We start from the raw sequence: 57,671 nt of genomic DNA on the forward strand, positions 1-57,671 counted from the left end.
GCTTATAAAGGCATTGCAAGAACAGCTCAATAAAGCGATTGCAGACAATCAAGTTAGAGTTATTCTGTTAAAAGCAAATGGACCTCATTTTTCTGCAGGCGCTGACCTTAGTTGGATGCAGCGTATGGCACAATTTAATGAAGAAGAAAATTTAGTTGACGCACTCGTATTAGCCCGCCTTATGAAAACGCTCTATGAATGCCCTAAACCAACCATTGCTGCTGTACAAGGTGGTGCTTTTGGGGGTGGTGCAGGTTTGGTTGCAGCTTGTGATATTGCGATTGCCTCGACAGAAGCAAAATTTTGTTTTTCTGAAGTAAAACTTGGCCTTATTCCGGCTGTAATTAGTCCATATGTGGTGAAAGCCATTGGTGAACGTGCGGCAAAATGGCTATTTATGAGTGCACAGCCTTTTGATGCTGAACAAGCCAAACAACTTAATTTAATTCAATATTGCGTACAAGATTGTACTTTGGCGAACTTTGCACTTACCTATGCAAGACAAATTGCGAACCTTGCGCCTAAGGCTGTGGCTGATTGTAAAGCCTTAATCCATCGCGTATGCAATAGACCCGTTACTGATGAATTAATTCAAGAAACCGCTGTATTAATTGCCCAAAAACGTGTCTCTAAAGAAGGCCAAAAAGGGTTACAAGCTTTTCTTAAAAAAGAACAACCCCAATGGAATTAAAAGTTATTATCTGAGATGCTGATGGTGAGTAATTTTTATTTAATTTAAGGTGGGTATGTTGACAATTAGCATCACGATAACAAATGCTAACAGGCCCTAAAAAGAAAAATACTTAGGATTTTTCATGTTTAAAAAAATTCTGATCGCTAATCGAGGTGAGATCGCTTGCCGCATTATTAAAACAGCGAAGCACATGGGAATAAAAACAGTTGCTGTTTATTCAACAATTGATAGAAATAGTCTCCATGTAGAGCAAGCTGATGAGGCCTATTGTATTGGGGACGCTAAAGCTGCCGCGAGTTATTTAAATATAGAGGCTATCATTGCAGCAAGCTTAGCAAGTGGCGCACAAGCCATTCACCCTGGCTATGGTTTTTTATCTGAAAATGCAGAATTTGCCAAAGCCTGTGCTAGAGCTAATATTGTATTTATTGGGCCTTCTATTGAAGCACTTAATGCAATGGGCTCAAAGCAATTGGCTAAACAATTACTTGAAAAAACTAACGTCCCGCTTACTCCAGGCTACCATGGCCATGAACAAGGTGATGATCTTTTATTACAAGAAGCGAAAAAGATAGGCTTTCCAGTGCTGCTTAAGGCCGCAAATGGCGGGGGTGGCAAAGGCATGCGTGCAGTTTATCAAGAATCAGAATTTTCGCACGCGTTAGCAGGTGCAAGACGCGAATCGCTAGCAAGCTTTGCGGATGATACCATCATCATTGAAAAATTAATTGTTAATCCCCGCCATATTGAAATTCAAATCATGGCAGATCATTACGGTGAAGTAGTCCATTTATATGAAAGAGACTGCTCAATTCAACGTCGCCATCAAAAAATTATTGAAGAAGCGCCTGCGTCGCATTTAAGTGACGAGTTACGTCAACAATTAGCGCAAGCTGCATGTCAGGTCGCACAATCTATTCAATATCGTGGTGCTGGTACAGTTGAATTTTTAGTCGATACGCATGAACAATTTTATTTTATGGAAATGAATACCCGCCTACAAGTTGAGCATCCGGTTACAGAAATGATAACCGGCCTTGACTTAGTGGCTTGGCAACTAAAAATTGCTGCCAACGAACCCCTACCTTGTAAGCAAGACGCTATTCATGCAACAGGTCATGCCATAGAATGCCGTGTTTATGCTGAAGATCCTGAGCAAGGATTCATACCATCCATTGGGCAATTAAATTTTCTAAAAGAGCCAACAGGCCAAGGTATTCGGATTGACACGGGTGTTACTTGTCACTCGGCTATTAGCCAATTTTATGACCCTATGATTGCTAAATTAATTACTTGGGGCGAAAATCGCAGTCAAGCACTGGCGCGCATGCAAGAAGCTTTAGAGCATTTTGCAATTGGTGGGGTTAAATCAAATATTCCTTTTCTTCAAGCGATTTGTCAACATCCGGCCTTTATTGACGCAAACATCACCACCCACTTTCTCACTGAAGAAACGATAGCCCTTCCCACGCCCGATAAAGAATTAGGCCTACTTATAGCTGCCTGTTATGATTATTACCATTTAATTAAGCAAGATGAGGATGCTTTATTGCAGCAAAGCTTTGCTTGGCAGATGCATTTAACCAGTAGCTGGCGGTGGCATTATTTACTTGAAGGCCAACAAATAGAAGTTATTATCTCACCAATTAATAAAGAACAATTTTTACTGCAAATAGATGAGAAACAGGTCAAGCTGCGATTTAAATTGGTTCAAGGGCAATTTTTTATTGAATATGATGGAAAAGTACAATCAGCTTGGGTTGAAAATCAGCTAGATAACATCATTATCTATCTTAAAGAAGGGCCAATAAGCATTGAGCGGTTTAGCTGGGAGCAGACTAATAATCAAAATCAGCAAATAGGCCATTTAACGGCACCCATGCCTGCAACCGTGGTTGCCATTTTAAAAAAACCAGGTGATATAATTAAAAAAGGTGACCAATTACTTGTACTTGAAGCCATGAAAATGGAACATACGATTCATGCTCCAAAAGATGGTATAATTGCTGAGTTTTTTTATGAAATCGGCTCGCAAGTGAGTGAAGGAGCAGAATTACTCACCATTACAGATTGTACTTAGGAACTGTCCATGAACTACCCTCAACACGTTACAATCGTTGAAGTCGGTCCACGCGATGGATTGCAAAATGAGCTGTCGTTTGTCGCGACTGAAACTAAAATTGCCTTAATCAATCAATTAAGCCAAACCGGTTTAAAGTACATTGAAGCCACTAGTTTTGTCTCAGCAAAAGCAATCCCGCAATTTGTTGACAGTGAGGTCGTTTTTAAATCGATTAATAAACCAGAAACAGTTTGTTTTTCAACACTCGTGCCTAATGAGCGAGGCATGCTAAAAGCGCTTAGCCTAGGTGTAAAAGAAGTAGCAGTCTTTACAGCCGCCAGTGAAACATTTAATCAACGTAATATAAACTGTACGATTGCTGAAAGTATTGCGCGCTTTAAACCGGTCTTTGATTTAGCCAAAGCAAATGATATCTCAGTTAGAGCTTATATTTCATGCGCGTTAGGTTGTCCTTATGAGGGTGAAATTAAGCCAGCTCAAGTGGCTCACGTCGCCTGGCAATTATTTAATTTAGGTGCTAGCGAAATTTGTCTCGGTGATACCATTGGTGTAGGAACACCTAAGCAAACGAAAGCATTAATTCACAGTCTTTTAGATACTTTCCCTGCCTCACAATTAGCCATGCATTTTCACGATACTTATGGTCAGGCAATTGCTAATATTGTTGCTTCATTAGATTGCGGTATTTATCGATTTGACAGCTCTGTGGCAGGCTTAGGGGGCTGCCCTTATGCACAAGGGGCTACGGGTAATGTAGCTACTGAAGATATACTTTATTTAATGCATGGCTTAGGCATTGACACGGGTATTGATATTTTCAAAGTTGTCGCTGCTGGCGATATGATTTGCAAAGCACTAAATCGCAAAAATCAGTCTAAAGTAGCTAACGCACTTTTAGCCAATCAATGCTAAACGAGCATTATCTCGTAAAAAGCACAGAATTTACACAATTCTCATGTTAAAAAAGAGCAGTTTGCTATAAGATATCCTTATCTATTATATTACAAAATGAACTTATCCTGTAAAATACCTATTATTTATACCCATTCAGCTTGAAAGAGATATATACCTCTCGCTACTGAAACGATAGGTTTTCATACGCTATTTTTTTAAAAAATTAGATAATAGCAACCCAACCTATCGCTTCAGTGGTAAGAGGTATATAAGATCTAGGTTAAACAGGTTAGCTCAATATCAATGAATCCAACGTATACTAACATACTGTGCAACTAAAACATGGTGAACTTTCGGTAGAAAGTACCTGATCTTCTTGAATAATCATCAACTTGGCGAGACAAACACATGGTTACACGTAATAAATTAGTCATTGGGTTAGTGCAGGAGCGTTGGTACAATGACCCCAATATACATCAAGAAAAATTAGCAGCAGGTATTATGGCTGCTGCAAAGCAAGGCGCTCAGGTTGTCTGCTTACAAGAGCTAACCCTTTCCCCTTATTTTTGCACTCGTCCAGATGTCGATTGTCAGCCATTTATGGAAGATATTCATACAGGTCCCACTGCTCGTTTCGTGGGTAACATGGCAAAAACAGCTCAAGTGGTGATTACAGCATCACTTTTTGAAAAAGCTGGGTTTAATACGGCTGTCGCTTTTAACCAACAGGGTGAAATTGCTGCCATCACGCGCAAACAGCATATCCCTTCGGGCGAAAAATACCATGAAGACTATTATTTTAAACCAGGCGATTCTAATTACCCTGTCCATGATTTAGCTGGGCATCGCTTTGGCCTACCAACTTGTTATGATCAATGGTTTCCAGAACTATCACGCATTTACGGCTTAAAAGGGGCTGAACTCTTAGTTTACCCAACGGCTATTGGCGCTGAACCAACAGCACCAGGATTTGATAGTCAACCACTGTGGCAAAAAGTTATGATTGCGCAAGGGATTATGGCAAATTGTTTTATGGTAGCTGTTAATCGTATTGGGACTGAAGAAGGACTTGAATTTTATGGCAGTAGCTTTATTAGCAATCCTCTGGGTGAAATCCTAGTGCAAGCACCACGACATGAGCCGGCTGTATTAGTCGCTGAGCTTGACATGAGTATACGGTCGCTTTGGAGCAGGTTATTTCCATTCGCAAGCCAGCGCCAGCCAGAAACTTATCAAGAATTACTTAAAATCCAAGCAGGAATTGCCTCATGACTGACAATTTAACTGAATTTAATTCCTATAATATTGCTCATTGGGGCGAAGGTTATTTTTCTATTAACCCATTAGGCAATATCGAAATCCATAAAAATTCGACCCAGCAAGGTGTGGAGTTAACAGCTATTGTTAAAGCGGCTAACCGCGCTGGCTTAAAACTACCCTTACTTATTCGCTTTATTGATATTCTGCATGACCGCGTTCTGAAGATTTATGAGGCCTTTACCCAAGTGATTGCTGATAACAATTACCAAGGTCATTATCAATTAGTCTATCCTATTAAAGTTAATCAAGAACAGTGTGTTGTACGGGAATTATTAAAAGCGCCTGCGCATGCAATTGGCCTTGAAGCCGGCAGTAAACCTGAGTTAATGGCTGCTATTGGTATGTTAGATAAACGTAGCTCAACAATTGTTTGTAATGGCTATAAAGATAGCTCTTATATACGCACCGCCTTAATCGCACAGCAAATGGGCCATGAAATATTTATTATTATTGAAAAGCGTTCTGAATTAGATATTATTCTTAAAGAATCAGCAAGACTTAAGATAAAACCTAATTTAGGTGTACGTATTCGCTTAACGACTAAGAGTGCAGGCAAATGGGAAAACACCGGTGGCGCTAAATCAAAGTTTGGTTTAAATGCTGAGCAAGTACTCGACTTAGTGATGCGCCTTAAAGAGAATAATGCCCTAGATTGCTTACGTCTTATGCATTGCCATTTAGGTTCGCAAGTAGCTAATATTCATGACATTCGTTTTTGTATGCAAGAAGTGGCTCGTAATTATGTTGAGTTACGCCGTTTGCAAGCACCTATTCAAACGATTGACGTGGGCGGTGGCTTAGGTATTGATTATGAAGGCACTCGTACCAGTACTGATTGTTCTATGAACTATAGTCTTAATGAATACGCAACAAATATTATTTTAGCAATTCGCCATGTTTGCGAAGAAGCAGAAATGCCTGAACCTAATTTAATTTCTGAATCAGGCCGTGCTCTAACAGCGCATCATGCCGTATTGGTCACTAATATTACTGATGTTGAAGTCATCAAAAAAACAAATGAACTGCCTTTTATTGGCCCTGATGATTCCCATGTAATTCAAGATATTTGGGATACTTATCAGTCCCTGTCCGATCATAAGCCAAGCGAACTTTATCATTATGCGCTTCACTCACTTGAAGAAGCCCACTCTATGTTCAAACATGGCGTCATTACGTTAGAAGAAAAAGCCAAAGTTGAGCGGCTGTTTACCATTATTTGTTGTGAAGTCCAACGGAAATTGGATGAAAAAACACTAGGCGATCGCGAGTTAATGAATATTATTAATGAGCGAATGGCAGCTAAGATTTTTTGTAATTTATCTTTTTTCCAATCCTTACCTGATGCATGGGCAATTGATCAAATTTTTCCAGTAGCCCCTATTTCCCATCTAAATGAACCAGTAAGAATACCAAGTATTTTACAAGATTTAACTTGTGACTCTGATGGTACAATTAAGCATTACCCTGGGCAGTTTTCTATAGAATCAACGCTGATGTTACCTCATTTTAATCCAGATAATCCTTATGCAATTGCTTTCTTTTTAGTCGGAGCTTATCAGGAAATTTTAGGTAATTTACATAATTTATTTGGCGATACTAACTCTTTGGATGTTAATTTAAAAGAAGATGGGCAATTTGAAATTAATGATTTAGTCAGTGGCGATACGGTAACTAATGTTCTAAGTTATGCGCATTATGACACCAAAAAACTATTACTCTCTTACGAGAAACAGCTGATTAGTTCTGAACTTCCGCAGGAAACAATTCAGGGGTACTTAGATGAGTTACGTAGTATTTTTTCACAATTAACTTATCTTAATGGCAATCAAAGCTTTTCGTAAATAAATTTTAGAGAATCAATATGATTACACCAAAACAACAAGGCTTTAAAATGCCTGCAGAATGGTATCCACATGCGGCTTGCTGGATGGCTTGGCCATGCCATCTTGAAACATGGGAAGCCATTGGTCTTGAAAAGGCACGGATAGCTTACAGTCGAGTAGCAAAAGCAATTGCTGAGTTTGAACCCGTTATTATGTTAGTTAATCCTGGCGATGAAGAGAGTGCTCAACGTTTATGTGACAATACCATTCAAATTCAATCATTGCCTTTAAATGATTCCTGGACACGTGACACAGGCTCTACTTTTTTATTAAATCAGCAAAAAGAATTAGCCGGCGTTGATTGGATTCATAATGCTTGGGGCGGTAATTACCTTGACTGTGCGCTAGACGACCAAATTGCTGCTACTATTATTCAAACCACACAAGCGCGTTACTTTAAAGCACCTTTAGTTATGGAAGGTGGCTCGTTTCATGTTGATGGTGAGGGCACTGTACTGACGACTCGTGAGTGCTTACTTAACCCTAATCGCAATCCTAATTTGTCGCAAGAAGAGATTGAAAATTATCTTCATGATTATTTAGGTACGCAAAAAGTGATTTGGCTTAATAAAGGCATTATTGGTGATGAAACAGACGGCCATATTGATGAAATTGCTTGCTTTACAGCGCCAGGTACCGTGTTATGCTTAACTACCTCTGATAAACAAGATGAGAATTATCAACGCTTGCAAGAAAATTATGACATCTTAAAAACTGCCACGGATGCAGCCGGAAGAAGCCTAGACGTTATTACAATAGAACAGCCACCAGCGACTTACATCGCCGGCGAGCGATTGACTTTGTCTTATATTAATTTTTACCTAGCTAATCAAGGCATTGTTATGCCCGCATTTGGCCATGAAAAATACGATAATGCAGCGCGTCAGCTACTACAAAAGTGCTTTCCAACCTATCGGATTAATCAAATTGATGCATTAGAAGTATTCGTTGGAGGCGGGGGGATTCATTGTATTACGCAACAACAACCCATTAGTAGAGAAATAGTATAATCGATTAATTATCCTTGGATACCGCGGTCAAGCCGCGGTATTTCGTTTTCTTCTTTTTAAAATACCTAAAGCACGCCAAAATAACCCGAAATACCGCGGCTTGACCGCGGTATCCATAGGCTCTCTGCAGCTATATTAAAAGCTGTAAACAAGCGTCGTTTAGACAAGTTAATTAATTCTTTTTTTAAACTTTTATGTAATAATTATAAGAGAGGATGTTTATGATTTCGCTATGTTGCAAAACCTAATTAGACCATAAAATTAACAAGCACTTAAATAACTTGTGTCTATTTCTTAGCGCTTCACGGTATTATCCATCCTATTAATAGACAGCTCTACATTTTGTAAAACCACTGTATTTAATTTCATGATAAGGGATTCGTTATGAGTATAGTTTGGCAACCTAAATATCCTGAAGCGACCCAGATGTGGCAATTTATGCAGTTTGTAGAAAAAGCCGAGCAAACGTCATTTGCAAACTATCAAGCACTCCATCAATGGTCTATTGACCATATTGCCCGTTTTTGGGAGCTCTTGTGTCAATTTTTTGCAATTGATTTTAAGACTCCACCACAACGCATTTTAAATCACTCAGGACATATGCTTAATGCCACTTGGTTTGAGGGGGCAACCTTTAATTTTGCTGAAAAACTGCTTACTCGACGTGATAGTCACCCAGCGCTTATTAGCATTAAAGAAAATGGTGAACGAATTGTATTAACTTACCAAGAACTTTATCAACAAGTCGCTGCTTGTGCCCAGGGTTTAAAACAAGCCGGCGTCGCGGTAGGTGATCGGGTAGCGGCAATCATGCCTAATGTTTCTCATACGGTTATTGCTATGTTAGCGACTGCCTCATTAGGTGCCATTTGGTCTTCCTGTTCGCCTGACTTTGGTGCGCAAGCTGCGATTGATAGATTTGGCCAAATTGAACCTAAAGTGCTCTTTGTTTGCAATGGTCATTATTATTTAGGCAAAGCTCATCAAGATCTGCCTAAGATTAAAGAAGTTAGCCAAGCATTACCCTCATTACAAAAAATCATTATTTGCCCCATTTTAACTTCTAATAACGAACAATTTAATCTTACGAATGCTTGCTTATGGGATGACTTTATTCAACAAATAACCACGTGTGAATTTCAAAATTTGCCATTTGCTCATCCTCTCTATATTTTGTTTTCTTCAGGTACAACGGGTAAACCTAAATGTATTGTTCATGGTGCGGGTGGAACACTATTACAACATATTAAAGAACTTGGCTTACACACTGACATCACGGAAAAAGATAACTTATTTTTTTACACTACCTGTGGCTGGATGATGTGGAATTGGATGGTTTCTGTACTTGCTTTAGGTGCCACGTTAACTCTTTATGACGGCTCGCCTACTTATCCTGACGCTTATCGGCTTTTTCAATTAATTAATGATGAAAAGATTACGGTATTTGGTACCAGTGCCAAATTCATTTCAGCGGTTGATAAAGCGGATGCTAAGCCTAGTACCCGTTTTAAATTAGAGACATTGCGCACCATCCTTTCTACAGGCTCGCCATTACTGCCGAAAAATTATGATTTTGTTTATCAGGATATCAAAGCAGAGGTCCAATTAAGTTCTATCTCTGGTGGGACAGACATTGTTTCCTGCTTTGCTCTAGGTAATCCCCTACTGCCTATTTATAAAGGTGAATTACAATGTTTTGGCTTAGGCATGGCTGTGAACGTGTTCGATGAACAAGGCCACCCTGTCGTTCAGGAGCGTGGTGAATTAGTCTGTACCAAACCTTTTCCATCTATGCCTATTTATTTTTGGAATGATTTTGAAAAAAAAGCTTATAAACATGCCTATTTTGAACGTTATAAAAATGTATGGGCACATGGGGATTTTGCAGAAATTACCAGACATCAAGGTTTAATTATTTATGGTCGTTCGGATGCTATTTTAAATCCAGGTGGCATAAGAATTGGTACAGCAGAGATTTATCGTCAAGTTGAAAAAATTCCACAAGTAGTCGACAGTATTGTGATTGGGCAGGATTGGCAAGATGACATTCGTATTATTCTGTTTGTCAAATTACAAGAAGGCTTACAATTGGATGACGAGTTACAAGATTTAATTAAGCAAACAATAAAACGCAATGCTTCACCTCGTCACGTGCCCGCTAAAATTCTGCAAGTACCTGATATTCCACGCACCATGAGTGGTAAAATTGTGGAAGTTGCTGTACGCCAAATTGTTCATGGCCAAGAGATTAATAATATTCAATCCCTAGCCAATCCAGAAGCACTAGCCTATTTTAAGGATAGGTCGGAATTAACAAATTAATTATTTTGAATGTGTCAGATACAATTGATTAATAAGCTTAAAAAAGGCCTTTAACCATATTAAGATTGCCTTTTAAATTTCAATGTGTATAGTACATGCACTTTTTGCTTATTGTGCTTTTGGCAACCTTCTATGCAGTACACATTAATTATAGAGAAAGAAACTAATTTAAATCAGGCAGTTGCAGTAATAAAAGAATTAAATTCCGCAGTCAACCTATTAATCTTAAAGCATAAGCTTACCAGCCCAAATATAACAGCATTAATACAGTTTTTTGCAGCTCTTCCTAATCACATTACCTCTTTAGATTTAAGCGAAAATTTTCTATACAATGTAAGAAGCACAGACTTAGAACTACTTCTAGCTGCTATTCCACCTAGTATAAGCTCACTTAATTTAAGCACCAATTGCCTTGCTAGGCATGAGCACGCAAGGTTAGTACAACTCCTTGCAGCTATTCCTACTACTATTACTTCTCTTGATTTAAGCGATAACCTTCTCCACACCTTAGAAAATTTGGTAACCTTATTAGCTACTATTTCAGCCCACATTGTGTCTCTTAATCTAAGTAAAAATCTTTTTGACCATAAGACAGGCATGGAACTAGCAAAAATATTCACAGCCATCCCTGCAACTGTTAGTAGTCTTAATTTAAGCCAAAATAATTTACATACTTTTTCAGTAGAAAAATTAGACAAACTTAAAGACTCATTACCTCATATAAAAACAATTACGCTTAGCTATAGTGAAATTCAGGCAATGACGCCCAAGCAGCGGCAAGCGCTTAAAGCGGTGTTTACGAATATTGAGGCTGTTATTCTGGTTGATGGCCAAGGCACGATTATCTCAAATCCGCTTGCAGAGCGTTATGCTTGGGAGTTACGAAATAAACAATATCCACCGTCGTTGCTTAGCTGGTGTGCCTTTTATGCTGACAAAACTGCTATGGATATTGATAATAAAGTACCAATGGAAGTCAACGAGATAGTTAAACAAATTCCTATTAAACCGTTTAGTTAATTTTATGAATGTTTTTAACAACTAGTTAAAGACAAATTTGTTGATTGCGAGCCGGCTTAACAAGAATAATTATTCTACCTGGTTTTTTTTAGGGCATAATTATTGTATTATGAGGGATGCGCTGATTTGAATACTTAGCTTGCGGGCGCTCAAGAATAATTTTCTTGTAAATTCGGCTAAAGCAGGTTGCCCCTCTTTAGCATACCGCACTATTATTCAATCGTGAGTACCTATAGCGTCGCCCACTAAATTTTAGACTAAGCGTAAGTGAGCAAGCTTACAATAAATTATAACGCTTAGTGGGTAACGCTCTAGATAAGTTTATCAGGTAGGTGAGATGATTGAATTAGTTGGCTTAAATAAATCCTTTAAACAGATTAATGCATTACAAGATATTAATTTATTTATTCAAGAAGGTGAAATTTTTGGCATTATTGGTAAAAGTGGTGCTGGTAAATCCACGTTATTGCGCGCTATTAATTTATTAGAGCGTCCAGATTCGGGCGAAATAACTATCAATAATCAAACCATTTCTAGTTTAAGCCGCAAAGAATTACGTCAGGCTCGTCATAAAATAGCCATGATTTTTCAACAATTTAATTTATTAAATTCTAAAACTGTTTATGAAAATATTGCTTTACCCATGCGTATTCAGGGCGTAAGCGAACAAGCTATTGCTGAAAAAATAGACGAGCTATTACCTTTAGTTGAGCTAGATGAAAAGAAAGATGCTTACCCCTCTCAATTAAGTGGTGGCCAAAAACAACGCGTGGCCATTGCAAGAGCGCTTAGCTACTCACCTAGTATTTTATTATGCGATGAAGCTACTTCAGCATTGGATCCTAAAACAACTGAATCAATATTACAGCTGTTAAAAAAGATTAATCAACTCTATGGCATTACTATTGTGCTGATTACCCATGAAATGGAAGTCGTTAAACGCATTTGCCATCGCCTAGCTGTTATGGAAAATGGTAAAATTATTGAAGTTGTGGCATTAGCTAATGTCTTTGATGATATAAATAGCCAAGCACGTAAAATGCTTTATGCACAATTAACACCTCAATTACCGCCATCTTTAACTGATCACTTATTAACTGAACCAACGGATAAGCCTGTCTTGCGTCTCTTTTTTCAAGGAGAAACGGCAACAGTACCGTTTATTAGCCAAACGAGCCGAGAACTTAACTTAGATATTAATATTTTATTAGCTAATATTGACCGCATTGAGACGGTTACTTGTGGCGTATTAATTGTTGAATTATGTGCAGACAAGATGCTCTTGAATGCTTTTATTGAGCGCTGCAAGCAAGCTACTTTAACTGTGGAGATTTTAGGGTATGTCGCTGACACTATTTTATGACTTAATGCTTGCCAGTGGGCAAACAATTTATATGGTGCTCTTAAGCACTCTTTTTGCCATTATTTTAGGGCTACCTTTAGGTACATTACTCTTTAGTACGGCAACAATAAAACCACATCCGCATCTCAATCGCTTTATTTCTGGCCTTATTAATTTTAGCCGCTCTATTCCTTTTATTATTTTATTAGTAGCTTTAATTCCAATTACTCGTTTTTTCGTTGGTACCTCTATCGGTACTAATGCTGCAATTGTGCCTTTAACCTTAGGGGCTACACCATTTTTTGCACGTTTGGTTGATAATGTTTATCGCAATTTACCCACAGGTTTAATTGAAACAGGTTTTTCCATGGGGGCAACAACTTGGCAAATGATTCGTTTTATTCTCTTGCCAGAGGCCTTGCCTGCACTTATTCAATCAATCACTGTCACTGCGATAACCTTAGTGAACTACTCTGCTATGGCAGGCACGGTAGGTGGCGGTGGTTTAGGTGATTTAGCAATCCGCTATGGTTACCAACGTTTTAATGTGCTTATCATGATTGCAACAGTATTAATCTTAGTTATTATTGTACAATTAATTCAAATAAGTGGTGACAGGCTTGCCAAGCGCTGTTTGTATTTATAGATAGACTTTTAACTTAAAGCCCTGGAGAACTAAGTGCGTATTATTGCTTTATTATTACTGATAGTTAGCCTTGTTGCTTGCAACAAGCCCTCGCCAAATACCTTAACGATTGGCACCATTGCAGGCCCCGAAACCGATTTAGCCGAAGTAGCTCGCGATGTTGCCTTAAAAAATTATGGTTTAACCATTAAAATAGTAGAATTTAGTGATTACAATCTACCTAATGAAGCGTTACAAGACGGTAGCTTAGATGCAAATATTTATCAGCATCTTCCTTATTTGCAAGCAGCAATGAAGGCGCACGGTTATAACTTTGAAGTCATTGGCAAAACATTTATTTACCCTACCGGCATTTACTCTAAAAAGTTTAAATCCCTTAGTGATCTTCCGAATAAAGCCATTATCGCCATTCCTAATGACCCAAGTAATGAAGCACGTGCCCTCTTGTTATTGCAACAAGCAAAATTAATTACTTTAAACAAAGCAGCCACAGCAACGACTGCTGATATTGCGACCAATCCTAAACAATTACAGATAAAAGAACTCGATGCAGCGCAGCTTCCCCGAGTTTTAGCCGACGTAGATGCTGCTGTTATTAATACAACGTTTGCTATTCCAGCAGGCTTAAGTCCTGCGCGGGATGCATTATTTGTAGAAACTAAAGATTCCCCTTATGTTAATTTAATCGTAATTCGCAGTGACAGTAACAAAAGAGCGCAATTAGAACAATTTGTTAAAGCATTTAATTCACCAGAAGTAAAAGAAAAAGCCAAAACACTCTTTGGCGATGGCGCAATACCTGCCTGGTGAGAAAAATTGACATGTAAAGAATAGATTGGAAAACTTTTATTGTCTCCGCGCAAGCGGAGATAATTTAAATAGCAACATCTAAATAAGTTGATTAAGAAGGTTAAATCAAATCAAATTCCCTTAACTCTTCCCGTAACCGTCGTTCTTCAAATAAATCCTCAATACGACGTCGACGCTCTAACTTTTTACTTAAACTTGCTTCCGTGCTATCTTGAACATCCATTAGTTCATCAACCCCTGTCTCAAAATCATTAAAACGTCGATTATTCATCGCACATCTCCTTTGCTAGGTTTAGTTGATTCCATGCTTGAGTCGGGCTCAATATCAAAAATAACAGAATTCTAGCTTCATTTACAGCACTATTTAACGTGAGTCAGATTGCAAATCGATATCAGAATGTTTATGCCAAAGCTCCTCTTATTTTTAGATTCTTTAGAGGTGAGAGGAAAATAACTGAAGTAATCTAAGAAAGTTGAGCGGTAATTATAGATATCATAAAACGTAGCTTATTTTATGGCGTATAAGATAAAAGAAGAGCACTTAAAACCTAGTGCTCTTTCTGATAATAGTATTCAATTAAGTTAAGTGGTTTGACCAATTTGAGGGGTTCTTAACGCTGGATCAATCTCCGGTGTCTCTGGCTTAGGTTTAACAATATCTTTGACTGCCGTCTTAACCCCTTTCGTTCGCTCTATTGAATTATCTTGCCCGAAGCCATATTGTTTTCGCCAATTTTGCAAGTCTTTTTTATCCCTTTCGGCATCACGCTCAGCCAGCTGTTGACGAGTAGGCTCTTGTGCAAAAAGCTCATTAATTTCAATTGCTTTACCATTAACTTTAATCACTATATTTTTTTCTTTAGATTTAGGATCGTTAGGATCAAAACCTGATCTTAGTGCCGCCTCGTAAGCTTTGCGCCCTAATTCTCTGGCATATTCTTGATCTTTAGGGTCTGTTGATGAGGGTCTATATTCTAAATTAAAGGTAATAGTATCGTGACCAGCTGCGCGCACAGATTGTGCTAAACTAGTTAAGTCGTAGTCAAGATTTTGATGACGAGAATTATAATAGAAAAGGCCTATTTTAGGTAAAGTTACAGTAAACACGTCTTTACCATCTTCTTGGGTATAAACCACTTTACGACCAGTAATTGTTTGAATTGTTTCTAAATCTTTAAATTTTAATCCTTTAAACGTTGCTAAACCTTTGTCAGGATTATAATTTACAGAGGCACTACTCGCCTGGCCTGTATCTTTGTGATTTGCGTCATACCAAGCATCAATAGCAAGTTTCATGTCTCTGGATTTCGCATTATGATACAGCGCTGCAAAATAACTAATACGCTGATATTCCTTTTCAGCCATATCAAAAAATTGCTTAACTTGATCGTCCATTGCTTTATCAAATTTGCCAAATTCTTCATCATGTTTCTTTTTAATTGCATCCAGCATATCTTTTTTAAGTTGATCGACCTTAGCTTGGTTTTCTGGCTCAATACCCATGTTCTTTGTGATATCTGCTACAAACTCAGGGTTTTTAAATAGTTCTTCAAGATTGGTTTTGTCTGCTTCATATTGTTTGGTTAGTTTATCAGTTGTTTTAGTACGTAAATCTTGTAAATAGCTGCCAATATCCGCAGGCACAAATCGCCCTTCCTCAATAAGTTTATTAGCTGCATCAATTTTTTTACTAAAATTTTCAAGCGCCTTTTCAGATTTGTCATTTAATTTTAGCGCCTTTGCAAGTAGGTCGGCACTGGCAGAGCCTTCTGGCACTTTTTCATTCATTGGTTTGCCATCGGACGCTTTAATGTCTTTAAAGCCTGAAATAGTTCCTATACGCCCTTCAGTATAGGTTTTTAACGCATCTTGACAAGTTAATCCTTTTTCGAGACTAAAACTTGCTCTATATTCATAGAGTTTTTTTGTCATTTGCTCAGGGCTAAAAACTTTAAGCAGCTCATTAGTAGCGATATACTTCCCAAGTATTGGAAATTTTTTAATATCTAACACCATAATCCACCTATTACCTTATACAGAATAGTAAATATATAAACAAAGTATAACAGGTTATCATTAACTAATAATTAATAGTTAGGCGACTTGATCATTCTTTCTAGATAAATTATCAATTTGCTTGGCCATATTACGTATGCGTTGACATAAAGCATCGATAATACTGATGGTAAAGTTGACATCCATGTGCTCAAATAAATGAAATCGTTTTAATTTCAACAGTGAGCAATTTTCTAAGGCTACGACCGACTCGGTACGCGGCTTAGGGGATAAGACTGCTAATTCACCAAATATTTGCTTAGCACCTAGCGTCGCTAAAATTCGATTACCATCCTGAATGGCAACCTTGCCAGAACTAATAATATAAAGAATATCGCCTAAATCCCCCTTCTTAACAATGGGTGTACCTGCTTTTGCATATTCTTCTGTTGTACGGCCAGCGACTTCAATTAATAAATCATCGCTTACGTTTTTAAAAATATCTACCGTACGCAGCAATGCTAGTTTCTCTAATAAAATCATAATTTATGTTCTCCCATCCTGTTGAAGAAAAAATTTCTTTCTCCCCATATTGAGAAAAACAATAGCCAGTTTGTTTTTTAAAAAAACAATAATAGTTAATTGTAGATTATTTTAAAAAAAAGTCTAAATAAACTACTGATTTAAATTTTCTATTAAATCTAGAAACTTATTAATCACTTAGGTATTTTGCAATTTCTAGGCCACATTTAGGAAAAGTCGTCATTGCGAACTTTCACAACGTGAAAGTGAAGCAATCCAGGGCAGTGCTACTTACAAACACCCGACCTGGATTGCTTCGCTTTGCTCGCAAAGACAGGTGGTTTTGGAGGCAATGATACAGATTATTTTAAGCTACTATTTGGGTAAATAACTATCAAAGCGTACTGTCTTGCCATGAATACTCGCTGAGGGTTTAAGCAATGGCGGGGTTTGCTCTGGCCATTTCACAACGACTTTCTGCAAACAGCGGGCTCTTGCGACATTTATTAATTCTAAAGCATCGTTGTCTGGTTCAATTAAATTTTGGAGAACCTGCATCTCTTTTTTAACTAAAGCTGCTTTTTGACGTGTAGGATGCATGGGATCTAAGTAAATTAAATGCGGATAGTCTGGTTTTTTTAAATCATTTAAATAAGTAATGGCATCTTGATTTAGTAAATGTAACTTAAGAGGACATGGTTCATCACCGCGACGCAATAACCCATCCTTAAGTAAAGCCGCCATAATGGGGTTTCGTTCTAACATTAAAACTTCTGCCCCAAAACTTGCTAAAATAGCTGCATCTTTGCCCCATCCAGCCGTTGCATCAATAATTCGCATGCCTGAAATAGGCTTACAAGCGCGTATTAAACCTTGATTTTTCCCTTCTTGATAGCGCTTTTGCCAAAATTGACGCGTAAATACACTGTATAAAGGCAAGAAAGGCTTAACATGCAGTATTAATTTATCTGCTGTTAATACTAATTTATTTTGCGCTTGATTATCGATAGGTAGGTTTAAATCGTCGGCTAAAACCACAGCCTGCTCTTTTTGCGCCTCATCCTCATAGCCTATGGCTAATTCACTAAACATTGTTTAGCCATTAATGAATCAACCCATTGAGCTAAGGAATTAAACGTCGGAACATAAAGATAATTTAGCAATTCTCTGCCATCAGTCATTGCTGACAATACTATAACAGGACTCGCCCCTGCTGCCTCAGCTGCTTGAATATCAGACACGCGGTCACCTACAAATGGAATACCTTGCAAACTAGAGCAGCCTAGTTTTTTTGCAAGCGCTAATAACATACCAGGCTTTGGTTTACGACATAAACAATCTGTGTTTGGCAAATGGGAACAGTATTCAATGGCATCTATTCTGCCACCTGCGGCTTCAATAACTTCTATCATCTTACGATGAATTTTAATTAAATCTTCTTCCGAATATAGCCCACGAGCAATACCAGACTGATTAGTAGCGATACCAATACGATAACCCGCAGCAGTCAGGCGAGCAACCGCTGCAATATTTTCTGGAATAGGGATAAACTCATCTATTGATTTAATATAATGCGGTGAATCATGATTAATAACACCATCGCGATCTAATAAAACTATTTTAGTTGTTGCTGACATCTTAACCTTCTTTAAGCTGCCTTAAGTAAATTGTAACTCTGATATATCAGCCACCCCCTGTAACATATCTTGTAAGTGTGATAACAAGACCAATCTATTTTTCTTTGTATTTGTATTATTGACCATGACCATCACATTTTCAAAAAATGCATCAACAGTAGGCCGCAACGTAGCAAGTTGGGTAAGAATTGCTACATAGTCTTTAGTTTCATAAAGGCTGCTGATACTTTGTTTCATATCTTGTAACTTAGAAAAAAGGCTTTGCTCTGCTTCTTCTTGTAATAAGCTCTCATCTACAAGACACAGCTGATACTCTTGTGTTTCTTCTTGCTGTAATAGATTATTGACGCGTTTGCATGCCGCTGAAAGCATAGCTGCATCTGGTAGGCTCGCAAAAAACTTAAGCGCGTTAATCCGTTTATCAAAATCATCTAACTCATCATGCTGTCTCGCTCGCACTGCTTGCACAAAATCGACAGAAATACCTTGAGCAAGATAATAAGATTGCTGGCGCTCTAAAATAAAAGATTTGAGATCAGCACTTATCTCCTGAGCTTGCTCTACTAAGGGCGTACTGTAAGTCTTTGCCGTCTGGTCAATTAATTGCGCTAAACTTAATGAATGCGGGCTTGTAATCAGTAAACGCACGACAGCTAGCGCGTGACGACGTAATTTAAATGGATCTTTCACCCCTGTTGGCCGCTGACCAATTGCAAAAATACCCAGTAAAGTATCCAGGCGATCAGCTAAGGATAACGACATCCCTAAGGCCGATTTAGGTAGCTCATCACCTGCAAATCGCGGTAAGTATTGTTCATGTAATGCAACAGCCACGTCCTTATCTTCACCATCATTTAGCGCATAATAGTAGCCCATTAAACCTTGTAATTCAGGAAATTCTCCAACCATGCCAGTCATTAAATCGCATTTACTTAGCTCTGCTGCCCGTAACGCATGTGGCTTAGTTAAGTGCAATTTCTCAATTAAAAAACCCATTAACGTTTGCATGCGCGTGGCTTTATCTAATAACGTACCCAGTTTGGCTTGAAATATCACTTTAGCCGTTGCTGCAATATGATGGCTTAATGGTCGTTTTTTATCTTGCTCAAAAAAGAAAGCTGCATCACTTAAGCGTGCTCGCATGACTTTTTCATTACCAGCAATGACTTGCTTGGGACTGGTGCTCTGAATATTAGCCACCGTTAGGAAAGTAGATAACAGTTGTCCATTTTCATCGCGCAGAGCAAAACATTTTTGATGGGTTTGCATAGCTGCAATGAGCGTCTCAGCAGGGACTTCTAAAAATTCTTTATCAAAGTGCGCCACTAATACTTCAGGCCATTCAACAATAGACGTCACCTCATTGATTAAGTCATCACTTAAGACAGCTTGCGCGTTATTTTCCTTAGCTTTCTCATTGAGTTGCTTAAGAATTATTTCGCGACGTTTAGCAAAATCAGCTATTACATAGGCATCTTGTAAACGTGTCTCATACTGGCAAGGATTATCTATTGAAATGGCTTGTGGTGCATGAAAACGATGGCCATAGGTATGTTTACCCGCTTGTACACCTAAAATTTCACATGGCAAGACATCTTGTCCCAGTAACATCACAATCCAATGCACAGGGCGTGCAAATTCCGCATCACCTTCTCCCCAACGCATAGGCTTTGCAATAGGTAAACTAGCTAATGCTTCTTTAATCACTGTTGGTAATAGTGTACTTACTTTTGCACCTGCAATTTCTGACTCATAAACCACCCACTCCCCTTTATCAGTCTGGCTAATGGTTAGCGCATCTATTGCTACATTGCAAGATTTTGCAAATCCCAAAAGAGCAGGCGTTGGTTCATTTTGCGCATTGTAAGCTGCGGCTTTTGCAGGGCCACGTCTTACTTGTCTTTGAGTAGGTTGTTCGTTAACTAAGTCATTAATTAAAATTGCTAAACGCCGTGGTGCTGCATACGCAGTGATTGCACCATAATGAAGCTCAAGCTTGGCAAGGGCTTCTTTGATATGCTTAACTAGTGCCTCACTTAAAGGCCCTACTGCGCCTGAAGGAAGTTCTTCACAACCTAATTCAAATAAAAAATTATTGACCATCACACACCTTTAACATAGGAAAATTGAGCGCCTCGCGCGCTTCTAAATAAGTCTTTGCGACTGCTCTAGATAATTGTCTTACTCTCAAAATATAGCGTTGCCTTTCAGTGACTGAAATCGCACGCCGTGCGTCTAGTAAATTAAATACATGCGAGGCTTTAATAACCATTTCGTAAGCTGGTAGAGGCAATTTAAGTGCGACTAATTTTTCAGCTTCTTTTTCATAGCAATCAAACTGGTGAAAAAGCACATCGGTATTTGCATGCTCGAAATTATAAGCTGACATTTCAACTTCATTCTGATGAAACACATCGCCATACGTAATGGTGCCCTGTTTGGTAATACTCCAGGGCAAATCAAATAAATTATCAACACCTAAAATAAACATAGCGAGTCGTTCTAAACCATAGGTTAATTCACCAGTTACCGGCTTACAGGGTAAGCCCCCGACTTGCTGAAAATAAGTAAATTGCGAGACTTCCATGCCATTTTGCCAAACCTCCCATCCTAGGCCCCATGCCCCGAGCGTAGGGGACTCCCAATTATCTTCAACAAAGCGAATATCATCCATTAAGGGATCAACGCTTAAGGCACGTAAGGAGTCTAAATACTTTTCCTGAATGTCTAGCGGTGATGGCTTTAAAATAACTTGAAATTGGTAATAATGTTGTACCCGATTTGGATTTTCACCATATCGGCCATCAGTTGGTCGGCGTGAAGGTTGCACATAAGCAGCGGCCCAAGGCTCAGGTCCAATAGCACGTAAAAAGGTTGCTGGATGAAATGTACCGGCCCCTACTTCCATATCTAGCGGTTGTAAAATAACACAACCTTGTTTGGCCCAATAGTTCTGTAGCGTTAAAATAATATCTTGGAACGTCTTAATATGCGTCATTTGCTTTTAATACCTCGCAAATAAAATCATTGGCCTAATTTTGCCATGTTTTAAAAAAAATACGAGTACTACCTTAAGTAAACTGCCCTTTTTTCAACTAAAAGCTTAATAAGCCGCTTGTATAACCAGTAGATTTTGCTTTAGATTGCTTTGCAATTGATAGCTGCAGTATTTAACTGCAGCTTATAGATTGGAATAATTTAAATCTATTAATCGGATAATGAGCCAATAGAATTAACTATTATTGTTGCCAGAACCAGCTTTATTAATTAATTCCTGTAAGGATTCAGGGCTTGCAGCGCCAGGGATAAACGTAGGTTGGCTGCCTTGTTTAAATTGGCCAGCAGGTGTTGAACCAATAATGAAAGCAGGTGTGCCCATCAAACGTAATTTCTCAGCAAGCTGGCGATTGGCATCAAGTGCATCAGTCACTGTTTTGCTGTTCATATCCGTTTTAAATTTATTCATGTCTAAACCGATTGATTTAGCCGCATTTTCAATAGACTGATCATTTAGACGTTGTTCTTGATTAAATAAGGCTTCATGCATTTGTAAGTACTTACCTTGCATAGCAGCCGCTAAAGCAGCCCGAGATGCATTTTCAGAACTTTTACCAAAAATTGGAAATTCTTTATAAACCACTTTTAGATTACTGTTCTTTTTAATAAGGTCATTAATGACAGGCGACATTTTTTTACAATGAATGCATTGATAATCAAAGAATTCAACTAAGGTTACGTCACCTTTAGGGTTACCTACTACCGTTAGTGGGTCAGTAAATAACTGTTGAGTATTCTGCGAAATAGCTTGTTGCGCTTCTTGCTGCATTGTTTGCTGTTGTTTTTGTTGTAATGCTTGTGAAGCTTCAATAAGTACTTCTGGATTATTTACTAAATAATCATGTACCACTTTTTGAATATCTTTTTTTTGCGCATCCGTGAAGCTACTAGTTGTTGTATTCGATGTATTATTACTATTAGCAGCCATTAATGTTGGTGAAACAGTAATTGCCATCAGCGCACTTGCTGTTACTAAAGTTTTTAATTTCACAACCTCTCCCGTTAGTTTTATTTTGCTATGCGCAAACGTAGCATCAGCTTAGTTTAAATTCAAGTTTAAGTTGAATTTAAACAAGAATTAAACCTAATCTCTTAGGTTAGATGTAATTTATTGCAATAATTTCTTATGAGCTAGCCAAACAAGAAATAGCTGCTTTATACCTAAGCCACATGGTTAACTGCTATGATGCACACCCTTCAAGTGTTAGATTTGCATAAGCTAAAACTAACCACTTAACCCCATGTACTTTAAATTTAACCTGTACCCGCGTATGGGCACCACTACCTTCGACTGATAAAACCTTACCCTGGCCAAATTTAGCATGCGACACAGCTTGGCCTATTTTTATACCTGCTTCTTTCGCAGTCATTAGCGAGGATTTGTCAGTCGCAGGTTTAATGATAGGCGCTTGAAAACGAGCACTGACTCGGATTTCATCAAGCAATTCTTCCGGTATTTCTCGCAAAAAGCGTGATGGCTTATGGTATTCTTCGCGACCATATTGTCTGCGAATCTCGGCATAAGTGACAATTAACTTCTGCATAGCGCGGGTCATGCCTACATAACATAAACGACGCTCTTCTTCTAGGCGACCGGGTTCTTCAACAGATTGCCTACTAGGAAATAACCCTTCTTCCAAGCCTACTAAATATACGATTGGAAATTCTAGGCCTTTTGCTGCATGTAGCGTCATTAATTGCACGTATTGCTCATGTTCTTGCGCTTGCATTTCGCCTGCTTCTAAAGAAGCATGGGCTAAAAATGCTACTAATATTGGTATAGGCTCTTCAGTATCTTGCTCATAACGAAATTGCTTAGCTGCATTAATCAATTCTTGCAAGTTATCTAATCTAGACTCTGCCTTATCATTTTTCACTTTAGCAAAATGATCATACAATCCGCTGTCTTTAATGACTGTACTAATCTGTTCATCTAATGCCATCGTTTGGATTTTTTGCTTTAAGTTTACAATTAAGGTGATAAATTTCATTAAGGCAAGGGCTGCGCGCGACGGCAATCGTTTTTCTTGTAGCATTTTATTTGCAGCCTGCCACAAGGATAGCTGCTCTTGTTTCGCTAAATCCCTTATATCGTCTAGCGTTTTTTCACCAATACCACGCGCTGGGAAGTTAATCACCCGCTCAAACGCTGCCACATCATCGTAATTAGCTATTAATCTTAAATAAGCCAGCGTATCCTTAATTTCTGCACGTTCAAAGAAGCGTACGCCACCATGAATGCGATAAGCAATTCCTGCCCGCAATAAGGCTTCTTCAATGACTCGGGATTGCGCATTGGAGCGATATAAGACAGCCATGTCATTTGGATTTAAACCTTGTTTAATGGCCATAGCAATGCGTTCGCTGACAAAACGCGCTTCATCCAACTCATTAAAAGCACTGTAAACAATAATCTTTTCGCCAGCAGTTCCGGCTGTCCATAACTCTTTGCCCATCCGCGTATTATTATTTTCAATTAATGCATTAGCGGCACTAAGAATAGTAGACGTAGAACGGTAATTTTGTTCAAGCCGAATTACTTCTGTGTGTTTAAAATCTTCTGAAAATTGCTGAATGTTTTCAACGCGTGCCCCTCGCCAGCTATAAATGGACTGATCATCATCCCCTACTGCCATTACTGACGCATGATCTCCTGCGAGTAGGCGAATCCATGAATACTGAATGGCATTGGTATCTTGAAACTCATCAACTAAAATAGCATGAAAGCGTTGCTGATAGTGCGCCAAAATATCGGGATTATTGCGTAATAATTCATGCGTTCGTAATAATAGCTCAGCGAAATCAATCACCCCTGCCTGGGCGCAAGCCTCTTCATAACTTTTATAAATTTGCAGTAAGGTGCGCGTTGGGCCATAAGATAAAGGTTGGATATGATGGGGACGTAAACCTTCATCCTTCTTGTTATTAATAAAAGCTTGCGCTTGCTTAAACGGCCACTGCTCGGGATCTAACTTCAAAGCAGCAATAACTCGCTTAATAATCCGTATCTGATCGTCACTATCTAAAATATGAAAATGTTCAGGTAATTGGGCAGCTTGGTAATGGCGCCTTAATAAACGATGGCAAAGGCTATGAAACGTCCCTACCCACAATCCCATTAAAGGCGCATTGAGTAATTGATTAAGCCGTGCTTTCATTTCACCTGCGGCTTTATTGGTAAATGTTACCGCTAAAATGGCATATGGTGACATCATGTGGTGCTCTATTAACCAGGCAATACGACTGATTAATACTCGGGTCTTACCGCTTCCGGCTCCGGCTAACACCAATGTATTGCCTAAAGACGCGGTGACCGCTTTACGCTGCTCGTCATTTAATCCGTCAAGGAATGCTGTCATGTAACTCATAACCTTTTAATGCTAAATGGTGCATTATCTTTAATTTGGTTCATAAAGACAAAGCTATATAGAAATATTTTAAAAATAGACTTCTAAGCGCTAAGTAATCTAATATTAGAGTATATTTATTAAACATAGACTAAGCGTGTTAAAACGTATTAGCAAACTAACTCCCGAAATAATTTTGTTCTTATTTCTGTTGTTAATGAAAGTATAATACTGAGAGAATTATGCAAAACCTCTATCCAATTATTAAACCTTATAAATGCTATGAACTTCCTGTAGGTAAACCGCATGTTCTCTATGTTGAAGAAACGGGAAATCCAGAAGGAATACCTGTTGTCATCTTACACGCAGGCCCAGGCGCTGGCGGGGATATCACTTTAAGACGTTTTTTCGATCCTGAGCTTTATCGTATCATTATTTTTGATCAAAGAGGATGTGGCCGCTCAACCCCGCATGCTGAACTGCAAAATAATAACACCGAGCTCTTAGTTGAAGATATTGAAACTATTCGTCATTTTCTTAAACTACAACATATTATATTATTTGGCATTGGTTGGGGCGCTTTGCTTGCTCTTTTATACGCTCAAAAATATCCGCACAATGTGAATAGTTTCTTATTTCAGCGTGTGTTTTTAGGTAGGCAGCAGGATATTGATTGGTTTTATAAAAAAGGCGCCAATATTATTTATCCTGATTATTGGAAAGAATTTATTGAACTTGCTTCTGTTGAAGAAAGAAAGCAAATTATTGACTATTATACGAACTGCTTACAGGGCGATAATGAATTAGCACGTATGGCAGCGGCAAAAAATTGGGCCCTGTGGGAGGCACGTTGTAGTTGCTTGCAAGTGCACGTCAATTTTATTGAAGAATACACTGAACCGCACTTTGCCCTAGCACTCGCAACACTACAATCTTATTATTTAACTAATCATTATTTTATTGAAGAAAATCAAATATTAAATAACATAGATAAAGTAAAACACATCCCTGCTTACCTTATTCATGGGCGGTATGATATGGTATGCCCTTTAACTCATGCTTGGGAACTGCATCAGATGATGCCCTTATCGCAACTGAGTATTGTTAGAGAAGCAGGTCACTCCTATTGTGAGCCTGGTATTATTGATGCTCTAATTACAGCAACCAAGCAACTTGCCTATCAAAATAACTGCTTATGATAACTGTTATACAACGTGTTAAACAGGCCTCTGTTGATGTTGAACGAACTACTATCGCTAAAATAGACCATGGTTTATTAATTTTATGTGGTTTTGCGCCTTCAGACTCCTTACAAACGCTTCATGCCATGTTGAGAAAATGCTTAAACTATCGAATCTTCTCTGATGAGCAAGGAAAAATGAATTTAACCATTGCGCAAGTACAAGGCGGGTTACTACTTGTACCACAATTTACGCTTTTAGCAGAAACAAACTCTGGCTTGCGCCCCAGTTTTTCAAAAGCAGCGCCGCCAGAACAGGGAAGAAGGTTATTTACAGAATTGATAGCCCTTGCACGTGAGCAATACTCACCTATTGCTTGTGGTGAATTTGGCGCTGATATGCAAGTAACTTTGTGCAATGATGGGCCAGTCACGTTTATCATGCAATTTGAATAGATTTATTGAATTGAATGTGTTGGTTTTTCATCTAGATTTTGAGCTAAGATGATGTATAAGCATTTCTCTTTAAAGGGTTAATTCTTCAGTTTGCAAGACTGCTAAAGTGGTGTAACATCAAAGTTAATTTCTTTTAAAAGAAAATCATCATGCACTTAAAGCTAACAACTATAATAAGCTCTTTGCTGTTATGTAGCTGTATCCATAAAGGGCCTAACCCTGATGATCCTTATGAATCTTTTAATCGAAAAGTTCATAATTTTAATATGGCCTTTGACGCAACAATGCTAAAACCACCCGCTAAGTTTTATAAAGCGGTTATTCCTGGGCCAATTAGAGTCAGTGTTAATAATGCGTATAACAATGTTAATATGATTCCAACCGTGGCTAATGACATACTACAAGCTGAATTTAGTTATGCTATCAAAGACACGTGGCGCTTTTTAATTAATTCAACCCTAGGTATCGGTGGCCTATTTGATGTGGCTGCTGCTCGTTTTAGTTTGCCACCTCATAGCAACGACTTAGGACTCACGTTTGCCAAATGGGGTAATAAAAAATCACCCTACTTAGTCATTCCTTTTTTAGGTCCAAGTACTGTCCGTGATGGTTTCGGAATGCTTGGGGAATATTTCCTTTTAACTCCCTATCCGTACATAAGTTATGATAATCATGCCGTACTTTATAGTTTATTAGGATTGCGCTACGTCGACTTACGTTCTCAATACTTAGAAACCGATCATATATTAGAAGAAGCGCTAGATAAATACACCTTCTTAAGAGATGCGTATTTACAAAGTCGTAATTATCAGATTACAGGTGAAATGGCAAGTACCGACTCTGATACAGATGACCTCTATATTGATGGTGATGATGAGTCAGACACTCAAGAGGCAGGCGCTGATTATGTTGATGAGGATAGCTCTGAGACAGAGGCAGCAGTTGTTGCAATCACTGATAAATCAGTTAATGAGGTAACTAATAGCATCATTACTAATAAAACGAATAATTTATTAGCAACCAAAGATGATAATACAGCAGATAAATCCACGCGCACGATGACACATAACTCAGAAAATAAAACACCAAGTTAAGTTATAATCCTCTGCCACATTGGATACCGCGGTCAAGCCGCGGTAATTCGGTTTTTTCTTTTTTTGATACCATCTAATCGTACCTTCACCCGAAATACTGTGGCTTAATCGCAGTATCTATATTAGATGTAGCCTGAGTGCAGGTCCTAAGGACCGTAACCCAGGTTTCACCCAGGCTACATACTGCATCATCGATAGGCACTACAGTTAAGCTGTGGTAATTCGTTTTCTTTTTAATTTACCTTCCCTAGCCAAAACACTGTGGCTTAACCAGTGTCCATATCATCTATCAGCAATCTTAGCTATTGCGGTTAAAAGAAAGTGTCTTTATGCTTATGCCAATTTTTTTATAGCTTAAGAATTAACCTAATGCTGCATATTGCTTTATATCAACCTGAAATTCCACCTAATACGGGTAATATCATTCGCTTATGCGCTAACAGTGGCGCGCAGTTACACCTTATTCACCCTTTAGGATTTGAGTTAGATGATAAGAGAATGAGGCGTGCTGGTCTTGATTATCATGAATGGGCAAACATTATTCATTATAACAATGAACAAGCATTTATCGATGAGAATAAACATCGCCGAATTTTTGCATGCTCTACGAAGGGCAAGCAAAATTATCATACGATTACTTATCAAGACGAGGATTTACTTTTATTTGGCCCAGAAACTCGAGGTTTGCCTAGCTCAATGCTAGAAAGTTATACTCCTATTCGTATTCCTATGCAGAAAAATAGCCGCAGCTTAAATCTATCTAATGCTGTTGCTATTATCTTATTTGAAGCGTGGCGTCAGCTAGGATTTGCTTGAAACAAGGGTTGCTAAAAACTGCAAGTACATACCGGTAATGTCTATGCCTGTGGCAGTCATTATTTCTTTAGCGCAGGTTGGGCTTGTTACATTAATTTCCGTGAGATAATCGCCTATTACATCAATTCCAACAAAATAAAGCCCTTTTTTTTGTAGGGTAGGTGCTAGCTCTTGGCAAATAAAGCGATCACGTTCGGTGATAGGAACAACGGTGCCTCTCCCGCCAGCAGCCAAATTACCGCGCAATTCTCCTTCCGCTGGCATACGAGCTAGGGCATGTGAAATAGGTGCGCCATTAATAACAATGATGCGCTTATCACCAGAGGTTTTTATTTGCGGAATGTATTTTTGCGCCATAATACTGACTGACTGCTGGCGTGTAAGTACCTCCAAAATGACCGATAAATTTTCACCTTTTTCATCAACATGAAAAATAGCTTGCCCACCCATTCCCTCTAATGGTTTAAAAATGACATCACGATGCTCTTGCCAGAATGCCCGCAAATAATTTATATCTTTCGATACTAAGGTAGGGGGGCAACAAGCCTTGAAGTTAAGCGTAAAAAACTTCTCATTAGCGTCACGTAAACTTTGTGGCTTATTTGCTATTAAAACACCAGCTTGCTCAGCCAATTCTAATGCATATGTATTATAAATATATTCCATATCAAATGGCGGATCTTTGCGCATTAAAATGATATCAAAATCACTTAAAGGGCGTTCCCCTAGTGGCGTTGTTTCGGCCCAGTGTGCTTGATTTTCATCAAGAATGGTAAGGCTACTTACATTGGCATATGCTTCTCCCGCACGACAGACAATATCGCGAGGGGTAAAATAAGCACAAGACCAGCTTAATTCTTGTGCGCTTTTAAGCATTGCTACCGTGGTATCTTTATAAGGCTTTAAGAGATGCAGTGGATCCATTAATACTGCTAATTTCATTACTCCCCTCCGATAGCTGCAATCTCGCGCGCGGCAGCGAGGGCTGCTAATCGCGCGATAACCCCATAGGCATAAAAACGATTAGGACATGAATCAACTGGCTCATACTCATAGCGTGGCATATTACAGGGTTGCTTAAAGGCTAATGGTTCGAAATGCATGCCTGGCGCATTTAAATTTTCACTCTTGCCGCGACCTTGATGTACTCGGTAAAACCCGCCTACTACAAAAGGCCCAATCATATAAACAACAGGTTCGGCAACAGCGCCATTAGGCATGGTTTCAAAGGAGTAGATGCCTTCTTGAATAATGACTTTATTTACTTTTTGACTACCTTTACTTGCTGCCATGCGCGTTCGCTGCTTACGATTCAATTGGCGCAGCTCATCTGCATCATGAATCATCATAACACTCATGCCATAGGTACCATTATCTGCTTTAACAGCTAAAAAAGGCCGCTCATTAATATCATAGTGATCGTATTTATTTCTAATATTGGTTAATAATTCGTGCGCTTGATTAGCTAATTCATCAAGGCCTTCTTGCGCCATAAAATCAATATTATCAACCGCTTTAAAATAAGGGTTAATTAGCCACGAGTCTAACTGAACCAAGTCCGCAAATTCATTGGCCACTTGTTCAAAAAAATGAAAATGGGTGGATTTAAGGCGACTAAACCAGCCTAATTGGGCTGTTGGGCGAATACGTTGTTTTATATTTTGTAAAATAGGCGGTATGCCCGTTGACAAATCGTTATTAAGAACGATAAGACAAGGTTCAAAGTTAGCAAGCCCAATTTTATCGTCTTTACGAATTAACGGCTCAACCAATATAGACCCACCTTCTTCAATGGCCATTTCTTGTGCTGTAGTCACTTCAGGATCAAGACTACCAATACGAACAATAAAGCCTGCCTGTATTAAAATATTTTTTAATACATTTAGACTTTGCAAATAAAACTGATTGCGAGTATGACTTTCTGGCAATAAAAGTATTCGCCTACAATTTGGTAAATAATCAAATAAAACTGATTGTACAGCTTGAATACATAAGGGTAAAAAATCAGGATTAAGATTATTAAAGCCTGCTGGAAATAAATTAGTATCTACTGGAGCTAATTTAAAGCCAGCCTGGCGTAGATCAACTGATGATGTTAAAGGGGGTGGGGTTTCCTGCCATTTCTGCCTAAACCATGATTCAATTGTTGCTACTTGGCTTAAAATTATTTTTTCCACATGATATAGCGGCCCTGAGTTCGCCGTTGTTAAATGTGGAACTGGAATATTATCAGAAAGCATGCTTCTCTCGCTTGTGATTGAGATAGAACTCATGGTTATATAAAAACTTAGGTAATTTATAGAGACTATAGAATAGCCATGAAAAGACTATTAGGAAAGAGTAGACTTCGTAAAACCTTAATTTCTAGTTGAGAGGTTAGTAAAAATTTACTTTATTAATACATTAAGATGTTAACAATAGATTAGTTTGGCTTTAAAAATTCATTAAGATGAGGTTGGTTTGAAAAAAACATTGTATTTGTTATATCAAGGGCAACAAGCATTATTGCTTTTAGTCTTACTAGGCTTCATCTGGGGTTCAGGCTACAGCTTGGCCAAATATGCCATGATAAATAGTGTACCCCCTCTTGCTTATGCCTTTTGGCAATCACTAGGGCCGGCACTGTTGTTAACAATTTTATGTTTATGGAAACAGAAGAAAGCACTTTTTAAGCCTGCTTATTGGCCTTATTATTTTATGTGTGGTTTATTAGGTATAACCATTCCAAATACTAACATGTATTTTGTTGCCAACCATATTCCAGCAGGATTATTGGCCGTGCTGGTTAATACTGTACCTTTACTCGTTTACCCTTTAGCTTTAATGTTTAAGTTAGAACAATTTGATTTAAGACGCATTATTGCTGTAGCCTTAGGCATGCTCGGTATTTTACTCATTTTATCACCAACTAGCACTGGCTTGGTTTCTTACTGGGCGTTAATCACTTTAATCAGCCCTCTGTCTTTTGCTTGTTGCTCTATTTATATTGGTATTTATCAGCCAAAAACGATAGATGCGCTCCCTGCTGCCTGTGGCATGCTAATTACAGCGACCCTTATTCTTATTCCTATCTTAATTAAACAACATACCTTTTATTCACTCATGCCCCCGTTCACACTGCCTAAGCAAGCTATTTTACTAGAGATTCTATTATCGAGCTTAGGTTATATTCTTTTTTTTAAATTAATCCATGTTGCAGGCCCGGTTTTTTATAGCTTAACAGGTGGTGTTGTGGCACTAACAGGTTTATGGTGGGGATTTTTTATCTTTCAAGAAATACCAAATCAAATTCAATGTATCGCGGCTCTTAGCATCATTCTTGCTATTTTTCTGCTATCATGGTGTCAGTCGCAACAAAAGCGTTATCCCCTAGCATATGAAGCATGATACGTGATTAATTAAAAGGGAAGCCATGTTAAATGAATTAGCGCAGCAATTTAGTAACCAAATTGAAAATTTTAAATATCTTTTACTAATTATTAATGCCCTTTTGCATGTTCTTTTTGCTGGTGCCGTCGCTCGTGATGCAGGTAGTTTAAATAAAACGGGGCAACGATTAGCTCTGGTGTCTGCACCTAGTTGGGCTTTTGCTACATTACTTGGTGGTGTTGTAACAGCTGCTATTTATTGGTTTATTCATCACTCAACAATAACCAGACCTACGATGAGAGACTTATTATGAACCCAAAACAACCTGTACCTACTATTGATGTGCATGAATTAAAACGATTACTTGATAATGATGCCCATCTTTGTTTAATCGATGTGAGAGAGCTTGATGAGTGGGAAGAAGTGCATATACCAAATGCAATTCATATTCCTAAAGATGAGCTTCCTCATGCCATTACCACCCGTATTCCTGATGTTGACCAACCAATTTATCTACATTGTAAAGCCGGTGTACGTTCCTTAAATTCAGCACAACAATTAATGGCTATGGGTTACAAGCATGTTTATTCAGTCAATGGTGGCATTGTTGAATGGGCTAACCATCACTACCCGATTATTCATAAATGAAAATTAACACTACCCTAGGGTAGTGTTAATTAATTTAAGGATTAGTTAAGGTCGCAGACTTTTGATGTTCATCAGCTTTTGTTGGAGGTAAATTAGTAGCCTCAGATGGATTATTAGTACTAGTAGGGGGGGCTGAATTACCAAATATTCTCATACCAAAATAGCCCTTTGATGGCCCCTGTTCTGCCTTTTCTTTTTGTTTGGCATGTAGCGCTTTTTGTCCTGCTCTCTCTAAGGTATTTTGTTTCGCTGATTTATACACCTCTGTATATGTCTTCTGATTAAGATCTATTATCGTTTTGAATAGCTCGCCTAAATACTGCTCCGGTATATCGGCAAATGGATTAACTTCGTCTTCGCCGTATTCGTGAATAAATTGCAGTAAAGCATCCTCAAAAAGATAAGGCATTAAAAACCTAAAGGCACAACCTATGAGCGTGGCTTTACTGGCTAGATCGAGTGTATTTTGTTCTTTTTCCGCCTTTTCTGCGGCTTCTGGTAGCAATCCAACTGCCCGCTGTAAACCTTCATAAAAGACGCTATTTTTGTCAGGACTACGATATCTATATGAGTTATAAATTTGATCTACTACAGCAATTGCAATACCTGTAAAACACCTTTCTCGGTAGTGAGGAACTAATTTTTCATTATTAAATCCAATCGTTGATATGCGCTCTAGCTCATCTAATGCACGCCAAAGAAACTCAACTTGCGCATTACGAGGACTATCTAGCTTTCTGATTGCAGTAAATATATCCTCATTCGGAAATATTTTATCTCCTGGTTGTAAGCTAATTTGATAGTCTTCGGGAAGCTTGCCATGATGCTGCAACAATTTGATTGTTTCGCTCAATAATATTCTTTTTATATCGTTAAGAGGTTTTACTTGGAAGTTCATTTCCGCTCTCCTTAAAACTCCATTAAAATCGTGTCTGGGGGTAACCCACAAGAATGAGTGTAAACTAATTAATCGCGTTCGTCATGCATTTTGTTTATACTATTTTATCAATTTGTAAGCTGATGATTTTATTTGATTATTGCCTATTTTTTCTAGTAATTTGCATTAATTAAGGCCAGGCTGGTTGAAAAGTGTTGTTTAAAACTCACTGTCACAATTTGTCAATTGGCCGTTGCAGTAGCGTTTCGAAAAAAATTTAGACAATTATACTTAATTAACTATTTACGTCATGACTAATCTCTTTTAGCATGTTAGGCATTAATATCATAGCCTAAATAAAGATTAACTAGAGTGACCACTGAATCAACTGGTTATTATTTATTAGAATTAATTTAAGAGATTGTAATGAAGAAGCTGTTTTTTGTTTTATTTATTTTTATCAATACTGTTTTTGCCGAGACATCGCCACCAAAGCTTATTGTGCAAATTGTAATTGATCAATTTCGAGGTGATTTAATTCATCAATACCGCTCTGAATTTGGAGCTGATGGCTTTAACTACCTTTTAGGGCATGGCATTGACTATAGTAATGCGCATCATCCCCATGCTAATACCATCACCTGCGTTGGCCATGCGACCATTGCTACCGGAAGCTACCCTTCTCTGCATGGTATTATTGCTAATGACTGGTTTGATCGCCAAACTAAAACCGCGACCTACTGTGTCGAAGATTTAACGACGTTTATATTGCCAACCGCACGCACAACAGCAACATTACCCGGACGCTCGCCGCGTAATTTACAAGCCTCAACTATAAGTGATGAGATAGATTTGGCGCAAATAGGGCGAAGCTTTGCAGTGTCATTGAAAGATAGAGCAGCTGTGACGCTCGCCGGCCATGCGGGTAAGGCGTTTTGGTTTGATAAGACAAATGGTGGGTTTGTCACCAGCAACTACTACTACTCTAGTTATCCAGATTGGGTAGAAGATTGGAATCGTCATTACACTGCTAAGAACGAAACCTGGGGATTAGCTAAAGATATTAGCTATTATCGGTTTCAAAAAGCGCCTATGTTTAAAAATCGCTTTCCAGGTTTTGGTCAATCCTTCCCACATTACTTGGATTCTGCCAATAACAGGTTTTATTATAAATTTCTATCAATGTCACCGTATGCCGATGAATTAACTGCAGACTTTACGACTGCGCTTATTAAAAATGAAAAATTAGGTAAGTCTGCTAATCGCACTGACTATCTTGGCATTAGTTTTTCAGCAACTGACGCGATTGGACATCAATTTGGGCCAAACAGCTTAGAATCTGAAGATAATATTCTACGTCTAGATCATACACTAGCTAAGCTTCTTAAAACCATTGATGAGCAAGTTGGCTTACAAAACACCCTGATTATTTTAACTGCAGATCATGGGGTAAGCGATTCGCCAGTTTATCTTACAAATCATCATTTTCAGCAAATACCGGCTTTAAATGAAAAAGACATACGTACCATGGCGGAAAAAATATTAACTAATTACTTTCATTTGCCAGCACAGACGTTACAAGCGTTTGATCCACCCTATTTATATTTAGATCATCAACTCATTAATGAACACCAACTCTCTTTACAACAAGTAAGCTCAATCCTTGCTGAGGCTCTTAGACAGCAGCCAGGCATCTTCCAGGCCTATCCAATTCCACTAACCGGTGTTGAGAAAAATTGGTTAAGCGCCAAAGTAGATAGAATGGCTTTTCCTAATCGAGCAGGTGATATTTATATTGTTCCACCACCTTATCAATCTCTAGCAAGCCGTACTGATCGGGTAAGTCATGGCACCCCTTGGCAATATGATAGTTATGTTCCTATGCTCTTTTCTAATCCTTTGTTTAAAAAGCGCCAAATCTCAAGGCCTGTTTTTACCACCGACATTGCACCTACTTTAGCTGCCTTGTTAAAAATAAAATTTCCATCAGCGGCCGTTGGGCAACCTTTACCAGAAGTCATGACTTTTTATGAAGAAAACTCTTGAAAATGACTTAAACCGCCTATACTTAACTAAAAACTGATAAATTATGTAGATTATGAACAATATTAGAACATTTATCTTATTAGCAAGTTTAACAGCTCTATTATTAGTAATAGGCAGCTTACTAGGCGGTAAAGCAGGCCTTATGATAGCACTTGGCCTAGCTTTTATTATGAATTTTAGTGCCTATTGGTATTCTGATCAGATAGTACTGCGCATGTTTAATGCGCAACCACTAGATGACCGTCATCCTGTGTATAAGATTGTTGCCGAGCTTGCTGCTAAAGCAAACACACCTTTACCTAAAGTCTATTACATAGATAATCCAACACCTAATGCGTTTGCCACAGGACGTAATCCAGAACATGCAAGTATTGCAGTGACCTCAGGCTTATTAGATAGAATGACCCATGAAGAAGTAACAGGCGTTTTAGCACATGAAATGTCGCATGTACTTAATCGTGATACGTTAATTAATGTAATATCGGCGACTATTGCAGGCGCTATCAGCAGCATAGCCAATATGTTCATGTGGACATCAATGTTTAACCACAGTTCTGAAGAAGGAAGGCCAAACGCAATTGCAAGCCTTGCCATGATGATACTAGCACCCTTGGCAGCCGGTTTAATTCAGATGGCTGTGTCTCGTTCGCGAGAATATGAAGCAGATGCTGCTGGGGCAAAATTATGTGGTCAGCCACTTTGGTTAGCTAGCGCACTCGCCAAATTAGATCTTGCCAATCAACAAGGCCAGTTTACCGAGGCCCAAGAGCATCCTAACGCAGCTCATATGTTTATTGTTAACCCTTTAAGTAGCCAGCGAATTGCAGAATTGTTTTCTACACACCCTGTCACTGCTGAGCGTATTCGACGCTTACAAGAAATGGCGCGAACTGGTGTTTATTAACAGTCAATTACATTTGATACTTGCGTTACAATACTATTGTAAGCATAATTTGCGACTATCTAGATTATATTGAGTTGATTATGGCGCAAATAGGTCATTTTATTGTTAACCATTGGTTATTATGGGTTCTTTTGATAGTCGTATTTATTGCTATTTTTATTAACGAGTTTAAAGAGCAAAAGAAACAAGCCCAAGAAGTTGATCCACAAACTGCAGTAAAACTTATAAATGACAATAATGCAGTTGTAATTGACTTACGAGATGAAGAAAATTATCGTAAAGGCCACATTATTAATGCTATTCGCGCAACACCTGAAAGTTTTAATAAAAATCAAATGGATAAATACAAGACAAAACCTGTGATCTTAGTTTGTGCACGCGGCTTAGAATCTAAGAATTTAGCTACTAAATTACGCCAGCAGGGCTTTACCCAACCTGTCATCCTCTCAGGAGGAATTAGCGCCTGGCAAAATGCAGATTTACCGCTAGTAAAAGGAAAATAAAGATGGCTAACGTTATTATATACAGTACGTCATACTGCCCTTATTGTATGCGTGCTAAGCAGTTACTAGATAGCAAAGGAGTTAACTATCAAGAAATTCGTGTTGATGAGGAACCTGAAAAAAGAGCTGAAATGATGGCTAGAAGCGGCAGGCGAACTGTCCCTCAGATTTTCATTAACGATCAAGCAATAGGCGGCTGTGATGATTTATATGCACTTGAAAGCAAAGGCCGATTAGATAAACTTTTAAAAGACTAGGAAAAATTATGAATGACCAAGTAAACCCAACCGCACAAAATGCTGAAGCCCAGTTTATGATTCAGCGTGTTTATATTAAGGATTCATCATTTGAAGCGCCAGGCACGCCTGCCGTATTCCAGCAAAAATGGGAACCTGAGCTTACTTTAGATATAAATACGGCTCACAATACCTTAGAAAAAGATGTTTATGAGGTAGTATTAACGTTAACTGCTACCGTTAAAAATCAAAACGCTGTGGCTTTCTTAGCTGAAGTTAAGCAAGCTGGTATTTTTACGATTCAAGGTGCGGCAGGTCCACAATTAGATCATTTATTAGGAAGCTTCTGCCCTAGTATTCTTTTTCCTTATGCACGTGAAGCGATTACATCTGAAGTCATTCGAGGTAGTTTCCCTCAACTGGTTTTAGCGCCTATTAATTTTGACGCACTTTACGCGCAACAACTTGAACAAAAACGTAGCCAAGCCACAGAAGCTGCCCATTAATTGTTAAGTTGTCATGAAAGAAAATACGATTGCCATTTTGGGTGCAGGTTCGTGGGGGACTGCAGTAGCGATTCACTTAGCCCACTATGGACATCGTGTCATGTTGTGGGGGCATAACCCCCAACATATAATGGAAATGCAACACTTACGGCAAAATCAGCGTTATCTACCTGCAATCCTTTTTCCTGATTCATTATATCCTACTCTAAATTTAGCAGACTGCTTAGATCAGGCAGCAATTACTATAATAGCTGTGCCCTCACATGCTTTTGCTGACTTGTTAAGCCAGCTAGATAAGCCCCAAAATGGGCTTGCTTGGTTAACTAAAGGCCTTGATCCTAGCACTAATTATTTACTAAGCGAATTAGTTGCTAAGCGCTGGGGGGAATCATACCCAGTTGCAGCTATCGCAGGCCCTTCTTTTGCGAAAGAAGTAGCTACTTTACTGCCTACAGCACTAACATTGGCAGGCAACCATCTCCCTTTGCAAAAACACTTACAAAGCTTACTTCATCAACAAAATTTACGTGTTTACCTTAGTACGGATATTATTGGCGTCCAATTATGTGGTGCTGTTAAGAATGTGCTAGCCATTGCTTGCGGCATTAGTGATGGTTTGGGGTTTGGTGCTAATGCAAAAGCAGCTTTAATTACCAGAGGGCTCGCTGAGATGAGCCGCTTAGGCCTATCTTTAGGTGCTCGGGAAGAAACATTTATTGGTTTAGCTGGTGTTGGTGATTTAGTTTTAACCTGCACGGATAACCAATCCCGTAACCGTCGTTTTGGCTTACATTTAGGTCAAGGTGTAAACTTATCAGAAGCAGAAAGCCAAATTGGTCAAGTTGTTGAAGGAAAGTATAATGCTACCCAAGTGTGCAACTTAGCTCGGCAATATCATGTTGAAATGCCTATTTGTATGCAAGTAGAAGCACTATTACAAAATAAAGTTACTCCAATACAGGCTGTAAATAATCTAATGAGTCGCTCTGCACGCGATGAATCACCTTGCTAACATTAAAAATCTAATAAATTATCAAAGCCATAGCATCAAAATAAAAACAATTTGATCATTTTACGCCTATAATCTCTCTTAGAAGTAAAAGTCGTTAACTTATCACTTAACTTCTAAGGGAGGACAATATGAAAACAATAAATGGATTAATCTTACTAAGTGCTTGTGGCCTAAGTGTCAATGCTTTCGCAGCTGAAGCAACCTGTAAAGCAGTTAATAAACATACTGGCGAGGCGTTTTTTGCTAATGGTTATGCCGAGTGGCCCAAAAAAGCACTCAAGAAAGCTGGTGGCAAAGCAATGTGGAAATGCCATAATCGCAGCGAAGGCTGGTCAGGCCATTGCTATATTAAACACTGCAAAAACAATTACAATGACTACAATAAAGGCCATCATAATAAGTGGTAATGGTCGAGCTGCTCTAAATACATAGATATTTTAAAGAAACTAGACAAGTCTGGGTGTAAAGTTTTACATAGAAACCCGAGTTTCACTTCGTTTCACCCAGGCTACTTATTACTTACAAAGTATAATCTTCATAGTGACATGCACTAATAATTAATTTTCTTTTACCAAAAGTTCACTGCAAAAAGATGAGTTTTTTAGACAGTTTAAACTCAGTAATTAAAATTGATAATGAAAGCCTTCAGATTCATGCGTTTGCATAGTATGAAAAACTGTTATCCCTAATTCTAAATGCGATTTAGCTAAGCGCTTAAATATGGTTGCAGCTAATTCTTTAGTTTTAATTCCTTTTTCTTTTAGAGGTAAATCCGAAATCAGCATTAAAGCACCTACAGGAACTTTACAAGAAAAACCAACGGTAAATAAAGTAGCGCATTCCATATCAATGGCTTGCACCCTTTCTGCAACAAGCATCTCTTTAAATTTTGTATTAAACTCCCAAAATCTCATATTGGTTGTGTGAATAACGCCACTATGATAGGTTAGATTTTGTCGCTCTAGTTCTATCGTAATGAATTTCTGGATAATAAAGGAGCTAAGCGCTGGACATTGAGGTGGTAAGTAATCATTTGATGTCCCTTCCCCTCTAATTGCAGCAATTGGATTAAAGTACTCACCAATTTTATAGTTATCACGTAGTCCACCACATAAACCAAGCATGATCACGGCTGTAGGCTTGATAAAAGATAATAAATGGGTAATCAGTGCTGCATTAGGTGAACCAATATTATAATTAATCATTGAAATTCTGTCGTTTAATGAATGACAACAAGACATAATAGATCCATGGTAAATATGTCCTTTAGTCCTATTAGCAAAGAGCCTTAAATATTTAGTAAAATTGGTTAATAAAATATAGGGCTGAAATTGAGACGTTGGGCAGCCCGTATAGCGCTCTAATGAATGATATGCCAGATCATTAACATGCAAAACATAATCACTATCTTCCTCTGATGTAGTAGTCATTTTTACGCCCTATTCTTTAGCTTATATAAGTATAGCAAGCGTAGGTCAGGCGCTTCGCCCATAGCCGTCAGGCTAAGCGTCCAAGAGTCAAGATTGAGGCAGGCAGAGGTAAATTTGGTCCCTTTTTGCAAGCGCCGAAACCATCCATGCGGCTCGATGTTGTGCATCCATGCACAACCACGTTCCAAAAAGGAACCAAACTTACCTCTGCTGCGAGACCGTAAGTACTTTAAACATATTATTTTCTATGGTTCTAAGAGAAATATTTGCTTAGCCTGACGGCTATGGGCAAAGCGTCCGACCTACGCTTGCTGATGAAAGCTGCTCAGCGTTCGTTTTAAATTATAGAGAGCGTGTGAAATTGATGAGTATTTGTTGTTGGGCCGAATGGCCTAACCTACATATGTTGTGGATGGGTAAATACCCCTAGATTTGGGAAATATCCGCTATTTATAAGCTACAAAAATTGGTGCCCAGGGCCGGAGTCGAACCGGCACGGAGTTTAACCTCCGAGGGATTTTAAGTCCCTTGCGTCTACCTGTTTCGCCACCTGGGCTAATTTTGAAGGCTGAGGCCGGAATCGAACCGGCGTACACGGCTTTGCAGGCCGCTGCATAACCACTCTGCCACACAGCCACATTTCAAGGCCGATTAAAAAAAAAAGCGACTATAGTCGCTTAAATTTGGAGCGGGAAACGAGACTCGAACTCGCGACCCCAACCTTGGCAAGGTTGTGCTCTACCAACTGAGCTATTCCCGCGCATCTACGGGTTGCAATTCTACCGAAATCTCAAGCCCTGTCAATAAGTAACCTCACTTTTTTTTGTTAATTCAGGCCAAGCAATAGTTAGGTAGATTACCATTGACCAAATTGTTAAAATGGCAGCAATATAAAGCGAAATAAAACCAAGTGTGCCCCACCAAGTTGTCGCCGGATCAAAAGCAACCAATAAAACCAAGGCTACCATTTGTACCGTAGTTTTTACTTTACCTATGTAGCTTACAGTAACACTTGCTCGACTACCTATTTCAGCCATCCACTCCCTTAAAGCCGAAATAACAATTTCTCTGCCAACAATAATAATGGCAGGCAGCGTAATATAATTAATATCCTTAGCGCCAACTAATAATAATAAAGTGCAGGCTATCAATAATTTATCCGCAACTGGATCAAGAAAGGCGCCAAATGGCGAAATCATTTTTAATTTACGAGCAAAATAGCCATCTAACCAGTCTGTGAAACTAGCTAAAGCAAAAATAATCGCTGCTAAAGCATGTGCCCACTCAAATGGTAAATAAAAAACTAAAATAAAAATAGGAATTAAAATAATACGCATTAATGTCAATATATTAGGCAAACTGGTTAGCGGATTCACAGGCACATATCTCCTTTTTCTAAAGACCTTTAAAGCATTAATTATTGCATTCTGGTTGCTATAGAGTCCCCACGTAGCAGTTTAAGCTTTAGTTAGATTGTATTCTATTAACTAGCGGCAACATTTAAATAAATAGCTAACTGTGGGTAATTATCGAATACAGCTAAAGCGCCTTTTTCGAGAAGTAAATTAGAATGCTGTTGGTTATAAAAATTCACACCGATTGCATCCATACCTATTGTTCTTGCCATCTCGATGTCACTAACTGAATCACCTATCATCACCGCTTGATTAACATCTATATTAAACGCTAGCAAAATTTCTTCAAGCATTTGTGGGCAGGGTTTAGGAGGCATTTGTCCTGCCGAACAAACCACTTTAAAAAATTCATCTAAACCTGAGCTTTGGATCGCGCGGTTAAGACTATTTTGCCCCTTATTACTTGCAATTGCTAAGTTAATGCCTGCTTGATGTAATTGCTGTACAAATTCTCTAGCACCAGGAATTAAATAAACCTCATGAGAACGATTTATCAAAGCATGCTGTATTGCTTTTAACAGCTGCTCTTGCTCTATCGAGCTTAGAGAAGGAAATAATCTTTTTATTGCATGAGCTAAACCTAACTCAACAGATTGTCGCACCAAGGCTTCGTCTAATTCACCATAATTTAAGCGCTTAGCTTCACTAGCCATGCAATGCAGTACTTGGCCTAGGGTGTCACCTAAGGTACCTTCCCAATCAAACACTACTAAGCGATATTGCTTACTCATAACGTGTTAAACTCCGAACGTAATTGTTCTATAGTCTGCGCAAATCGATTATCTAGTTTTGCTTCATAACGATGTTCTTTATTGTTTAGAGTAAATTGAATTGCTCGAGCATGCAAATAAAGTCTTACAGATCCTCTAATCATATCTTCTACTGCGGATGATTTACTATATTTCTCATCACCAATAATTGCATGCCCTAAAAAAGCACTGTGAACTCTAATTTGATGCGTGCGACCCGTTTTAGGCGTTACTTCTACCCAACAGGCATGCTGAAAATTTTCCAGTAATTTGAATGTGGTTTGGGAGGGCTTCCCTTCTTCAGCGATAGTAACAAGCCGTTCCCCTGATTTTAACGTGTTTTTCTTAAGACTTGCATTTACAACCTGTGTTTTACTGCCTTGCCAAGGGTGAGCGAGTAAAGCCCAATATGTTTTAGTAACTTCATGATTGACTAAAGCTGCTTGTAAGGTACGTAATACGCTTCTTTTCTTAGCCAATAATAAGCAGCCCGATGTCTCTCTATCTAGGCGATGCACTAGCTCAAGATACGTTAAGTCACTGCGCATCTTACGTAATGCCTCAATAACCCCAAGACTTACGCCACTCCCACCATGAACTGCAATACCTGCTGGTTTATTAATGACTAAGAGCCCACTGTCTTCAAAAATAATAGCTTCTTGTAATTGTTTTTCAAGTTTAACACCAACAAAGACAGTCTTTTCCTCTGCAACTCGAATAGGTGGAATACGAATACAATCACCTAGGGCTAATTTTACCGAAGGCTGCGCTCGTTTCTTATTGACCCGAACTTCACCACCTCGAATGATACGGTAAATATGACTTTTAGGAACCCCTTTTAACATTTTCATTAGATAATTATCTAACCGTTGCCCCTCATCATTAGCATGGATAGTCTGATATTGTACATCGCTCATTCTAATTAAACCTATTTGCTGTTGCTTTTTTTTTTGATAATATACAGAGTTGCAAGAATATATATTATTCTTGTGACCGAATTATAACGCATAAATGATTAAAAATGTTTAGTTGCAGATAATTAATCGGTGCAACTACTATAGAAACGCGCTTCTCTTTAGTGAATGATATAAGGAAGCAATCAGTATTTAGAGCCCATTAACTGATATCATGGCTCTCAGATACCTATGCACGTTAGACATGCTTAATACCGATGAGCTTTGTTAAAGCAATTAAGGTGATAAAACTTAATGCTGCGCATAAAATTATGCCGTCAAAGCTTAGTTAAGTATAAAAGTATGCACTGTACTAGTTGCAGTGGCCTGCGTATGGTCTGCTTTTAATATAATACTGGATGGCTTAAAGATTACTTTTTTGTATGCTTATAAATGTTAAATGGTCAAAGGCTTCCCTGATTAAAGTGAAAAAATGAATAGCTTTATACTAACAGTCTATATCAACGCTTTCCTACTTCAGTGACATTGATTAACCTGAGTACCTTGATAAAAATCAAAGCATTTAGGAATTAATGGTAACAGTAAGAGCAAGAATTAAAGCAAGATGTAGAATAACAGACTATAATAACTATTTATCTGGCCTTACCATTGAATTATATTGGTTATGCATTATAGCGAACCATTATACTTAAATACTGCTAGAGTTTTTTTTGAGGTTTGATGGCAATGAATAATACGATGATGACGCTTTCAACATAACATAAAGCATAAATTATCCAAGCATTGGCTAAACCTTAAAAAATGCAAACATCAGAAAATTAACAGATTTAGCATATACTAAATAAGATAGCCTTCGACTGTCTATACTTAAGAGTTGTGCCCTTATTGGGGTTTGTAATGGAAAAAATGTTAATAAATGCGACTCAATCGGAGGAAATTCGAGTTGCTTTAGTTAAAGACAATCACTTATACGATTTAGATATCGATTGTCCTTCAGAAGTTAAAAAGAAAGGAAATATTTATAAGGCAGTCGTTACTCGTCGTGAACCTAGCCTTGATGCTGTTTTTGTTGAATATGGTGCTAAGCGGCAAGGATTTTTACCACTTAAAGAAATAGCACCTGAATACTTAAGTAAAAATCCACAAGATTTTGGTGACGAAAGACCACCTATTACTGCTTTAATTCGCGAAGGACAAGAATTATTAATTCAAGTAGATAAAGAAGAGCGCGGAAATAAAGGTGCTGCTTTAACTACTTTTATTACTTTAGCAGGCTGCTACTTAGTTTTAATGCCTAATAATCCCAATTCAGGTGGCATATCACGCCGTATTGAAGGGGATGAGCGGGATGAACTACGAGAAACCTTAAATGCCTTACAGCTTCCTGAAGGTATGGGGCTTATCATTCGCACCGCAGGCGTTGGCAAAGGCCAGGATGAATTACAAGCAGATTTAGACATGCTATGTAATCAATGGCAAGCGATTCGCTATGCTTATACCAATCAAATGGCACCTTGCCTTATACATCAAGAGGGTGATGTTATTATTCGCTCTATTCGAGATAATTTACGTAAATCAATTTCTGAAATTATCATCGATGACCAGATTTCTTATGTCAAAGCTAAACAATACATTGAACAAGTTAAACCCGACTTTTTATCGAATGTAAAATTATACAATAGCCCAGTTCCTTTATTTAATTTTTATCAAATTGAAAGCCAAATTGAAACAGCTTATCAGCGCGAAGTTCTCCTACCTTCAGGTGGCTCTCTTGTTATTGATCGTACTGAAGCACTTGTTTCTATTGATATTAATTCTGCAAAAGCTACAGGTGGTACTGATATTGAGGCAACCGCGTTAAATACTAACTTAGAAGCAGCCGATGAAATTGCTCGCCAATTACGTTTACGAGACTTAGGCGGCTTAATTGTTATTGATTTCATTGACATGGGCTCAGGAAAAAATCAAAGGGATGTTGAAAATCGCCTTAAAGAGGCACTTAAAGCTGATCGGGCACGTATTCAAGTAGGACGTATATCACGATTTGGTTTATTAGAAATGTCCCGTCAGCGCCTACGCTTATCTTTAGGAGAAGCGGCACAAGAAGTATGTCCACGGTGTGAGGGCAGAGGTACGGTACGCAATATTCAATCACATAGCCTTTCTATTATCCGTCTCATTGAGGAAGAAGCATTAAAAGATAAAACAGCTGAAATCCAAGTTCAATTACCTGTGGAAATGGCCACGTTTATTATCAATGAAAAACGGGATTTCATTCTAAATATTGAGAAAAGACATAAGGTTTGCGTATTAATTATAGCTAACCCTTATATGCATCGCCCTCAATACAATATTACGCGCCTTAAAGAAGATAATATAGGCAAGAATAAAAAGCCTAGCTATACGCTAATCCAACAACCTGAGCTGGATGTTATACGTGCCGGTAATGAATCTGTTAAACAAGATGAGCCTGCGGTGAAATCTTTTGCATCGCTACAAGCGAATAAAACACCTACAACAAGCTTTATTAAGCGCTTGTGGAGTAGTCTTTTTGGGCCTACCAGTGAAGTAGAAAGTACTAGTAGTGAGCAAAAAGTTGTGCAATCCAGTAATACAAAAACAAAGCAATACAAAAATAATGAAAAACGTAGCCAGAATTCAAGACGTCGACGCCCAAGTGGCAGTGGCAACAGCAGCGGCTCAAATCAACAGCGCCAAACTTCGGGCTCTCATCGTAAAAAGAATACGCCTCACCAGCAACATCATAATAGCCGCGTCATTCCACTTAAGCCTGATTTAATCAAAAAAAAAGAACAAGTAGTCAATAACAAAGAGTCAGAAAAATAATTTCCTACCTTATGGATACCGTGGTCAAGCCACGGTAATTCGTTTTTTCTTTGACTTCTTTCCATTCTATCGAAATACCGTGGCTTGACCACGGTATCTATACCTCGTACTCCACCCAAAAAAGTAGCCCATGTGAAACAAAGTGAAACCCGGATTTCGGTTCTGCGCACCTGCACCCAGGCTACCTTTCTTTGTAATAATATGGATACTGTGTTCAACCTACCTTACTTCAGAATAAAAGCAAGGTAAGGCAGCTAACAAGAAAATAGGCATGGAAAGCTAATCCTCTAGTCCTGTGGCTATAGGTGTGACACCAATATTTGGATTTACTCCGCAATCATCTAATAATTTTAAAAGATTGTTACCTCGCCTAGTTAATCGTCTTACACAATAAATCTCAAGATAGCTTTTTAAAATATAATAGTAATCTGGCAATGTAAGAATGGTTAGAATTTTTTCTGCCCGCTCAACATGATGAGCCTTCTCATCATCACAGGCTTGAAAAAGGACAGTACCTAGCATGGAAGCGATGCTTGCTTGGCGTAAACGATTAGCTTGATAAAAACGTTGTATGGCTTCATCCAGAGCCCTGTCTTTATCCCACTCAACCCAATTATCATAAATCATTAAGGCTTTAGAAACGGCAAATTCATCAGCTTGAATTAATGCTTGTAATGCATAAGCTACAGGAACAACAGCCTGCACATTTGCCCAGGAACAATTACCACTAATTTGAGAACTAATTGGTATTTGAGCGGCATGCACTAAACCTAATTCCTGGTTAATCGTTTGATGAAAATAACGTCTGGGTTGCTTTTTATAGAGAAATTCACGTAAGAAGCTGATATTAAACATCTCAGGACGGCTAATTTTATAAATATTAACACTTCCTTCTTTTAAACTATTTTCCCCTCTATCTATTTTTGCCCACCAGGCATGGTATTTAATAAAGCACATCGCATGGCCACGGCTTGCCGCAGGCAAGATAAGTAAGGGGGCTTTAATAAGCTGTTCTAGATGGCTCCCTTGCTGGTCTAAATTGAACTGATGCTGTAATTTCAAAAGCTCTGCCGCTATTTCTAAAGCATCCATCGTATATTGAATATAAGGGAAATGCTCACGTAAATGACGCGTTGAATAGCTACTTACAAATCGCCGTAGCGAATCTTTAATCATGGCTACAGTAAACTCTAAAATAAAGCCCTCAAAATCTAGCTCAACAAATTCTCCCTCGGCATTAACAATATCTACATCACCTTGTAACTCATAGCGATGCCCTATTAGCTTGGCATTAATAAAATCTAAGGCAAAATCAAGTTTTGCCCCATATTGATAGAGCAAATGCTTCATGGCCTCTTGGGCTCTTAAAATAGGATAAACTAACACTGACATACCTGAGCTGGTATAAGCATTAGGATTTGCGCCGCGCTCTAGTAAAAGTCGTGCTAGATCTAAATCGTTATTATCAACCGCCCAATGCAGTGGCGTTCGTCCTGTCACATCAGGTTTATTTACATTAACACCACGCACCAGTAATTCTTGTGCAATGGGGATCTGCCTTGTTATTGCACACTCAATAAGTGCCGTAAAACCATACTCATCAATGTCATCAAGCGACTCACCTGCACGGATATAAAAATCGAAATCAGGCATGCGACATGAAATTATATCATTGGCTATAGTCATTTAGAATTCGCCTCTATTTAACGTAAGTTTAGCGACACCAACACTATTCCATAGCCTCTATGTCAAACTATTTTAATCTAGCTCCCGTACCAAAGCTTCGCATTTTACGGGTTAACGTTCGTTTAGCGACAAACGCTATTCCCTAGCGTTGATGTCGAACTCACATTATTTAAGACCGGGTTTAGGCGCTGTAGAAAATTTCGGCATATTACCTAAACGCAACTGTTTTTCCATTTCCTGCTCACGCCGTTCGTTATCGTATTCGCGCCGGGCAGCGGTATTAAGGGGAGGTTCAGGATTTAGGTTAGGATCAATGCCATCAAACCGCTGGGCATCTAACCAGGGATGCTGTTTAATTGAATTTTGTAACTCACCTTCTGGCGCTGGTTTATCCTCTTCTGCACTATGTTCCCTTGCGTGAACCTTAGCTAATTGTCGGTGGCCATCTTGTTCAATTAAACGTCTTTTGCGTGCCATTTCTGGGGTATCTTCACCCAAAATAGAAGCTTTTCTTTTTCTTGTTGTTTCTCTGTCAGATAGATTAGTTGGGATATCAAGCCGGCCGACATCAGGTAACGCGCTTGATGAAACACTAATTGGCCGCCTAATTAAGCTGCGCTTAGGTACAGCTGTTGATGCTTCTTTGCCAGAGGCGACAGCTTTTCTCTTTCTGCCCGTTAGCCGCTCAGAAAGTTTACCTAAAATTCCACTTTGGCTTTTTTCTGAGCTTTTTTTGAGTTCCTTGTTTTTTAAATAAAGCAATCTTCTCTTGTCAGATTGCAAGCTTACTGGTAGGTTAATTTCGTCATCTATTTCATTCATATTCACATTATATGTTATAAATGTTCAAGTTGCAGAATTTCTGCAATCTGAATTGCATTTGTTGCCGCCCCTTTGCGAATATTATCAGCAACTATCCACATATTAAGCCCGCAGGGATGAGAGATATCTTCTCTAATACGGCCTACAAACACATCGTCATGGCCAATGGCATGCGTGATTACTGTTGGATATTCTAATTTCGCCAGGTCATCGACTACCTTTATACCTGGTGCGCTACGCAAGATATTGCGCGCATCACCTGCACTTAATGGCATTTTTAACTCTAAGTGAACTGCTTCTGAATGCCCATACAAAACAGGAACCCGTACTGTCGTGGGGTTTACCCGAATAGTATCATCTTCCATGATTTTCTTAGTTTCCCATACCATTTTCATTTCTTCTTTGCTATAACCATTTTCTAAGAATTCATCGATATGGGGAAGTGCATTAAATGCAATTTGCTGTGGATAAACAGATGCTGCAGCTGGACGACCATTAAGTAACTCGCCCACTTGTGATATTAGTTCAGAAATAGCCTTTTTTCCAGTGCCCGAAACTGATTGATAAGTTGCTACATTAATACGGCTTATGCCTACCGCATCATGTATTGGCTTTAAAGCAACCACCATTTGAATGGTTGAACAGTTGGGATTCGCTATAATACCTCGCTTATGATAGTCACCAATACGATGCGCATTAACCTCTGGTACAACTAGAGGAATCTCATCGTCATAACGAAAGCATGATGTGTTATCGATAACAATACAGCCTGCATTGACGGCAATAGGGGCATAAGTTTTTGATACAGATGCGCCTGCTGAAAATAAAGCAATATCAACCTGGCTAAAATTAAATGTTGCTAGGTTTAATACATCAAAAACCTTTTTTTTAAAAGTAACTGTCTTATTAATAGAGCGCTCGCTAGCCAGTGGATAAAGATTATTTACTGGAAAATTTCGCTCTTCTAATACGCTTATTATCATTTCCCCTACGGCACCTGTTGCGCCTACGACAGCAACATTCAATAATTTACTCATAAGTAGCCTCTTGTTTATAGGTTTTTATTTAATTACCTAATCTCTATACGGTATCCATCGTACTTATTACCACCTCGATGGATGCCGCGGTCAAGCCGCGGTAATTCGTTTTTTCTTTATTTACCTACACGACCTCAAAACACCATAATTGGACCATAGTATCCCTACTGCATACTACCTTACTAAATTTTCTAATCGAGCCGCGATAATGCATTTTCCGGTGTATCTTCCCTAACTATGAAATGCCGTCGCTTGACCACAGTATCTACATCCTGGCAGAGAGGTAGCCTGGGTGTAGGTCCGCAGACCGAAGCCCGGGTTTCACTTCGTTTCACCCAGGCTAACTCATAATATCACTAGCGTTTCCTTGCAATATCCACGATTTGCGCCTTATGCCTTAAAAAATGATCCATTAATACTAGAGCCATCATCGCTTCAGCAATGGGAACTGCACGAATACCAACGCATGGATCATGTCGGCCTTTAGTGATTACTGTTACTTCTTCACCATAACGATTAATTGTCTTTCCAGGTTTTACAATACTTGATGTTGGTTTTAAGGCAATGCTTACTTCAAGTCGTTGTCCAGTTGAAATCCCGCCTAATACACCACCAGCATTATTACTGCAAAAGCCTTCCTTTCTTATTTCATCACGGTGCTCGCTCCCTAATTGGGTAATAGATGCAAAACCTGCACCAATTTCCACCGCCTTTACTGCATTAATAGACATCATGGCGTAAGCTAAGGTTGCGTCTAATTTGTCAAAAACAGGATCCCCTAAGCCAATTGGCATCCCTTCGGCATAGATATTAACACGAGCACCAACTGAATCGCCTTGACGCCGTAAGTTATCAATGTAGTTTGCTAAGTCCTCAATTTGGTCTTTATTGGGACAAAAAAAAGCATTATTATTTATTTCTTGCGCATCCTTAAAATCTAAGCTAAGCGAGCCCATTTGCTTTAAATAGCCGGTAATTGTTAGCCCAAGCTTCTCTTGTAAAAAAAGGCGAGCAATAGCACCAGCCGCAACGCGTGCTACCGTTTCTCTAGCCGATGAACGACCACCGCCTCGATAATCACGATGCTGATATTTGTGATGGTAAGTAAAATCGGCGTGGCCTGGGCGAAATAAATCCTTTATGTCATCATAATCTTTTGTTCGTTGATCGTTATTATGAATGATTAAAGCAATGGGTGTTCCTGTCGTTAAGCCCTCAAAAACACCAGATAATAGCTCAACTTTATCTTCTTCACGGCGCTGAGTTGTATATTTAGACTGCCCGGGTTTGCGCTTGTCTAAAAAAGGCTGAATTCTTTCTTCTGACAGCGCAAGCCCCGGTGGGCAACCATCGATGATACAACCCAGTGCTTTGCCATGGCTCTCACCAAACGTTGTTACTGTAAATAATTTACCAAATGTGTTGCCGCTCATAGTTACCCTTAAGATGCAAAATAGTCTTTTAATTGCTGGGCTGTTAACAAAAAGACACCCTGCCCACCATTTTCGAACTCAAGCCAGGTAAAAGATAAATCAGGGTATGCCTTAACTAGCTCTTCTTCACTATTACCAACCTCAACGATTAGAACCCCATCCTTAGCTAAATAATTATGCGCCTGAGACAGGATTTCATTAACAATTGCCAAGCCATTAGACGGCGTTCTTAATGCCATGTCAGGCTCATGTAAATACTCAGGCGGCAAGGTTAGCATTTCTGCATCCCCTACATAAGGTGGATTAGATATAATGATATCATAGCGCTCTTTCGGTACATTTTGCCAACAATCTGATTGAATTAAATTAACTATGCCGTCTAACTGATGACGTTGGCAATTTATTGTAGCTACTTGTAACGCTTCTTCAGATAAATCCACCGCATCGATTATGGCGTGCGGAAAAGCATAACTACAAGCAATAGCAATACACCCACTTCCAGTACATAGATCTAAAATCCGGTCAACTTTAAAGGGATCAACCCAGGGAGAAAATTGCCTTTCAATGAGTTCGGCTATTGGCGAGCGAGGAATCAACACCCGCTCATCTACATAAAAGTGTAAATCACAAAAATAGGTTTGTTTAGTCAGGTAAGGTACAGGAATACGTTCTTCAATACGTCTTTCTAACTGCCGAGCCAGTAACTGCTTTTCAGGCGTGGTTAGCTGTGTTTGCAACAAGAAGGGTTCAACATCAAATGGCAGCGCTAGACTACCTAGAATCAAAGAACGAATATCATCCCATGCGTTATCGGTACCATGCCCATAATAAAGATCATGGCTATTTGCCTGGGTCAGGCCAAATCGTAAAAAATCAGCAATTGTGTTTAATTGCATGACATCATCATAAACTGAAGCCATTGTTTGTTTTATCCTAATTATTGAAAAAAATTAAATCATATTGCATATAAATTAAATTTTCTATCCTCGGTTTTTATAAATTTAAACGACCATAGGTTGCGTTCTAATGCTTTTAAATACGATATACTTCATAATAGTTTAATTTTTTGCAAGTTTGTTCATGCCTAAAGAAGTATCTGATGAGGATAAAGCTTTATTTCGTGAAGCTGTGAAGGCAGTAAAGCCTTTAAAAAAAAGCAACATGATTGAGCAAGACCTTGTTGTTAAAGCACAGCGATCGCATCAAAAAGCAGCAACTCAAACCACAATTGTCAATAAACCGACATTAAATCAAAGTACTATTTTTTTATCTAATTATTATACTCATGAAGTCCAAGCTCAATCTACGCTTTCTTTCTGTCGTTCAAATATTCCGGCTAAACGTTTAAGAGAACTTAAACAGGGCAAAATACCCTGGCAATCCAAATTGGATTTACATGGCTTCCAAATCGAGGCAGCACAAGATAGTTTAGTTACGTTTATTTTACAAGAAATCGCATTAAATCATCGCTGCATATTAATTGTTCATGGCAAAGGCAGTCAGAACGGTGAGCCACCGGTGCTTAAAAATTTAGTCAATCACTGGTTGCCACAAGTTCCTTCAGTGATTGCTTTTCATAGTGCGCTGCCTAGAGATGGGGGCTCTGGTGCTTTGTATGTTTTACTAAAACGCAATAGGTAAATTCTAAGCGTCATTGCGAGCCTTTATGCAGTAAAGGTGAAGCAATCCAGGCTTAAGCGCTGTTCATTGCTCGAACTGGATTGCTTCGCTCGATAGAATAGTTTTTCTATTTAAAACAGAAACTCGCCACTTAAGATTGAATTTTTTATCATAAGCGTTTACCATTTGGCCAAAGTTTTGAATCCATTTAATATGAGCACACTACCTATTATTATTGGTATTTCCGGCCCTTCGGCGTCAGGAAAAAGCCTTCTTGCTAATACTATTGTCAATGAGCTCGGTTCTGCTCAAGTTGTTGTTATTTCTGAGGATGCCTATTATAAAGATAATAGCCATCTGCCTTTAGCAGAGCGAGAAAAAATCAACTATGATCACCCTAACGCATTTGATCATGCCTTGCTTTGTGATCACCTTAAGCGTTTACAAAAAGGCGAAACGGTTGAAATACCTATTTACTCACATTCAAAACATATTCGTTTGCCGGAAACACGTCGTATAGGCCAACATGCCATCATTGTCTTAGAAGGTATTTTATTATTTACTGATAAAGATCTTCGCGAGACGATGGATATTCGAATTTTTATGTCTACCCCCTTAGATATTTGCTTAACGCGTCGACTCAAACGCGATGTAGTTGAAAGACATCGCTCTTTCGAATCGGTTGTTCATCAATATGAAACCACAGTCCGGCCTATGTACCTGCAATTTATTGAACCTTCAAGCCGTTACGCTGATATTATTGTGCCTAGGGGCGGTGAAAATCGCATTGCTATTGATATGATTCAAGCAAAAATGCGCGAACTGCTTGCTGCACATCAGGCCAATTAATCTTACTATTATAAGCGTTAAGGAGGTTGCACTATGGGTTTTTTAAGTGGTAAACGAGCATTAATTATTGGTTTAGCAAGTAATCGTTCTATTGCTTACGGTATTGCTAAAGCGTTTCATGAGCAAGGCGCAGAACTTGCCTTTACCTACCAAAACGAAAAGCTACGCTCGCGGGTTGAAAACATGGCCGCTGAATTTAACTCAACGCTTACTTTTCCATGTGATGTTGCTAATGATCAAGAGATTCATGCCGTGATGGAACAATTAGGCACTCATTGGTCACATCTAGATTGTTTAATTCATTCAGTCGCTTTTGCACCTGCTGATCAAATTAGTGGCGATTTCATTGAATGCGCTACTCGCGAGGGCTTTCATATTGCCCATGATATTAGCGCCTACAGCCTAGTTGGTTTGGCTAAGGCTGCCCTACCTTTAATGACAGATACTAATGGCTCCATTCTAACGTTAAGCTACTATGGTGCTGAAAAGGCGGTTCCTAATTACAACGTCATGGGTATTGCCAAAGCAAGCCTTGAAGCCTCAGTACGTTATCTCGCGGCAAGCTTAGGAACACGAGGTATTCGTGTTAATGCCATTTCGGCAGGCCCTATTAAAACATTGGCAGCAGCAGGCATTAAAGATTTTCGTAAAATGCAAAGTGCTTATGCAGCAACAACCCCCTTAAAACGCAATGTCACTGCAGAGGAAGTTGGTAATACGGCTGCCTTTTTATGCTCTGATCTGGCCTCAGGCATTACAGCAGAAGTTGTTCATGTCGATGCAGGCTATCATGCTGTTGCGATGTCAAATCTTGAGTAAATGCTGTTTCACTACTTAGTTAAACGCTGTACCTATTCAGAGAAAAGTAATTGGGCCTCTTAAGGCCCAATCAAAATTATTAAACTGCAATACTATCCTAAGCTTGGATATAATGGCCCACCATGCTCATAGTCTAATTTAGGAATATGGTCTGCTGGGGGAGCTGATGGATTAAAGTTTTGCTGATAACCTGGAATGTAAGCAGCAGGCGGGATAAATAAAGCGTGTGTGGTTTGCGTTGTAGGGTATGGGTAATTACTACTAGTAACATGACCATGTCTGTTATCTAAACTCACCGCGTACGGATTAGCCCTTGCAAAATCAAAGCGCATATCATCCACTTCCACGTAAGAAGCTTCAATGCTACCTTTCTTAATTTGGCGAATGAGCTCAAGGTATTGCTGCTTAGTTTTTCCTTTTTCCGTAAACATGCGGTTTAAAAAAGATGGCGTTTCTTTGCCTATCTTTTCTCGTAAGGCAACAAGAGCTAGCTTGACTGTATAAATATCATACCCTTTCTCAATTAAATTCTCTTCTTCACTGGGTGATAGTGAATAACGAACTGGATCTCTGGGGTCTAATGCGTCTTTATTTTGATGTTGAATAACTTTATTCTGAATGAATTGTGTTAAACCACATGCAGCGGCTGCCCCAAGAATGGTTAAACAAACAGCCGCTGTGATAGCAAGGCCAACAGGGTTACTAAGGCCTGCTGCAATACCAAACATAATGATAGGCATTGAGGCAATAAAAGTGCCAAATAGCGCGCCTCCTGCAGCACCGCCTAGAATAGATGCTATAGTAACTGCCGCCCGAAGCTGGCCTTCATTATGAATGAGTCGCTCAGTGCTGTTTAAAAATGAATTCAATATATAATATAAAGCAATAGCACTAGCTGCTACAGCAAATGTTGTTAAGGCTAGTAGTAATAAAAGCAGTAATGCATTACCATTTTTATTCTCATGTCCATGATGATGTCGATTATAATACCCCGATTGATTCCTATTTATAGAATTCATGACGGAACTAAGCAACAGCCAATCCCATAAGGTATCATGTGCACAGTAACGATGGCGTGGCTCAATCACAACGAGAGGCATCGTATTAGGCCTAAAGCCCGCCCAAAATTGGTTTTGCTGCTCAAAAGAGTGACATTGGTGTCTATATGCAGGCGTGCTATTAACAAAAGCATAATAAACAGCCCAGATTCGTTGTTTTTCTTGTGGATCTAATTCATATAGAGAGCTAATAGGATCGTTTAAGGAATAATAAAGCTTAGAATAAATATGTTGGTGAATGTCAGCCAATGCATAACCTCTATCTGAACAATCATGATAATCTTTTGCCATATTCAAGTAGAGCTGAGCCAACTGGTTGTCTGTGAATCTTTTTGTCATTTTTTGCTCCTTTGCTACAGTTCAGTCAGTAAGCAATAAAATTTGCCCGTCCTTTATACCAGTGCAATTTTGCAGCGTCAACTTAAGTTTGACAGTAAACTTGTTAACTTTATCAAATTGCTCTCCTATTTCTCTAGAATAAGAAATAGATGGCACATCTGGTTTAGGCTTTTATACTTAGGTTGATTTGATAAATTTGCAGGCAAATTGATAAAATTTGCTAAGTTGAGGCCACAGCTTGACTGCAGCCAGGGGTAACAATATGGATTTTATAAGGATTTAGCTAAAGTAATTGGCTAAATCCTTATTATTTTAAGGATGTCTATTGATTTTAGCGTTACTAACTAAACTGTTAATGTACAAATCATAGTCCATTAAACCATAGCTAGCCTCTATTTGCTGAGCTAAGCTTGAACGCTGTTCCTTGTCAAGTGAGCTATATTGACCATCGTTAATTTTCTTCAGCCTTACAATGACATAATCACCATTCATTAAGCGGCGCCCATCTTGGCTATTTGGCTTTGCTAAACTAAAGGCCAAATCATTGATCATAGCGTCCGCTTTATCAGTATCGCGTGTTGCTTGCGCAACCTCATGCCAAACTAAGTGTTTAGCATCAACCACGTCTGATGGAGTATTATCTTTATTAGTTAGCAGCGTTGATCCTAACTCTTTTGCTTTTAACTCAGCTCGTTGTAAAGCAAGTTTGTTAATAATAGATTCTCTAACTTCCGCAAGAGGTTTCTTTGCTGCTGGGATATGTTGTGCTACACGCAGTACAATCACATTATCATTATCTAGCTGCACAGGCTCACTGTTATTGCCTAAAACTAAAACATCATGGCTAAAAGCAGTATTTATAACTTGTTTATTTTTAGTGATATCAGTTTGGCCGCCATCGCGGGAAAAAGGCTCAGTTTTTTCTATAGATAACTTAAGTTCTTCAGCAACAGGCTGCAATGAGTCTGGTGTTTGATAGCTTAAATCAGTGAGCTGCTCTAATAACTGCGCATACTTAGTTTGGGCCATCTCCGTTTTAAGCTGAGCTGCTATTTCTGCGTTTACTTCATTTAGTGGTTTCAGTGTTGCTGGCTTATAGGCAACCAATTTAAAAATTTCGTACCCATTTGAAGTCTTAATAGGCTCAGAAATTTGCCCAGGTTGCGTTAAATTAGACAATGCCTTGTCAAATTCAGTTTGTCCAGCAACAATCCAGGGAAGCTCACCGTTGCTTGGTACTGATAGCTTATCAGCAGACATTGTTTTAACCCATTGTGTAAATTGAGCAGGATTATTTTGCAAAGCTTGATAGGCCTCTTCAGCTTTCTGCTTAACCTCAGCCTGCACATCGCTATCAGCGTCTTTGGCTAAAGCAAAAAGGATATGTGCAACCTTCCATTGTGCAGGATTTAAGAAATTATTCTGATTATCATTATAATAACGCTTAATCGCTTCATCATTTACTTTTATAGTATCTCGCAGCTTTTGCATTGATAGACGGACAAAATCAATAGTGACTTGCTCAGGCGCGATAAATTGCTTTGGGTGTTTTTGATAATATTGATTAATTTGCTCGTCAGTAATGCCTGCTTTATTAAGAAATAGAGAAGCTGAGATTTGTAAATAATCATAATCTCTAGTTTGCATGTATAGCTTTACGAAGCGTTTAATTTCTGCAGGTATAGCAAATGCGCTACCAATAAATGCAAAGCGTTGCTGATTTAATAGCATACCTTGCCTGACTTCTTTTTGAAATGACTCTGGCGTGAACATAGCGCCGCTTAAGGTAAGCTGATAACGTTCTGCAGAAAAATGACCGTCTTGTTGAAATTGGGGGATACTAACAATTGCAGCATTCGCTTGCGCAGAGCTTACCTCAAAGCCATTATTTCTTGCTGCCTGAACGCTTACCTCATTTACGATCATATCCTCTAAGACTTGTTTTTTTAATGCTGATTCGCTAGCTGCTGTCATCTGAGCAGGATCGCGCTGCTGACGTGCTCTTCGATAGTTTACTTCAAATGCTTGTTTACTGATAGGCTGATCATTAACTGTCACTTCTGCATCTGACACGTGGTGTGACTGCATGTAATAATCAACTCCAAACAGAGTAAAGGTTACTGCTATAAGAATAATAACTACCCAAGCTATGACACCTTGTATGCGTTCGTTTAGCTTCTGCAACATATTCTAAAGTTCCATAATTGATACAAACATTAGGCCTCTGCCTTATGCTCACCTTTGACTATTAAAACAATTCACTAGACAATTTTTTAAGTCTTAGGAATTCCTTTTCTACATCGTTTATTTCTTATTAAGCTAACGTACCACAATAATGCTTAATCAGTAATAGTAAATTATTAAGAAAATAAAAGTAAGCGTAGCAGGTAAAAAAAACGCGCCCTAGGGCGCGTTAACTTGGCG

The 57,671-nt window shown here is 38.7% G+C and carries 51 protein-coding genes, 4 tRNA genes and 1 pseudogene (2 of these 56 only partly in view); 29 read left to right on the plus strand and 27 right to left on the minus strand.

Features of this window, described 5'->3' with window-relative positions; all coding sequences use genetic code 11:
• From DYE47_RS10615 to DYE47_RS10665, 11 genes are all read left to right on the plus strand, one after another.
• Positions 1-691 carry the 3' portion of an enoyl-CoA hydratase-related protein gene (locus tag DYE47_RS10615; protein ID WP_115303246.1) on the plus strand. It extends 86 nt beyond the left edge of the window, so 691 of the gene's 777 nt are visible here — the last part of the coding sequence; its start codon lies beyond the left edge, outside the window; its stop codon occupies positions 689-691.
• A gap of 124 nt (positions 692-815) precedes the next feature.
• Entirely contained in the window at positions 816-2,774 is a 1,959-nt protein-coding gene (locus DYE47_RS10620) for an acetyl/propionyl/methylcrotonyl-CoA carboxylase subunit alpha (RefSeq protein WP_115303247.1), read from the plus strand.
• Positions 2,775-2,783: 9 nt separating this feature from the next.
• Positions 2,784-3,689: a hydroxymethylglutaryl-CoA lyase gene (locus tag DYE47_RS10625; protein ID WP_115303248.1), complete on the plus strand. Its 906-nt coding sequence runs from the start codon at positions 2,784-2,786 to the stop codon at positions 3,687-3,689.
• 390 nt (positions 3,690-4,079) lie between these two features.
• Positions 4,080-4,943, plus strand: coding sequence for a carbon-nitrogen hydrolase (locus DYE47_RS10630; RefSeq protein WP_115303249.1), 864 nt, complete (start codon positions 4,080-4,082; stop codon positions 4,941-4,943).
• Positions 4,940-6,832 (plus strand): biosynthetic arginine decarboxylase, encoded by a 1,893-nt coding sequence (gene speA / locus DYE47_RS10635; protein WP_115303250.1) that lies wholly within the window; start codon positions 4,940-4,942, stop codon positions 6,830-6,832. Before DYE47_RS10630 ends, speA begins: the two co-directional genes overlap by 4 nt.
• 14 nt (positions 6,833-6,846) lie before the next feature.
• Positions 6,847-7,884: an agmatine deiminase family protein gene (locus tag DYE47_RS10640; protein WP_242604204.1), complete on the plus strand. Its 1,038-nt coding sequence runs from the start codon at positions 6,847-6,849 to the stop codon at positions 7,882-7,884.
• A gap of 384 nt (positions 7,885-8,268) precedes the next feature.
• Positions 8,269-10,206 carry an acetoacetate--CoA ligase gene (locus DYE47_RS10645; RefSeq protein ID WP_115303252.1) on the plus strand — a complete coding sequence of 646 codons (1,938 nt, stop codon included), beginning with the start codon at positions 8,269-8,271 and terminating at the stop codon, positions 10,204-10,206.
• A 132-nt stretch (positions 10,207-10,338) separates the two neighbouring features.
• On the plus strand, positions 10,339-11,226 hold the full coding sequence (locus DYE47_RS10650) for a leucine-rich repeat domain-containing protein (RefSeq protein ID WP_115303253.1): 888 nt from the start codon (positions 10,339-10,341) through the stop codon (positions 11,224-11,226).
• Between the two features lie 337 nt (positions 11,227-11,563).
• Positions 11,564-12,589 carry a methionine ABC transporter ATP-binding protein gene (locus DYE47_RS10655; protein WP_115303254.1) on the plus strand — a complete coding sequence of 342 codons (1,026 nt, stop codon included), beginning with the start codon at positions 11,564-11,566 and terminating at the stop codon, positions 12,587-12,589.
• Positions 12,567-13,214, plus strand: a complete 648-nt coding sequence (locus tag DYE47_RS10660; RefSeq protein ID WP_115303255.1) for a methionine ABC transporter permease — start codon at positions 12,567-12,569, stop codon at positions 13,212-13,214. The genes DYE47_RS10655 and DYE47_RS10660 overlap by 23 nt, the downstream gene beginning before the upstream one ends.
• A 33-nt stretch (positions 13,215-13,247) precedes the next feature.
• On the plus strand, positions 13,248-14,024 hold the full coding sequence (locus DYE47_RS10665) for a MetQ/NlpA family ABC transporter substrate-binding protein (RefSeq protein ID WP_115303256.1): 777 nt from the start codon (positions 13,248-13,250) through the stop codon (positions 14,022-14,024).
• Between the two features lie 100 nt (positions 14,025-14,124).
• On the opposite strand, the gene DYE47_RS16195 is transcribed toward DYE47_RS10665, so the two are convergent.
• From DYE47_RS16195 to uvrD, 9 genes are all read right to left on the minus strand, one after another.
• A complete protein-coding gene (locus DYE47_RS16195; RefSeq protein ID WP_165482040.1) occupies positions 14,125-14,295 on the minus strand; it encodes a PA3496 family putative envelope integrity protein in 171 nt (56 codons plus the stop codon).
• A 311-nt stretch (positions 14,296-14,606) separates the two neighbouring features.
• Positions 14,607-16,040 carry a hypothetical protein gene (locus DYE47_RS10670; RefSeq protein ID WP_115303257.1) on the minus strand — a complete coding sequence of 478 codons (1,434 nt, stop codon included), beginning with the start codon at positions 16,038-16,040 and terminating at the stop codon, positions 14,607-14,609.
• A gap of 78 nt (positions 16,041-16,118) precedes the next feature.
• Positions 16,119-16,562 (minus strand): Crp/Fnr family transcriptional regulator, encoded by a 444-nt coding sequence (locus tag DYE47_RS10675; RefSeq protein WP_115303258.1) that lies wholly within the window; start codon positions 16,560-16,562, stop codon positions 16,119-16,121.
• A 354-nt stretch (positions 16,563-16,916) separates the two neighbouring features.
• Positions 16,917-17,633 carry a class I SAM-dependent methyltransferase gene (locus DYE47_RS10680; RefSeq protein ID WP_115303259.1) on the minus strand — a complete coding sequence of 239 codons (717 nt, stop codon included), beginning with the start codon at positions 17,631-17,633 and terminating at the stop codon, positions 16,917-16,919.
• Positions 17,618-18,178 carry a D-glycero-beta-D-manno-heptose 1,7-bisphosphate 7-phosphatase gene (gmhB, locus tag DYE47_RS10685; RefSeq protein WP_115303260.1) on the minus strand — a complete coding sequence of 187 codons (561 nt, stop codon included), beginning with the start codon at positions 18,176-18,178 and terminating at the stop codon, positions 17,618-17,620. Before gmhB ends, DYE47_RS10680 begins: the two co-directional genes overlap by 16 nt.
• 21 nt (positions 18,179-18,199) lie before the next feature.
• On the minus strand, positions 18,200-20,281 hold the full coding sequence (gene glyS / locus DYE47_RS10690; protein WP_115303261.1) for a glycine--tRNA ligase subunit beta: 2,082 nt from the start codon (positions 20,279-20,281) through the stop codon (positions 18,200-18,202).
• Complete coding sequence (gene glyQ, locus DYE47_RS10695; protein ID WP_115303262.1) at positions 20,271-21,176, minus strand: glycine--tRNA ligase subunit alpha; 906 nt, start codon at positions 21,174-21,176, stop codon at positions 20,271-20,273. The genes glyS and glyQ overlap by 11 nt, the downstream gene beginning before the upstream one ends.
• Positions 21,177-21,410: 234 nt before the next feature.
• Entirely contained in the window at positions 21,411-22,226 is an 816-nt protein-coding gene (locus tag DYE47_RS10700) for a DsbA family protein (RefSeq protein ID WP_115303263.1), read from the minus strand.
• Positions 22,227-22,416: 190 nt separating this feature from the next.
• Positions 22,417-24,594, minus strand: coding sequence for a DNA helicase II (gene uvrD / locus DYE47_RS10705; protein WP_423202356.1), 2,178 nt, complete (start codon positions 24,592-24,594; stop codon positions 22,417-22,419).
• A gap of 230 nt (positions 24,595-24,824) precedes the next feature.
• Between uvrD and pip the strand changes: the two genes are divergently transcribed.
• The 4 genes and pseudogenes from pip (at position 24,825) to trmL (ending at position 28,128) form a co-directional block, all read left to right on the plus strand.
• Positions 24,825-25,781 carry a prolyl aminopeptidase gene (gene pip, locus DYE47_RS10710; RefSeq protein ID WP_115303265.1) on the plus strand — a complete coding sequence of 319 codons (957 nt, stop codon included), beginning with the start codon at positions 24,825-24,827 and terminating at the stop codon, positions 25,779-25,781.
• Positions 25,778-26,218, plus strand: coding sequence for a D-aminoacyl-tRNA deacylase (gene dtd, locus DYE47_RS10715; protein WP_115303266.1), 441 nt, complete (start codon positions 25,778-25,780; stop codon positions 26,216-26,218). Before pip ends, dtd begins: the two co-directional genes overlap by 4 nt.
• A 149-nt stretch (positions 26,219-26,367) precedes the next feature.
• Positions 26,368-27,135, plus strand: a pseudogene (locus tag DYE47_RS10720) (MlaA family lipoprotein); the annotation flags it as partial.
• Positions 27,136-27,681: 546 nt separating this feature from the next.
• The gene (trmL, locus tag DYE47_RS10725) at positions 27,682-28,128 is read left to right on the plus strand and encodes a tRNA (uridine(34)/cytosine(34)/5-carboxymethylaminomethyluridine(34)-2'-O)-methyltransferase TrmL (protein ID WP_115303270.1); all 447 of its coding nucleotides are present in this window, start codon (positions 27,682-27,684) and stop codon (positions 28,126-28,128) included.
• On the opposite strand, the gene gshB is transcribed toward trmL, so the two are convergent.
• Positions 28,114-29,070, minus strand: a complete 957-nt coding sequence (gene gshB / locus DYE47_RS10730; protein WP_115303272.1) for a glutathione synthase — start codon at positions 29,068-29,070, stop codon at positions 28,114-28,116. The two genes, trmL and gshB, sit on opposite strands and share 15 nt — an antisense overlap.
• Positions 29,070-30,368: a glutamate--cysteine ligase gene (gene gshA / locus DYE47_RS10735; RefSeq protein ID WP_115303274.1), complete on the minus strand. Its 1,299-nt coding sequence runs from the start codon at positions 30,366-30,368 to the stop codon at positions 29,070-29,072. Before gshA ends, gshB begins: the two co-directional genes overlap by 1 nt.
• Before the next feature lie 220 nt (positions 30,369-30,588).
• Between gshA and DYE47_RS10740 the strand changes: the two genes are divergently transcribed.
• Genes DYE47_RS10740 through DYE47_RS10750 form a run of 3 tightly spaced genes read left to right on the plus strand, consistent with a single transcriptional unit; the run spans position 30,589 to position 32,145 of the window.
• The gene (locus DYE47_RS10740; RefSeq protein ID WP_242604196.1) at positions 30,589-31,515 is read left to right on the plus strand and encodes a DMT family transporter; all 927 of its coding nucleotides are present in this window, start codon (positions 30,589-30,591) and stop codon (positions 31,513-31,515) included.
• A gap of 25 nt (positions 31,516-31,540) precedes the next feature.
• Positions 31,541-31,810 carry a hypothetical protein gene (locus DYE47_RS10745; protein WP_115303278.1) on the plus strand — a complete coding sequence of 90 codons (270 nt, stop codon included), beginning with the start codon at positions 31,541-31,543 and terminating at the stop codon, positions 31,808-31,810.
• Positions 31,807-32,145, plus strand: a complete 339-nt coding sequence (locus DYE47_RS10750) for a rhodanese-like domain-containing protein (protein ID WP_115303280.1) — start codon at positions 31,807-31,809, stop codon at positions 32,143-32,145. Before DYE47_RS10745 ends, DYE47_RS10750 begins: the two co-directional genes overlap by 4 nt.
• A gap of 34 nt (positions 32,146-32,179) precedes the next feature.
• Here the strand turns inward: DYE47_RS10750 and DYE47_RS10755 are convergent, their stop codons facing one another.
• Positions 32,180-33,043, minus strand: a complete 864-nt coding sequence (locus tag DYE47_RS10755; protein ID WP_115303282.1) for a hypothetical protein — start codon at positions 33,041-33,043, stop codon at positions 32,180-32,182.
• A 405-nt stretch (positions 33,044-33,448) separates the two neighbouring features.
• On the opposite strand from DYE47_RS10755, the gene DYE47_RS10760 reads away from it, so the two are divergent.
• From DYE47_RS10760 to DYE47_RS10790, 7 genes are all read left to right on the plus strand, one after another.
• Positions 33,449-35,068 carry an alkaline phosphatase family protein gene (locus DYE47_RS10760; RefSeq protein ID WP_115303284.1) on the plus strand — a complete coding sequence of 540 codons (1,620 nt, stop codon included), beginning with the start codon at positions 33,449-33,451 and terminating at the stop codon, positions 35,066-35,068.
• A 49-nt stretch (positions 35,069-35,117) separates the two neighbouring features.
• Positions 35,118-35,972: a zinc metalloprotease HtpX gene (gene htpX, locus DYE47_RS10765; RefSeq protein WP_165482045.1), complete on the plus strand. Its 855-nt coding sequence runs from the start codon at positions 35,118-35,120 to the stop codon at positions 35,970-35,972.
• Positions 35,973-36,052: 80 nt separating this feature from the next.
• Positions 36,053-36,475: a rhodanese-like domain-containing protein gene (locus DYE47_RS10770; RefSeq protein ID WP_115303288.1), complete on the plus strand. Its 423-nt coding sequence runs from the start codon at positions 36,053-36,055 to the stop codon at positions 36,473-36,475.
• 2 nt (positions 36,476-36,477) lie between these two features.
• On the plus strand, positions 36,478-36,732 hold the full coding sequence (gene grxC / locus DYE47_RS10775; RefSeq protein WP_115303290.1) for a glutaredoxin 3: 255 nt from the start codon (positions 36,478-36,480) through the stop codon (positions 36,730-36,732).
• Positions 36,733-36,740: 8 nt separating this feature from the next.
• Positions 36,741-37,217 (plus strand): protein-export chaperone SecB, encoded by a 477-nt coding sequence (gene secB, locus DYE47_RS10780; RefSeq protein ID WP_115303292.1) that lies wholly within the window; start codon positions 36,741-36,743, stop codon positions 37,215-37,217.
• Positions 37,218-37,230: 13 nt separating this feature from the next.
• Positions 37,231-38,229 (plus strand): NAD(P)H-dependent glycerol-3-phosphate dehydrogenase, encoded by a 999-nt coding sequence (locus DYE47_RS10785; RefSeq protein ID WP_115303294.1) that lies wholly within the window; start codon positions 37,231-37,233, stop codon positions 38,227-38,229.
• Positions 38,230-38,357: 128 nt separating this feature from the next.
• A complete protein-coding gene (locus DYE47_RS10790) occupies positions 38,358-38,636 on the plus strand; it encodes a hypothetical protein (protein ID WP_115303296.1) in 279 nt (92 codons plus the stop codon).
• A gap of 216 nt (positions 38,637-38,852) precedes the next feature.
• Here the strand turns inward: DYE47_RS10790 and DYE47_RS10795 are convergent, their stop codons facing one another.
• From DYE47_RS10795 to DYE47_RS10825, 7 genes are all read right to left on the minus strand, one after another.
• Positions 38,853-39,659, minus strand: coding sequence for an AMP nucleosidase (locus DYE47_RS10795; protein ID WP_115303297.1), 807 nt, complete (start codon positions 39,657-39,659; stop codon positions 38,853-38,855).
• 467 nt (positions 39,660-40,126) lie between these two features.
• Positions 40,127-40,215: transfer RNA gene (locus DYE47_RS10800), tRNA-Leu, on the minus strand.
• Positions 40,216-40,224: 9 nt separating this feature from the next.
• Positions 40,225-40,295: transfer RNA gene (locus DYE47_RS10805), tRNA-Cys, on the minus strand.
• 48 nt (positions 40,296-40,343) lie between these two features.
• A tRNA-Gly gene (locus DYE47_RS10810) sits at positions 40,344-40,419 on the minus strand.
• Positions 40,420-40,459: 40 nt separating this feature from the next.
• Complete coding sequence (gene pgsA / locus DYE47_RS10815) at positions 40,460-41,035, minus strand: CDP-diacylglycerol--glycerol-3-phosphate 3-phosphatidyltransferase (protein WP_115304074.1); 576 nt, start codon at positions 41,033-41,035, stop codon at positions 40,460-40,462.
• A 107-nt stretch (positions 41,036-41,142) separates the two neighbouring features.
• The gene (locus DYE47_RS10820) at positions 41,143-41,805 is read right to left on the minus strand and encodes an HAD family hydrolase (protein WP_115303298.1); all 663 of its coding nucleotides are present in this window, start codon (positions 41,803-41,805) and stop codon (positions 41,143-41,145) included.
• Positions 41,802-42,740, minus strand: a complete 939-nt coding sequence (locus DYE47_RS10825; protein WP_115303299.1) for an RluA family pseudouridine synthase — start codon at positions 42,738-42,740, stop codon at positions 41,802-41,804. Before DYE47_RS10825 ends, DYE47_RS10820 begins: the two co-directional genes overlap by 4 nt.
• A gap of 894 nt (positions 42,741-43,634) precedes the next feature.
• On the opposite strand from DYE47_RS10825, the gene DYE47_RS10830 reads away from it, so the two are divergent.
• Positions 43,635-45,584, plus strand: a complete 1,950-nt coding sequence (locus DYE47_RS10830; protein WP_165482039.1) for an Rne/Rng family ribonuclease — start codon at positions 43,635-43,637, stop codon at positions 45,582-45,584.
• Between the two features lie 279 nt (positions 45,585-45,863).
• On the opposite strand, the gene ankH is transcribed toward DYE47_RS10830, so the two are convergent.
• From ankH to prmB, 5 genes are all read right to left on the minus strand, one after another.
• The gene (ankH, locus tag DYE47_RS10835) at positions 45,864-47,270 is read right to left on the minus strand and encodes a Dot/Icm T4SS effector AnkH/LegA3 (RefSeq protein WP_115303301.1); all 1,407 of its coding nucleotides are present in this window, start codon (positions 47,268-47,270) and stop codon (positions 45,864-45,866) included.
• Between the two features lie 165 nt (positions 47,271-47,435).
• A complete protein-coding gene (locus DYE47_RS16230) occupies positions 47,436-48,092 on the minus strand; it encodes a hypothetical protein (RefSeq protein ID WP_176579713.1) in 657 nt (218 codons plus the stop codon).
• A gap of 14 nt (positions 48,093-48,106) precedes the next feature.
• Positions 48,107-49,129: an aspartate-semialdehyde dehydrogenase gene (locus tag DYE47_RS10845; protein ID WP_115303302.1), complete on the minus strand. Its 1,023-nt coding sequence runs from the start codon at positions 49,127-49,129 to the stop codon at positions 48,107-48,109.
• Between the two features lie 356 nt (positions 49,130-49,485).
• A complete protein-coding gene (aroC, locus tag DYE47_RS10850) occupies positions 49,486-50,562 on the minus strand; it encodes a chorismate synthase (RefSeq protein ID WP_115303303.1) in 1,077 nt (358 codons plus the stop codon).
• A gap of 8 nt (positions 50,563-50,570) precedes the next feature.
• Complete coding sequence (gene prmB / locus DYE47_RS10855) at positions 50,571-51,482, minus strand: 50S ribosomal protein L3 N(5)-glutamine methyltransferase (protein WP_115303304.1); 912 nt, start codon at positions 51,480-51,482, stop codon at positions 50,571-50,573.
• Between the two features lie 160 nt (positions 51,483-51,642).
• On the opposite strand from prmB, the gene DYE47_RS10860 reads away from it, so the two are divergent.
• The 3 genes from DYE47_RS10860 to DYE47_RS10870 all read left to right on the plus strand — a co-directional run bounded on the left by DYE47_RS10860 (position 51,643) and on the right by DYE47_RS10870 (position 53,850).
• Complete coding sequence (locus DYE47_RS10860; protein WP_115303305.1) at positions 51,643-52,203, plus strand: Smr/MutS family protein; 561 nt, start codon at positions 51,643-51,645, stop codon at positions 52,201-52,203.
• A gap of 192 nt (positions 52,204-52,395) precedes the next feature.
• On the plus strand, positions 52,396-53,031 hold the full coding sequence (gene udk, locus DYE47_RS10865) for a uridine kinase (protein ID WP_115303306.1): 636 nt from the start codon (positions 52,396-52,398) through the stop codon (positions 53,029-53,031).
• 33 nt (positions 53,032-53,064) lie between these two features.
• Positions 53,065-53,850 carry an enoyl-ACP reductase FabI gene (locus DYE47_RS10870; protein ID WP_115303307.1) on the plus strand — a complete coding sequence of 262 codons (786 nt, stop codon included), beginning with the start codon at positions 53,065-53,067 and terminating at the stop codon, positions 53,848-53,850.
• 92 nt (positions 53,851-53,942) lie between these two features.
• Here the strand turns inward: DYE47_RS10870 and DYE47_RS10875 are convergent, their stop codons facing one another.
• The 3 genes from DYE47_RS10875 to DYE47_RS10885 form a co-directional block, all read right to left on the minus strand.
• Complete coding sequence (locus DYE47_RS10875) at positions 53,943-55,247, minus strand: hypothetical protein (protein ID WP_115303308.1); 1,305 nt, start codon at positions 55,245-55,247, stop codon at positions 53,943-53,945.
• A 312-nt stretch (positions 55,248-55,559) separates the two neighbouring features.
• Complete coding sequence (locus DYE47_RS10880; protein ID WP_115303309.1) at positions 55,560-57,434, minus strand: SurA N-terminal domain-containing protein; 1,875 nt, start codon at positions 57,432-57,434, stop codon at positions 55,560-55,562.
• Between the two features lie 232 nt (positions 57,435-57,666).
• Positions 57,667-57,671: transfer RNA gene (locus tag DYE47_RS10885), tRNA-Asp, on the minus strand (it continues 72 nt past the right edge of the window).

Origin of the sequence: Legionella beliardensis (assembly GCF_900452395.1) — a bacterium.
Taxonomy (GTDB): domain Bacteria; phylum Pseudomonadota; class Gammaproteobacteria; order Legionellales; family Legionellaceae; genus Legionella_C; species Legionella_C beliardensis.

Excerpts from the sequence above, each read along its gene's own strand:
- DYE47_RS10625 (WP_115303248.1), top strand. The coding sequence starts at position 2,784 with ATGAACTACCCTCAACACGTTACAATCGTTGAAGTCGGTCCACGCGAT.
- trmL (WP_115303270.1), top strand. The coding sequence starts at position 27,682 with ATGCTGCATATTGCTTTATATCAACCTGAAATTCCACCTAATACGGGT.
- udk (WP_115303306.1), top strand. The coding sequence starts at position 52,396 with ATGAGCACACTACCTATTATTATTGGTATTTCCGGCCCTTCGGCGTCA.
- aroC (WP_115303303.1), bottom strand. The coding sequence starts at position 50,562 with ATGAGCGGCAACACATTTGGTAAATTATTTACAGTAACAACGTTTGGT.
- DYE47_RS10790 (WP_115303296.1), top strand. The coding sequence starts at position 38,358 with ATGAAAACAATAAATGGATTAATCTTACTAAGTGCTTGTGGCCTAAGT.
- gshA (WP_115303274.1), bottom strand. The coding sequence starts at position 30,368 with ATGCTTTCTGATAATATTCCAGTTCCACATTTAACAACGGCGAACTCA.
- DYE47_RS10675 (WP_115303258.1), bottom strand. The coding sequence starts at position 16,562 with ATGATTTTATTAGAGAAACTAGCATTGCTGCGTACGGTAGATATTTTT.
- DYE47_RS10875 (WP_115303308.1), bottom strand. The coding sequence starts at position 55,247 with ATGACAAAAAGATTCACAGACAACCAGTTGGCTCAGCTCTACTTGAAT.
- DYE47_RS10760 (WP_115303284.1), top strand. The coding sequence starts at position 33,449 with ATGAAGAAGCTGTTTTTTGTTTTATTTATTTTTATCAATACTGTTTTT.
- DYE47_RS10820 (WP_115303298.1), bottom strand. The coding sequence starts at position 41,805 with ATGAGTAAGCAATATCGCTTAGTAGTGTTTGATTGGGAAGGTACCTTA.
- DYE47_RS16195 (WP_165482040.1), bottom strand. The coding sequence starts at position 14,295 with ATGAATAATCGACGTTTTAATGATTTTGAGACAGGGGTTGATGAACTA.
- DYE47_RS10755 (WP_115303282.1), bottom strand. The coding sequence starts at position 33,043 with ATGAACTTCCAAGTAAAACCTCTTAACGATATAAAAAGAATATTATTG.
- DYE47_RS10770 (WP_115303288.1), top strand. The coding sequence starts at position 36,053 with ATGGCGCAAATAGGTCATTTTATTGTTAACCATTGGTTATTATGGGTT.
- DYE47_RS10860 (WP_115303305.1), top strand. The coding sequence starts at position 51,643 with ATGCCTAAAGAAGTATCTGATGAGGATAAAGCTTTATTTCGTGAAGCT.
- DYE47_RS10750 (WP_115303280.1), top strand. The coding sequence starts at position 31,807 with ATGAACCCAAAACAACCTGTACCTACTATTGATGTGCATGAATTAAAA.
- DYE47_RS10660 (WP_115303255.1), top strand. The coding sequence starts at position 12,567 with ATGTCGCTGACACTATTTTATGACTTAATGCTTGCCAGTGGGCAAACA.
- DYE47_RS10650 (WP_115303253.1), top strand. The coding sequence starts at position 10,339 with ATGCAGTACACATTAATTATAGAGAAAGAAACTAATTTAAATCAGGCA.
- ankH (WP_115303301.1), bottom strand. The coding sequence starts at position 47,270 with ATGACTATAGCCAATGATATAATTTCATGTCGCATGCCTGATTTCGAT.
- prmB (WP_115303304.1), bottom strand. The coding sequence starts at position 51,482 with ATGGCTTCAGTTTATGATGATGTCATGCAATTAAACACAATTGCTGAT.
- DYE47_RS10880 (WP_115303309.1), bottom strand. The coding sequence starts at position 57,434 with ATGTTGCAGAAGCTAAACGAACGCATACAAGGTGTCATAGCTTGGGTA.
- DYE47_RS10655 (WP_115303254.1), top strand. The coding sequence starts at position 11,564 with ATGATTGAATTAGTTGGCTTAAATAAATCCTTTAAACAGATTAATGCA.
- DYE47_RS10630 (WP_115303249.1), top strand. The coding sequence starts at position 4,080 with ATGGTTACACGTAATAAATTAGTCATTGGGTTAGTGCAGGAGCGTTGG.
- DYE47_RS10870 (WP_115303307.1), top strand. The coding sequence starts at position 53,065 with ATGGGTTTTTTAAGTGGTAAACGAGCATTAATTATTGGTTTAGCAAGT.
- DYE47_RS10670 (WP_115303257.1), bottom strand. The coding sequence starts at position 16,040 with ATGGTGTTAGATATTAAAAAATTTCCAATACTTGGGAAGTATATCGCT.
- DYE47_RS10830 (WP_165482039.1), top strand. The coding sequence starts at position 43,635 with ATGGAAAAAATGTTAATAAATGCGACTCAATCGGAGGAAATTCGAGTT.
- glyS (WP_115303261.1), bottom strand. The coding sequence starts at position 20,281 with ATGGTCAATAATTTTTTATTTGAATTAGGTTGTGAAGAACTTCCTTCA.
- DYE47_RS10645 (WP_115303252.1), top strand. The coding sequence starts at position 8,269 with ATGAGTATAGTTTGGCAACCTAAATATCCTGAAGCGACCCAGATGTGG.
- DYE47_RS10795 (WP_115303297.1), bottom strand. The coding sequence starts at position 39,659 with ATGACTACTACATCAGAGGAAGATAGTGATTATGTTTTGCATGTTAAT.
- gshB (WP_115303272.1), bottom strand. The coding sequence starts at position 29,070 with ATGAAATTAGCAGTATTAATGGATCCACTGCATCTCTTAAAGCCTTAT.
- grxC (WP_115303290.1), top strand. The coding sequence starts at position 36,478 with ATGGCTAACGTTATTATATACAGTACGTCATACTGCCCTTATTGTATG.
- DYE47_RS10825 (WP_115303299.1), bottom strand. The coding sequence starts at position 42,740 with ATGAGCGATGTACAATATCAGACTATCCATGCTAATGATGAGGGGCAA.
- DYE47_RS10785 (WP_115303294.1), top strand. The coding sequence starts at position 37,231 with ATGAAAGAAAATACGATTGCCATTTTGGGTGCAGGTTCGTGGGGGACT.
- DYE47_RS10845 (WP_115303302.1), bottom strand. The coding sequence starts at position 49,129 with ATGAGTAAATTATTGAATGTTGCTGTCGTAGGCGCAACAGGTGCCGTA.
- DYE47_RS10680 (WP_115303259.1), bottom strand. The coding sequence starts at position 17,633 with ATGTTTAGTGAATTAGCCATAGGCTATGAGGATGAGGCGCAAAAAGAG.
- DYE47_RS10745 (WP_115303278.1), top strand. The coding sequence starts at position 31,541 with ATGTTAAATGAATTAGCGCAGCAATTTAGTAACCAAATTGAAAATTTT.
- glyQ (WP_115303262.1), bottom strand. The coding sequence starts at position 21,176 with ATGACGCATATTAAGACGTTCCAAGATATTATTTTAACGCTACAGAAC.
- DYE47_RS16230 (WP_176579713.1), bottom strand. The coding sequence starts at position 48,092 with ATGAATGAAATAGATGACGAAATTAACCTACCAGTAAGCTTGCAATCT.
- uvrD (WP_423202356.1), bottom strand. The coding sequence starts at position 24,594 with ATGACAGCATTCCTTGACGGATTAAATGACGAGCAGCGTAAAGCGGTC.
- DYE47_RS10620 (WP_115303247.1), top strand. The coding sequence starts at position 816 with ATGTTTAAAAAAATTCTGATCGCTAATCGAGGTGAGATCGCTTGCCGC.
- pip (WP_115303265.1), top strand. The coding sequence starts at position 24,825 with ATGCAAAACCTCTATCCAATTATTAAACCTTATAAATGCTATGAACTT.
- speA (WP_115303250.1), top strand. The coding sequence starts at position 4,940 with ATGACTGACAATTTAACTGAATTTAATTCCTATAATATTGCTCATTGG.
- dtd (WP_115303266.1), top strand. The coding sequence starts at position 25,778 with ATGATAACTGTTATACAACGTGTTAAACAGGCCTCTGTTGATGTTGAA.
- gmhB (WP_115303260.1), bottom strand. The coding sequence starts at position 18,178 with ATGTCAGCAACAACTAAAATAGTTTTATTAGATCGCGATGGTGTTATT.
- secB (WP_115303292.1), top strand. The coding sequence starts at position 36,741 with ATGAATGACCAAGTAAACCCAACCGCACAAAATGCTGAAGCCCAGTTT.